Origin of the sequence: Rhodohalobacter sulfatireducens, from assembly GCF_022012475.1 — a bacterium.
Lineage (GTDB): Bacteria > Bacteroidota > Rhodothermia > Balneolales > Balneolaceae > Rhodohalobacter > Rhodohalobacter sulfatireducens.
This window is the reverse complement of record NZ_JAKLWS010000001.1, coordinates 173,015-230,685: the sequence shown is the minus strand read 5'-3', so window position 1 is coordinate 230,685 and position 57,671 is coordinate 173,015. Positions and strand designations below refer to the sequence as shown.

Below are 57,671 nucleotides of genomic sequence, written 5' to 3'. Positions count from 1 at the left end.
CTTCGATCGCCTTCAAAATTTATTGGATCAAAGTGAAGTGATATTTGGTGGAATCAGCAATAAAGAAAATCTTTTTATAGAACCGACAATTATTCAGGCTGATTGGGGTTCGGAAATCATGCAGGATGAAATTTTTGGCCCGTTGATGCCAATATTAACCTACTCTGATCCATCCGAGCTTATTGAAAGGCTCAGAGACAGGCCATCGCCACTGGCGCTTTACCTGTTTACAAAAGATACAGAGTTAGAAGAACGGATTATTGATGAAGTGCCTTTTGGGGGAGGTTGCATTAATGAAACGGTTCAGCATTTAGGGAATCCGAATCTTCCATTTGGCGGAGTTGGGTCAAGCGGAATGGGGTCGTATCACGGTAAATATAGTTTTGATACATTCAGCAGAAATAAATCCATCATGAAAAAGCCATTCTGGCCTGATCCCGATTTTCGGTATCCACCGTATGATGATATGATTGTGTCTTGGTTTAAGAGGATTTTTTCTTGAAAAGGGATTCCCCGCGGGCCCTGCGAACACTGCTGTTAAAATAGAACCGCTGTGGGCGCTGAGGATCGCAGGGGATGGTTAAACATCTTTTTTATGATTCGGAGCATGAAAGTAGTTTGAAGCCATTGTCATCCCCCGAGTTCATTCGCTACCCCGAGGGATGCCTTTGGCAAACGCTCATTTCACTTTCCCCCTTCGAAGGGGGAATTTATTTCAAAACAAATCATATGAAATCAAAAACCTATAAAGCACTTGTCGCGGAAGAGAAAGCTGGAGAGTTTGTTCAGTCAGTCAAAAAGCTGAATACAACAGACCTGCCGGAGAATGATGTGTTGATTCGGGTTCACTATTCTTCCCTCAATTATAAAGATGCGTTATCCGCCACCGGTCACAAAGGAGTTACAAAACACTACCCGTTCACACCGGGAATTGATGCGGCAGGTGTTGTGGAAGAAAGTAAAGATGAGAGGTTTCAAGCCGGGGACAAAGTAATCGTGACCAGTTATGATTTGGGAATGAACACGCCGGGAGGATTTGGACAGTACATATCTGTACCCGGAGACTGGATTGTACCTTTACCGGGTGGATTGACATTGAAAGAGAGCATGATGATCGGAACGTCCGGGTTGACGGCGGGTATCGGTGTTGAGAAGATTTTGGGTCAGCAGGTGAAAAGAAAGAGCGGTAGTGTGCTTGTGACCGGAGCAACCGGAGCTGTGGGGTCATTTGGAGTCGCCCTGTTCTCTCACTTAGGATATGAGGTTACAGCTGCAACCGGCAAAATGGATCAAACAGGTTTATTGAAAGATTTGGGAGCTGCTGAAGTGATTCATCGGGATAATGTGACAAGGATTGAAAACAAACCGATGCTATCCTCGAAGTGGGTGGCTGCGTTGGACACGGTTGGCGGAAAAATGTTGGATGCGGTTTTGAGGCAAACATCTCACAATGGTGTGGTTGCCTGTTGCGGAAATGTATTAGGCCATGAATTACATACAAATATCTACCCGTTTATTTTGAGGGGGGTCAGCCTAATGGGAATTGATTCGGGAATTACCTTGATGAGAGACCGGATTCGCATTTGGAAAAAACTTTCAAAAGATTGGAAGCCCGGTAATCTTGAAAAATTCTGCAGAGAGGAGCCTCTTGAAAACTTACCTGGTGAGATTGGCCGAATTCAGAATGGAGAGCAAGTTGGGAAAGTATTGGTGCATTTATAAGTCTAAACCTGACGGGCTTAACATCCCTCTGTGTTTTTCAAGAACAGTTGAAAACACTTTCTCTCCGTTAGCTGACGGAAGAATAAAAAACCAGGCAAATACGTCAATATTTGCCTGGTCCGGAGTAGAAAAATAGGATGGTTTTTCTACGTGTGAATAAGTTGTTTTTTGTTAGAGAGAGAAACCTGCAAGAATATAAAACTGCTCTGTATCGGGATTAAGAACTACAGCTCCGCTAATCGGCAGAGAAAATGAATCGGTGATCTGTATCTCTTTAGAGGCACCTACTCCAACGTTCACAATCGCAAAATCGCCATCAGTTGAGTGCCAGCCGTCTCCACCCCCAACAAATACGGGGCCGTATCCAAGTTCAAAGTAAGTGTCGCCACCGGCTGAACCTGCGCCTGCTGCTTCATTTAGAATGTAGTTTGCAGAGATTGAGAAATCGCCCGATGAAAAACCTCCGTTGAGTTCAAAGGCGTGACTTTCGCCATCGAAGTAGAGCGAACCGGGATAATAGTAATCCGTAATTCCAAGGCTCAGCCCGAAATCAAAATCGTAAGAAGCGTAGAGGTCCATCTCCTGGAAACCGGGACTTCCGGCGTTTCCGTCAATTCCCTGGGATCCCCATGCGCCTAAAGTAAATCCACCTGCAGTGAAATCTACGTAAGGCTGAACGGAGGGACCGGAATAAGCAACACCACGCCATACATACGTGCTGTAGAAGTCAACGCCGGGTGAAAGTTCCTGGGCTTGAACATTCTTAACGGCAACGGTACTGCCGATAATGACTGTAAGAACTACAGTTAATAAAAGAGATTTTAAAAGTTTCGTTAGTTTCATAGTAAAATATGGTTGAGGGGTTAATTAAGATAAATGATTTAAAAATCTTACTCGGTAAATTAGGTATTGAATAGTCTTAGGAAGTAAGTTAAAGTCCTGTTCTTGCATGAAGAACAGGACTTTAATTCGTTAAAAAACTTGAATTAATATCAGATTGGATTAATCTGCAAAAGCACCCAACTCTGAGGTTTTAACAGGTGAGAAGTCTGGGTAAGCTTGATTCCCATGTTCTGAAATATCAAGACCGTCAGATTCAATCTCCTTGGATACCCGTACGCCAACAGCCGCTTTGATAGCTCCAAAAACAATAAAGGAGAAAACAAATGTGAAGGCAACGATACTCAACGTTCCTAACAATTGAACGCCAAAACTTACATCAGGTGAGAAAATACCTACTGCTACAGTACCCCAGATACCGCAAACACCATGAACGGAGATTGCACCAACAGGGTCGTCGATTCTGAGTTTGTCGAACATAAGGATTGACAATACCACGATGATACCTGCAATGGCACCAATCATCACAGCGTCCATCAGGGAAACTGCATCTGCACCGGCAGTAATACCCACCAAGCCGGCCAGAATTCCGTTAAGGGCCATAGGAGCATCCAGAGATTTCATAACTATTTGTGTAGTTACCATAGAAGCTAATGCACCGGCACAAGCAGCTAAAGCAGTCGTTACAAATACATAGGAAACGGTAGCTGGATCTGCATTCAATACAGAGCCGCCGTTAAATCCAAACCATCCAAGCCAGAGAATAAATACACCCACGGTTGCAAGTGGAATGTTGTGAGCGGGTATACCATGTGTGGTACCGCCTACATACTTACCGGTTCTGGCACCCAAAAGGATTACACAGGCAAGACCGGCTGCACCTCCAACTCCGTGAACGAGGGTAGAACCAGCAAAGTCGTAAAAACCCATAGCGTCTAACCAGCCACCGCCCCATACCCAGCTTCCGGTAACAGGATAGCTGAATGCAAGGAGCAGAACCCCGAAAACCATGAACGAGGACAATTTAATACGCCCCGTAACACAACCGGAAACTATAGTAGCAGCAGTAGCAGCAAACATGGCCTGAAAGATGAAATCAGACCAAATTGTCATATCCATACCATAGGCAGGGGTTAGCATGGCTACCGGATCAGAAGGATCAAAACCGATCCCAAATCCTCCAAAGCCAAAGACCCCGTTAAAGTCCCCCGGATACATAATCTGGAAGCCGACAAAGGCATAGAGTAAAATACCAACAGTAACTATAAAGACATTTTTATAGATAACATTGACTGCATTTTTTGATTGAGTTAAGCCACTTTCAACGGATGCGAATCCCAAGTGCATCATGAGAACCATAAATGCAGCGATCAGAATCCACAGGTTATCAATTGTAAACTTGATAAAGTCTGTGGATGCCTGGAACTCTTCCATTGAGTTGTATTCATTTCCATTCGTTTGAATTACTGTAGTCGTTGCAGCTTCTTCAGTTGTTAAAGCCTCCGTTTCAAAGACATCAAACGCAGATGCGCTCAACAGCAAAACCAGTAATGTTAATATTATTCCATATCGTAGCTTCATTCTAAAATAAAACTTTAATTAAGGTTGATTGAGTTTAAAAAGTTAGAGATAAGCCGTTTAGGCTCGAACTAAATTAATTAGGTTAAATCAATAATCAAATAAATTATTAAGTCATAAAATTAATCATGCATTATTTTTAAAGTTATGCTTGAGTTTTAAATAAAATATATTTATGGAACCGCTTCCGAAGTTAAATTGGCGGTTTGTGGATAAACCCCTAATAAATGGTGGATAAGAGGGCTAAAACATTATTTTTTAATGTTTATTCGGAAATGTGGAGAAGTGGATAAATGCGTTAAAAGGGAAAAATGGATGGAAACTCAAAAACAGTAAAAAGCATCGTCGAAGGGTGGGGATTATTGCCCTAAATTATTAAGTTTTTTTGATCATCTGCCAAAATTATTTTAGTTCATATTGCGAATTCTGTGCGTGGATACCCGCAAACCGTCTGCTTTTTGCTGCTTTAAGCGGCTAACCTGAAGAAAAATCAAACTCAAATATTCATCTTAAAAGGGTGATGATTTTGAGGGGGTATGGTTTTCATACAGAATAAGGTTAACTGAACTAATAGTGATATAGAAAGAAGGTGTAAGTGGAGTTTAAATAATAGGTTTTTAATCAACCGGGCAGGGTATGGAAATAGAGCAGGAACAATAGTATGTTAGTCATCAAACATTTAACAGTGAATGGAGGAGTTGTAATGAGACGATTTTTAGTAGGATGTACAGTAATACTAGTATTAATATGGGTTGATCCGCTTGCTGCCCAAAATGAAATTCCCTCTCCCGAAAAACAGATTGTAGCTGCAGTGAGCCCTGCACCTGCAGAGATGAAGAATGGTGCTACTGTTTTGGGCTATGATCAAAACGGAGATTTGGTAACGTTGAGGGAAGGTACCAATGAATTAATCTGCATTGCAGATGATCCGAATGTAGATCGATTTCACGTAGCCTGTTATTTTAAAGAGATGGAGCCCTTTATGGAAAGGGGACGAGAACTCCGTGCAGAAGGCCTGTCAAGAGAAGAGGTGATGGCAATTCGAAAACAAGAGATAGAATCGGGTGAACTGTCGTGGCCGGATAAACCGATGGCGCTCTATTCACTTTCAGGCTCAGACAGTGGATACGATTATTCAAGAGATCAGCTCAATTCTGCCAGTCCGCTTTATGTAGTATATGTTCCCTATGCTACTGAAGAGAATACCGGAATTGCTACGAAACCTGCAAGCGAGGGAGCTCCCTGGCTGATGAATCCCGGTGAACCATGGGCCCATATTATGATCAGTACCGGGCGAACGTTAGGTGAGGAATCGTCAGATGAATAATTAGATCATCAAATGAACGTTCTATTTTGAAAAGAGCTCATTTAAGTGGTATTTAATGAAGGAAAAGAAACAAAAAGCTACGGAGTCAAAAACACGAAGAGAGTTCATCTCCGATATCTCGAAAGCTTCTGCCGGGGGATTGTTATTGAGTATTCCGTTCAGGCAGGCATCTGCTCAAAACAAAACGTGGACGGTGGGCGAAATCATGGATCGCTTTATTGAGGAGTCCACCGGTGAGCCGTTGACGGAAACTGTGGATACACTGAAGGCCGGGAGCAGAGATATAGAAGTGACGGGCATCATCACAAGCATGTTTGCCACCATTCCGGTTATTGAGTATGCAATCCAGATTGGAGCGAATTTTATCATACCGCACGAGCCCACATTTTACAATCATCTCGACGAAACCGATTGGTTGGAGGATGACTCCACCTATCAGTACAAATCGAATCTGCTTGAGGAGAACGAGATTGCAATCTGGCGAAACCATGATTACATCCACCGCCACAGCCCGGATGGCGTTTACAGTGGCCTGCTCGATAAATTGATGTGGAAACCATATGTAGTGGAGGAATCGAGTCCGCGTATCCTGGAAATCCCGGCACTTTCATTGACTGAATTGATTACGCACGTTAAGGCAAGGCTGGGAATTGATACTGTTAGATACTTCGGGAATAGCAATCATGTTTGCGAGAAAGTACTTCTGCTGCCCGGAGCCATGGGAGGTGAAAATCATATCCGATTGATCAAGGAGAATGATCCGGATGTTGTGCTGATTGGCGAATCAACGGAATGGACAACTCCTGAATATGTCCGTGATAGAACTGCTTCAGGCAAAGAAACTTCACTCATTGTTCTCGGCCACACAGACAGTGAAGATCCCGGTTCAATCTACATGAAAGACTGGCTGCTAAAGAATCTCCCCGGGGTTGATGTGACGCATATAAATTCCGGAAATCCGTACAGATTTGGGTGAGTTAAAATCCTCAAAAATATATTTTTTCACACTATTGACTTAAGACACTAAGCATAGCTACATTACTTCTATCGCTGATTTAACGGCAACTTGCAGAGCGATTCATAAATGCTGCTAAAGCGCCTGTTGTGCTAGTAACCGGACGTACACTGACGCTCACCTTTTATTTCTCCTCCGGTTAAATATTAATTATTCTAATCATGAAATATTTAGCACAATGTTCAAAATAAACTCATTTCCATCACACTTAGGCTTTGGGTGGCTCAAACCTGAAGCAAGAACAGAAACCGATACTGAAATTGCGATAGATTATTTTTTCATAGATAAGGCTGTCCATCGGGTACTATACAAAAAGAAGCATGATAACTGGCTGATTAAAGACGTTTTAGAGCTGCCTGGCCGGTTAAGTGGAGGCAGAACATTGAGGGAAGCTGTGTTTATGCATTTCAAAGTGATGAATTGTTTTAAAGATCCTGTATTTCAGTACGTTTTAACCAAAGTAATCAGACTGGGTAATATCAATTTTGAATATTTAGAATCACGAAATTCTGAAGGCGGAACCATTGGTTTTTATCCAGCAGGCAGAGTTGTTGTTTTTAGGTTACCTGTTTTGAAGGCCTCTACTGAAAAAAGAAAAATTGATTTTCTTACACGGAATACTCAATACAGTAATGATGAAGGCAGGAATGTCCTAAAACTTAATGACCAATATGAGTCCTCAATAATACTGACCAGAAAAAGTGGTGAAAGAGAAGTTTTTCCGGTTTTGATGTTTGAGTACAATATAATCTTAGCTTCCATATACGAAGCAGCCGAGTGGATTTGCAGAAATAATATGATATCTAAAGAAAAACATTTGAGAATGATTATTCAGGATGTAAAAGAGAAAGCAGTGATGAATTTTCGAACATACCAAGGTGGCCCCAAAGATATTTATAGTACTTATTCTATCCTATTTAAAGGTATTTTTGATACCGTAGATGAGTTCTCGGAATTTAATGAGAAAGCAATTTAAATATTTACAATGGACTGAACAGCAGGAAACTGATCAAACCTTAAAAAATTAATTGATGGAATAAAATATGTTAACTAAAATAAAATCACCACGCTTCACATTTCAAATTACCATCGATTCACAAAATATCTTTTTAAGTATGAGCCCGGATAAAAAAAGAATAAGAGCCAATATTACAGGCATCGATCCGGATCAGTTGGAGAAGATTATTGATGCAGTGATAGATGCCGGACCGGAAGCGATGAATATTTTCAAAGAGATGATTGGTAGAAAAATTATGTCGGGAATTTAATCTTGTTAATATAATCGAACCATTACGAGAAAGAAGAAAAGAAAAAAAATTCCAATTCATCCAAACATTTAAAACGTGAAAGTCCTGAAGAATGATTAAAAAGAATAAAGGAGATGAAAGAAGTTGTTTGTGTAAACAAAAAGAGGGGGAAGGAAGAAAAATATTATTATGAGTATACTTTATCATTGAGAGTCTAAAAGCACAAGCACGAAAAATCATAAATTTTTAAAACTAGGAATATGCTTGATCTATCCAATCATCCGCATCGGCGATATAATCCATTAACAGGCGAATGGATCCAGGTTTCACCTCACAGAGCGAAGCGTCCCTGGCAGGGCAAACAGGAAGATACACCGGGGGATGAGAAGCCAAAGTATGATCCTGAGTGCTATCTGTGCCCCGGCAATGATCGGGCGGGCGATGCCAGTAATCCCGAGTACAAAAGTACATTTGTGTTTACGAATGATTTCAGTGCTTTGAAACCGGATACTCCATCCGAAGAGACCAACCAAAAAGATCTGCTCATTGCAAAAGGCGAAAAGGGTATTTGCAGGGTGATCTGTTTTTCACCCCGGCATGATTTCACTCTGCCTGAAATGGAGCTGCCTCAAATCCGTGAAGTTGTGGACCTGTGGACCAGGGAGTATACCGAGCTGGGAAGTCGTCCCTATATAAATTATGTACAGATCTTTGAAAACAAGGGAGAGATTATGGGATGCAGCAATCCGCACCCGCACGGGCAAATATGGGCCCAGGAAACCATTCCCGATGAACCGGCTAAAGAGTTGAAACAGTTCAAAAAATATTATTCAGAACATAGCCGTACGTTACTGAGCGATTATGTTGAATTGGAAATCGAGAAGGAAGTAAGAGTGGTTGCAGAGAATGATGATTTCATTGTCGTTGTTCCTTTTTGGGCATTTTGGCCGTTTGAAACGCTGATGGTTAGCAAGCGGCCGTTTGGTAGGTTCACGGATATGACCGTTGATGAGAAAGACTCACTTGCGGATATGATTCGTCGCATAACCATTAAGTACGATAATATTTTTGAGGTTTCATTTCCCTACTCTGCCGGTTTTCACCCGGCGCCGACTGATGGCGAAGATCACCCGGAGTGGCATTTTCATATGCATTTCTACCCGCCGCTTCTTCGGTCAGCAACAGTTAAAAAATTTAGAGTAGGATATGAAATGCTTGGAAGTCCCCAGCGTGATATTACTCCTGAAGCGAGTGCTCAGATGCTCAAGAAGTTGCCGGAGGTTCGCTTTAAGTAAAAGAGATGAGACTTTTAAAATGAAGCTGTACGATTATAAATGGAAAATCCGCGAAGTCTTCTAAAACTTCGCGGATTATATCCTTAATTAATTGTGCATTAATTTTTCATAGTCTTCGACCGTTCCATTATCAAGGCAGCATTCGATAATTTGTTTGCCGAGATCGTCCAGGTTTGGTGACATGAATTTCTTAAGCATTCTGTGGAAGAATTCAATCAGAATTTCAGCACCTGCGTCATAGCCCTCTTCCTGAACTTCACGCTGTAACTCAACTCTTAACATCCATTCCGGAATTGTTCGGCCTTCGAATGTCATATGCTTCAGGGCATAACCCAGAACGCTGCACCGGGCAGGCATGATCTGTTTATCCGAGAAATTGGCGTTTCCTTTTCTTGCCAAATATTCACGGGTTACCCATTGAGACATAAATCCAACCTTCCAGGCACCAATGGTTTGATTTGGCGTGAGGATATATTGAACTTTAGGTGTATTTTTAATTTGTTCTAAGAGCAGATTTGCCTGCTTAACCTTCTTCCCGGTAGCAAATGGCCAGTAGCTTCCTACACCCTCACTACTGATACCCTGTGTTTGAATAATGCTTGGATTGGCATGACCGCGCGGAGCAACCAGTCGCCATAACCAGGCAAGAGCCGGTGGTAATACATGCATGATACCCACGATACCATAATTAGGCTCTTCCTGCGTACACGGGGGTGTGCGCATACCGATACTTCGAATCTCTACTTGAACCGGTTCTTCAACAATATTTGGGACGATATCCCTGGGCAGGATAACTCTTGGGTTAGGGCAAGGTACACCGGGTTCATCCATTGTATGATCCCATATCATCGCCCTGCCGCCCGGTACAGATTGGATATTCAAAAAAAGCAGTGGTTTTGGCGGTACGGCTGTCATTTTTTCCAGGGAGGGATCCGTTCCATACTCTTTGATATGGTCAACACGAACAAACCATCCCTCTTCAGCATCCTCCAGTCCCAGTTTGCCATCATCACGTTGCAAAGATGGGTGGCAGAGCGCCATGTCATCGGCAACCGGCATCAGGTCGCAGGTTTGCGCGAGGTCCAGATACCTTTTGTCATCTTTATATAAATTGTCTCCCAACAGCAATCGACCATCCGCTAGTCGGTGGGGCTGCTGCAGCATTTCACTTTTTCCACCTCCGCTGGCACCTTCATGCATAAAGGTTACAATGTTGTCGTATGGAGTTTTTACCTGTACAGATGAGCAGTGAGCCGTTACCCAGCCTTCTTCCTCACCCTGGCCGATGAGCATTCCATATACACCTTTCTTAGCGCTTGGTCCCGGATACAGGTTGTAACTGAACATTTCATAGTTATCAGGCTGCCGATTATGTACGACTACCTGTTTTCCGTCGAAATGTGTATGCCTGAATGGCGGTGCAGTATAGATAAAGGCAGTTGGTTCAAAATTTTCATCCAATTCATCGGGATTTACAATACCCTGCAGAAGTGCAAGTCCCAGGCCAAAAAAGCCGGCATTTGCAGGAATTACAGCAACCGCCTTGTATCCCATTCCGGCTTTTCCTGCGTTGAAGTAAAAAAGTCCCAGATCCTGGGTTTTCAGCCAGTCAAAAGTTTCTTTACGAAGTTCTTCAAAATCATAATCAAATCGATCATCAAATTTTGTTTTATCAGTAGGAAAGTCGTCGGCAATCACCATACATTTAGGATCTCTCCGTCTCATATATGCTTCGGTATAATTAGCAGCGATCCCGTTTTTTACCCTGTGAACGATAGCTTCTTTTTTGAATTCACCGTTCGGGAGTTCATAAGTTACTTCCTGTGATAATTCATCTTCACCACCCACAGAAAGATTGACAAGATCTTCAATATTTTTTGCAACCGTTACGCTTGGTGCTTCATTTATTAAATCCAGAAAATCAGCGTGAAGGTCGGAGTTAAGAATAGTCTCTTTTGATAGATTCATAATTTAAAAAAGTTATAACGAGTTATTAGGTTGAATAAATAAGATACGATAGTTCGGTTTATTACTAAAGAAAACAGGCATTTCTTTATAATAACTTAACGATAGCAAAACAGGATTTGAAAGATCATTTAGGATTGATAGGAACATATTAATCGTAAATTTTCGATGAATGCTACAGGGTCAAGTGAACATCAATAGTTTGATTATTTTAAAAAACTGCTAACAATATAGGAGTTTGAACACAAAATGGGCGATGAATAGCAATAAACTGAAGACTACATCAATAAATCAAGATAAATACTATCGAAACAGTACTATTGGTAGATTATTCTAGTAGTATAACTAGGGCCAATTTTGACATAATCATGCCATATTTTATTACATTCAATTGGTAAATCATCGGAAAAATAAATTGTAGTTTATACAGATATATTCAATGGAAACTTTATCAAATCTCATTTACTACCTGAAAGTAAGATACCGTCAGAATATACCAGAGGAATATCTAAGCACTCTGTTTTAGTGTGGCAGTAGAGATAATGGACATTCGTAAAGTTAATTCTGCAATCAAAAAATAATGTAAACCAAAAGAGCCCTTGAAGAATGAATCTTATTGGGATAACTAATTACCCGGAAATGAAACTCGTTCTTTGTCAATTAACAAGCCACTTGCATAAAATCAAGTACGACCATATCACCAAAAATCAAAGAGATGAGCTCTTGAAATGAGTCTATTATTAAATAGCAAGGGCAAAGAGTCTTCACTAGTGCAAGCAGTAAAAGTAGCTAAAGAAATTTTTGTAGTAACTGGTGCTGGAATTTCTCAAGAAAGTGGTGTGCCAACCTTTAGGTCAAAAGGAGGATGGTGGAAGAAATTGAATCCTGAAAAACTGGCTACAGGTAGAGCATTCAAAGATAACCCTGAAAAAGTATGGCAATGGTACGATTACAGACGAAAAATGTTATCTGAGGTAGAACCAAATCAAGCTCATAAAAGTATAGCTCAATGGGAAAAATCAGGTAAAAAAGTGATTATTCTAACTCAGAACGTTGACAATTTACATGAAAGAGCTGGTAGCAATAATGTGTTTCACATCCATGGAAACATTTGGCAATTAAAGTGTTTGGAAAATAATCATGTTTACAGAGATGAAAGACCTCAACTCCCTGAATTGCCTCCCAAATGTAAATATTGTCAATCAATATGCAGACCTAATGTTGTATGGTTTGATGAAGATCTGGAAGAAGAACTGGTTGAACAGATTGAACATTTAGTGGGAAATAGTTTTTTTGATCTGATTCTTTCAATCGGAACAACGTCATATTTCGATTACATAAGAAAATGGACATTAAAAGCAGCAGAAAGTAAAGCAATGCTTATCGAGATAAATCCAGAGCAGACTCTGTTATCGGGTGATGCTGATGAGTGTGTAAGACATCCAGTATCAAAACTATTTGAAAAAGAGAATATTTAAAATGGAAAATTTTTGGCCTAACTCATTATTAGATATAATCTCAATATTTACGGGTTTATTTGTAATAGTTGGCGGCGTAATGGCTTTGGTTAGATATAGAAATGCTGTAAAACTTCAGGGTGCTGATATATTACTTAGGATGGAAGATGAGTTTAGAGAACTATTGCCCATACTGGATGACATTGAGTCGGAATATTCATATAAAGTTAAAGTAAGTCCAGTGTTAACAAAGTTTTTAGAAAATCAGGTTTTAACAAGTGAGGAGCGTGAAATCATAAAGGATATTGATCGATGCTTAAGGTTTTTCTATCTCTGTTCAGTTATGAGCAATGATTTATCTATTGATAATGGTTCTTTGTCAAAAGCTTATTACCATTACATGGACGAACTAGTTTCGAATTCTCATCCCGAGCTTAAAACCTATGTTTACAAGTACTATCCTCGCTTATTTAGTTGGATCAAAAAGCATATAGAAAGTTAAGTCATTGATAATTTTAAATTTACACAATTTTAATGTGTATTTTTATGCGTTTACTTCAAAATTTTCTAATTAAATAATTCCTTTTAACAAAAAACCCCTGTAAGATCATAAATTAATGTAATAACGGAGTTTAGGGATGTATCGAAGAAAGATTTTGATGACTGCCAATCCTCAATAAACTTTTATCGAATTGACTTCAATAAACAATCTTATTCAATTCATCCTGCCGACTTTTCCAGCTTGGCATGTGTTTGGTTAAGATGCCTTTGTATCGGTCGTTGTGGAGGCGTTCTTTCAGGTGCGCGATTTCGTGTAGCACAACATAGTCGAGAAGGGGTTTCGGTTTCTTAGCCAGTTCCAGGTTTAGCCAGATACGTTTTGCATGGATGTTGCATGATCCCCATTTCGTTTTCATCTGTTTCACTCCCCAGTCCTGAACGGTTACACTAAGCTCGTTCTCCCACTTTTCAATGAGCGCCGGTATCTGCTCTTTTAACATTCCCCGGTACCATTCTTTGATGACCTCCTCCCTTTTGGATTTATCACTTCCGGGACGCACATACAGATCCAGGTATTTCTTATTACGAATCTTCACTTTTGGCGGAGCCTCTTCCTCAATGATATTCAACAAATACCGCTGACCCTGAACCCAGTGACTTTCTCCCTGGATATATTCCCGATCCGGTACCCGTACCTGGGCATTCATTTTCCGGATATGCTTTTTAATCCATCCGAGTTTGGAGATCACGAAGAGCCGAAGGGATTCGGTTTTCATAGATCGCGGAGAGGAGAGACGAACTCTGCCCGATGGCGGATAGACAGCCAAATGGATATTCTTAATATCCTTTTTTATGACATCGACATTGATGTCGGATACCTGTATTTGAAACTTCTCAGTACTCATTTTGATTCTTTAAAACTTCCATGACTAAACTAAGATTCACATCCTCAGGTAATTTATTTTTAATGGCATTTGCCACTTGTCGTTGTTTAATTTTGTTTTCTCTCCATCCGTCTTTGGCCGTGTACTTCACCGTATTATCAATGGTTAATGCAAGATCTTCGTCATAGTTTAGGTTATCATAAAGAGCTTTCTGGACACTTTACACTGAATAAAAGTGCTTGGTCTTCTCTTCTTGCTATCTGAAAATCGACCTCAAGTCTTCTTCCTTTATTCAGATAGAGGTGTCCCTTACCCGATAGAATCGTCGATAACTCCCCGTAGTTTTCGAAATGTTCCATAGCCATATTATCATGTCAGATTAGTAGTAATTAGTCGTTAATATAAAATAATCCTTAAACCTGATATCCAGCTGATGCTCTTTGTTCAATCTCTGTCTTCTAATATCGTACCCAAATGCAAACTATGATCTGGTTTGATAGTCAGACATATTCATGAAAGTTAACATGAATCATAATTCCTGATGACATTGAGAAGCGTACTAATTTGGCAACCACGTATTATTTACCCACAATGGAATAGACGCAAAAGTTAACGTCTCTATTGATGAATAGTCGAGGCATCAAACTGGATAAGTGAGATGCCTTGTTTTTCTTGTGCCTCAGTGCTAAACTCTTTTCCATGAACCGAAAACAATTCTTACGAACATCAGGGACGTTACTGGCAGGTAGCACTTTACTACCACTGGCAGGTTGTGGTTCTTCTCCTTCCGATCCTAAGCCTAAACCTCCTGGGAACAATTATGTGAATGGAGCCGTTGCTTTAGCTAACGTCGACGATAATGGAGAAGTTTTCAAGGTTTCTGGTACTGTGACGTTTCCAAATGGTACAACATTACCTGTCGCTGATGGCTTGGCGCAGTTTGGTACTCAACAACAGATTTCTCCCGGTCGATACCGTGTACAAGTATTGCCTGCACAAGAAGGTGACTTTCCTTCGCATTCTGATTACATCACTGTTCGTGAAGACCATGCTTCTATTTTCGAGATGGTTCCTAAAAAGATCGGATCGTATTCGTACAATGATTTTCTTGATACCTTCGGCTACGGTTATGATGAAAATCGTCACACTCGTCGTTGGGCTGATAATTCGGTCATTATTTCGTATCACTACGATGAAAGTCATGTTTTGGAGGATATCGAGGCAGCAGTAGGAACGTTCTATCGTTCCAATGATCCAACGAAGGTTGCTTCTCCATATTTTATTCAGAACAGTATTGCTGCGTTACAGGAAGTTGTGCAGATGATTCCTGATTCAGCTAATATCCAGATAAATTCATTTATTGAGAGTGAGGGAGAGATTGAGTTTCCTCGTGGCTATGATTACTCTGAAGAGGGTGTGATTTTTACGCAGGCAGTCCGGATGCTCAGTATTTGTTAACTCAAAGATATAATATTGATGGTCCTCGTGTATTTATGTCGACGCTAAGACAGCGTACAGGTTTTTCGGATTCTCAGGAATTTGATGCTCCTGCAGCGACACGTAGTGATGTGCTAGAGAATATGGGTATTCATACCACTGGTCACGGGGATGATGTCGCGCATTACTCGATCGATGGTTTCTGGACTCCTGATGTTCCTCATCTGTTAAATGCTGTTTATTCGTTCAAGCCAGGTACAGGTCGAAGAAAACTTTCTAGTCCCCTTCCTGGTCCGAATGGTTCGTTCTTGAATACTATTGATCACTACGTTCCCGATTAGGTGGGTTGATTTTCTTCAGATGAACCATTTCAGAAATCAGGTTTCTGTATTGATACTAATCGTGGGTCTCCACCTTGCCTTTTTCGGTTTGTCGGACTAAACTCTTTACATGAATCGTTGGCTAACTCTACTCATCATCATACTCCTGTTTGCAGGGTGTTCCACCTCCTCGGACTCCGAGCCGGAGGAAATCCCGAATATCAGTGTGAACGCTAACCTGCCGGACTCTATGATTAAGGATGATCTGGAAAGTATTTATGTCAGCTTTGCCCATCCGGACGGATTAAGCGGTGAGGTCGCCTTCGATGTGAACGTAGAGAATCAATTTACCAAACAATTGAGTGGAGAGACGCTCTGGGATACGACCTTTACTCCACAGCTGCTCGGCAATGCCTCTGATCTGGATGCCACCAGTTCGGCCGTGCTGACCTATGATGTGCAATCGAACTCGGAGGTACCGAAGACCGTCAGTGGATCACGACCATTGCAACTGATTGAATCACCGTACTTTGAGGGACCACTAAGTGTATCCAACGTTGTGACGGGTGAAGCGGTCGATGGTCACATGACAATTCAAGAGGGTCCGATTACTCTTGATATTACCAACGGACAGGCACAGATCCCCCGGGAGTTGGATCTTCTTAAGGATGAATTTGATGATGGAATTGAAGCTGTCTTTGAAGCAGATGGTTATGTAACACACAGGGAGCCATTGCAACGAGCTGGCAGTGATCTGCAATCTATACAGCTGATTCCACGTAAAGGAGATGGGTTTGACTTCGATCTGTTCCTGACGTTCCTGCGAGAGGATGAAAACGGAAATAAGATCATTCATCAGTTTCAGAAAGAAGAAGTGCTGGAAACTCACATTCTTGATCAGGGTGTTTATCGCAGACCTGGGCAGTTTGAGTTTAGCAATACTACAGATCCTAACTTAGTTCCATCCGATGAATTCGTTGCTCACTCGGTCGATTTAATGGAGTACTTGACCCCTCTGTTGAAAGATGTTGCAGGAATTGATGTAGTTACGTATGTCCAAAGCCAAGATGAAAAAACAACGAGCGAGTTTGTCCGTAATGGATTTACGATCGGTAGCTGGGAAGATGCTCCGTATGATATAACTCAAGGCAGTGCTGCAGATGATGGGCGGATAGTGTTCTCTTATATGATGCAGCAAGTATTTGATGGATCAGGTGCCCGTGTTCCTGATTATTACAGAGGAGTCTGTTTCGACACCATGCAAAGTTTCATCTTCAGTCCTGAGAACCCTCGGGCGATGTGTGGTGAAAATGATGTTACTGCTCTGGCAACACCTGTCCTTACCGTTAATTACACCTTCGGTCCTTTGGATGGATTATATCAGAATCTTGATCTGACTGGAAAGGATGGTCAGTCGATTACCGAAGTGTGGTATGTTCACACAGAGAATGAATAAGTGAACGTCGCTTGCCGAGGGCGGGTTGATGGGTGGATAGATGAATTGCAGTTGCCAAGTTTATTGATGCAGTGCAAGTGATTCTACTGTAACCGGGCTGTAACTGAACACATTCAAAAAATATTTTCACCGAAATTAAAAAACCCCTGGAAGATCATAAATCAATGTCTCACAGGGGTTTAAGTATGTGTGGGACCGGGCGGAATCGAACCGCCGACACACGGATTTTCAGTCCGTTGCTCTACCGACTGAGCTACAGTCCCTCACAGAAGCATCAAATATAAGGGCTTTAAAAACCGAACACAATATCTGATTGGGGATTGTTCGTGGTTAGTAGTTAGTTGTCCGTTGGTTTTAGATGAATGACACAAACAACTAACCACGGACAACTGCCAACGTACTAATCTCCAATATGAATATCCTTCAACCTCATCTGGATGGTTCGGCGGCCGTTCCACCGATTCTCCTCTAAAACATAGGCGATGTCAATCTTATCTTGGTCGCAATTTCGCAATTTGGGTTCAAATGCATGCATGTTGAAACCAATACAATCAAAAACTGCGGAGTCTCCCTGACGTACTTTCATTTTTAAATGACCATTTCCAACGATGGTTGGTACACCTTCAATGCAAACATCTTTACTTACAAAAATGGGTCGCATATTCCCGGGCCCAAAGGGTTCAAACTGTGTGAGCAGTTTCCAGAATTTCATATTTACTTTTTTAAGATCCAGGTCGCAGGCGATCTCAAGCTCTGGGGTAAAATCTTTATCAGAAAGATTTGTTCCTGCAATTCGATTCATGCGACGCCTGAACTCCTCCAGGTTCTCCACCTCCATCGTCAGCCCGGCGGCAAATTCATGCCCGCCAAACTGTTCTAACAGATCCTCGCACTCTTTCAGCGCATCATAAATATTAAACCCTTTAATAGACCGTGCCGAACCTTTGATTTTGCCTTCAACCGTACTGAGCATGATTGCGGGCCGATAATGGGCATCTACAAGACGCGAGGCCACAATACCAATCACACCAAGATGCCATTCATCTTTATGTAACACCATGGCGGATAGATTTTCGAGATTGAACTTGTTTTCGAGCATCTCCATCGCCTGGTCCATCGTTTTGGAGTCGGTATCTTTTCGGGTATTATTTATCGACTCTAACTGGCCGGCAAATCTCCGGGCAGAGATTTCATCTTCAGCAATCATCAGTTCTACGGCTGTAGTAGCGTCGCCCATTCTTCCAGCAGCGTTTATCCGAGGTCCAATTGAAAAAACAATACTTGAAGTGGATACTGAGCCGGCGGGTATTTTAATCCTGTCGAGCAGCGCTTTGATACCGATCCGTGGTTGCGTGTTGATGAGTTTGAGTCCCTTTCTCATCAATATCCTGTTTTCGTCGATGATAGGAACTATATCTGATGCGATTGAGATCGCGACAAGGTCCAGGAATTTATTCGGCAGCTTTTTGGGTAAACCCAGTTTTTCTACGGTTCCCTGAACCAGTTTATATCCTACTCCCGCACCGGAAAGTCCATCAAATGGGTAGTTGCAGTCTAATCGTTTGGGATCCAGTACGGCAACGGCATCGGGCAGTTCATCTCCTACGGTGTGATGATCGCAGATGATGAGATCGATCCCTTTTTCGCGTGCATATTTAGCTTCTTCGATTGCTGTAATACCGCAATCGACCGATACAATCAAATCGGCATTTTTTTCGAGAGAAAAACGAATACCATCCGGATTGATCCCATATCCCTCTTTAAAACGGTGGGGAATATAATAGTACACGTCCAACCCAAAACTTTTTAGAAATGTGTACAGGAGGCTAACAGCAGTAGTGCCGTCAACATCATAATCCCCATAAATTACAACGGTTTCATGGTTACGGATCGCTTTTGACAGGCGGCATGCTCCGGCCTCCATATCTTTCATTAAAAACGGATCGTGCAGCTTTACATTTTCAGGCCTGAAAAACAATTTGGCTTTTTCGAACGTGTCGATTCCCCGAATGCTCAATAAATGGGCAATTTCCGGTGGAATGTTCAATTCGTCTTGAATATCGCTGACAGACTCCCCCCCTTGGGGTTCGGAATAGACCCATCGGTAAGACATGATTATGTTCCTGTTTTATTATCATTTAATAGGTATGAGAGCATCACCCCAACCATACCAAAGCATTTTACCCGCATAGCGTAGTATTGCAGGTACTGTACTATCAATCTCTTCTTTTATACAAATAGCATTATAAATAAGAGAAAGACAAATTGTAACCGGTTATTTTTCGATGAAAGGCTTAGGTTCGGATCTTTTCTGCACTTAACTTTTTTATGCTATTTTTAAATTCTCAATTATTCAAACTTGGCAGCTATTTGAAAAAGGTATCCTGGCCTGTAATTGTACATAAGACTTAATATTATATATCAATCAAACGTCTATATAAAATCAGTTTGAAAGTACTAGAACACCGAAAACATATTCTCGTTACGGGGACTCACCGTTCCGGTACTACACTGGTTGGGCAGACTCTCTCACAGGCAGACAACGTGGAACTTGTGTATGAACCGTTTAACCTTGATACCACCCGCTACAATTTCGAGTATAAATTCAATCATTGGTTTGAACATGTTCCAACATCACGCAAATTAACTGAGATACAAAATGAGTTCGACCGATATATTCCAAACTCGGCATTCCAGTATCCTGCAAAAATTTGCCGGGAGAGCGGATATAGTTTAAAAACGCCCCTCATCTACCTCAAATATTTGCTTTTGAGCGAAGACCGGCCACGTTATTTATTGAAAGATCCTATTGCACTTCTTTCGGCGGGATGGCTATATGAGCGGTACGATTTAAAAGTGATCTGCATGATTCGAAACCCCCTTGCATTCGCGGGGAGCTTAAAAAAACAGGGCTGGGATTTTGATTTCAAAAATTTCCTGGATCAGAAAGAGTTGATGAACACGTGGTTGAAACCGTTTAAAGAGGACATGGAGAGAACGGATCGAGGTAGTGATTTTATAGACAGAATTAGCCTGTTGTGGAATGTGCTAAACTATGTGATTCTGGAATACCGTGAAAAATACCCGGAGTGGCTGTTCATGAAGCATGAGGAGCTGGCGCGAAATCCCACTGAAAATTTTCGGCTGATGTTTAACTATTTGGAATTGGAATTCAACAGGGAAATTGAACAGTACATTATAGATTTTACATCAAAGAAAAATCCGGCAGAAGCTAAATCGAATGACTTACAACCCAGGGATTCCCGAAAAACAATTGATACATGGAAAGACCGGCTCACGGATGAGGAGATTAAGCGAGTGAGAGAGGCGACTTCTGAGATTTACGAGAAATTATATCCTGAAAATGATTCTTAACCCTGATTATTTACAACTTAGAATCATAAATATACCCATTCGTGAATAATCCGGGTTAATTTGCTGTATCATACGGTATCAATTCAGAGGTCATTGCGAGGGAATTTGTGACCGAGGAAGCCTCAAAATGACGTTAACTTAGAAATACCCAAAATGATACGACAGGTTATCCCGGGTTGGTTCCCAGCCGATGGAAATTCCAATATCGAAGCTCAGGTTGCTCAACCGAAATCGAGATCGAATACCGGCGCCGTAAAGTGTCCGGGTGTTCGATGTGCGAATAGTATAATCTAAATTCGTAGCTGTTTGAGAAAATAGTACCAGGTAAATGTTGGACAGGTAGAGCGGCAGGAGCAGTCCACCCTCATCAGGATATACAAGGGGTATGGTATAGCGGGTATTCAAGAACCCGATATTGTTGGCACCTGGAAATGGAAACTCAGAGAAATGGTCTGCAAAATCCGATGAAATGCCGAATACGGGTACTTCAGTTTGGGAATACACCTCCGCGGAAATTCGCAGTGATTGATTCCAACGTTTCAAGGGCGAGAGGAATGTAATCACTCCGGCGTTCACTCCATATCTTCTGGAAAGCGTTCCATCCACAGAAAGCTGATCCGTTTCAATCATAATTTCGTCTTTATTCAGGGCTTGCCGCCACTCGGCAAAGAAAGCCCACCCGGCATTGGGTTGCACATCTCGTATAAATTGACGGATGTTCCAGTTGAAAATGGTTTGAAGGCCAATCGTATGCCGTGTTGCAAATTCAGAAACAGGGCGCGAAGACCGGTCAGGATCCAGAAAACGAACCTGTGATACGGAATAACTCGGCTCAAAATAGAGGGATGTAAAGCGCGTATTCGATTCAATCGTTAATGGAATGGGAACGCTAAATGAAGCTCCACGAGAATCCTGCAATAATTCCTGGGTTGAATCATCATCTTCATTATCTGTCTTAAATGAGGCGATAAAGGGCTCATTGAAAAGGCTGACTTCAAATCCGGGATAAAATCCTTTATAGATGTAGGATGCATCGTACCAAAGTCGTTCTGCCATGTAACTCGCATCCAGGGAATAAGCTTGTGAGCTCATGACATCCCCGCTTTCAAAGGTCAGCCCCGGTCGATGATATCCATCTTGATCTTCGTAGGTCGGGAGCCAGAGCCTGGGTTTGAGCCATCCCCAACCTGTAGAATATCTTTCAGCCTTCCAGGAAGACCTGTCCGGGTTTTCCTCACGATTCATTAATGGACGAGAAAAACTTTCTGTGATCTCTTTATCCATTTTCCACAGATCCGCAGGAACTTGCTGCCAAACAGCATCAGAAAGATTGAGAAGTTGCAGGGTTTGTTCATGTTCATCCTGCATGATATAGGCAACTTGCTCACCACCGGGAGAGTAGGAAGCTTCAAATGCATTGAATTGGCTGTCGGTAATCTGATTCACGATCTCTCCTGGAACGTCATATTCATAAAGGTTCATGGTTCCGGTGTGATCACTCACAAACAGCAGTTTCTCCTCTTTTGGATGCCATGCGAGGTCAAAAATAGAGCCGTTTTCAAAGACAATTTCGGGGTCGGAATCGAGGATAGATACCAGATCAAGATCTTCAAACCAAATAGCCTGGGTGCTGTTTATTCGACCGATAATTGCCGCAGTTCCCGGTTGATACGGATTGGGAGCTGCCTGAACAACAGTGGAGTGCTCCGGTTTGGAATATTCCTGTAAAATCTCTCCATCATTTGGATTGATTCGTACAAGGTTCATTTCGTTAGCTGATGTTTGAACAGCAAGAATGTCATCATCAAATAATGCGGGAGAAAAGAGACGCGCGCTTCTTGTGATCCGCACTGAGCGACCAGTATTAAAATCAAGCTGATGAAGATCTCCCTGGAAGAGATTATCGTAGAGAAGATGGCTGTGATAGCGAGAATAGATCAAACTGCTTTTATCTTCTGAAAGGGAATAGAAAAAATCATCGGTAATGGATACCTCCTTCAACAGGTCCAAAGAATTGCCGATCAAATCATAGGTATAAAAGCCGGTGGTTCGGTTGCATCCACGCCCGAAAAAAATGAGCGTATCCTCATCCAGCCATTTCGGACGCTGAAGTCGCTTACATGTCGCTGAAAATGGAATCTCTTTTGAAAGTGAATCTGTACCGTTGCCGATCTCTTTGAGGCGGTCGGTTTCGTTCTGTTTTTTCTCTTTGCTGAATTGATCATAAAGCTCACCGGGCCAAGAATCTGTTTCATGTTTAAGAGCCATTCCAAACCCCAAAAACGGATATTTGTAGTGATACTCTATCGCATTCTTCATTGAATCTTCTCCGTAGGAATCCAGCAGCCAGTTTACAAATTCGTAGCCGCCGATGTAGTGACGGTCAAATGGCGGCGTATAGGTGGTACTGTGAATCAACTGCCCCATCGACCACTCATCGTCGGTATTTAATACAGATCTGAATTTATTGCGAAAATAGGGATAGTTACCGCGACCGGACTGTGGAATTTGGTTGTGACTTTCATACTCTACGGCTATGCCCTCCAGGAATCCATTGGGGGCTGCAGTGTGAGTGCCCCGCCTGATGTCTGGTGAGAAAACAGAGAGTACACGTGTGAAAGATTCAGGATTATAGTTGAAATGCATGGCGTGAACCAGTTCATGAGGAAGCACAATTTCAAGCCAGTCGCCCGATTTTGGGTTCATCGATTTACTGATGATAGGCGATAATTCAACTTCAGACCGAAAATTTATTGGAGATACAAAGCCGTTAGAATTGTCATTTTCCGGGTTGAGGATAAACGGGAACCGATCCATCTCGCCGCCGACCAGATCCTTTATATCAGCATATTCACTCTCTAAAATGGCGAGCGAACGGTAGGCTTCTTGCTCATATTGTTGGGGATAGATCAGTCTGAAATGATCGGTATTGAGTTCCATCCACTCTTGCCCGGGAACCCGGTATTGAGTGTTATAGATTTGAGCATGTGCCGGCAGAGCAAATAGAATACTGATCGCACAAAAAAAGAGATACCTGATCATTGAGTGTATGTTAATGTCAGTTCGACATACGAATCTTGAATAGTACGTTCCCCTCCTTCAAAAGAAGGGGACTTTTTAAACGCTTTTATATTAATTTTATATCGTATCTACAATAGATTAATAAAAAAGCATCCAATACAGGTAAATTAAGGCAAAAAGTGTAAGAAAAATAATACCGCTAACACTCAGCCAGTACAGCCAGGATTTTGGACGATACTGCTCATCTACTTCAGGCTGGTGGATGAGCTTGTGGTTCATAAATGCCAGGACGGGTGCTGTTAGAAAAGACATCGTTGTTGCGAGATCAATCAAAAAACGAAAACGGTCGCCCAGAAGAATCAACAAAAGAAGTGAGCCGGCGCTGACTCCAACAAGAAGATAAGCATATCGTTTTTCTTCAACATTCTCATCATCACTCTTCAGTATCGAAACAAATTCATTCACCACGCGAGGGTAGGTGTCTGTAACCGTAAGAGTTGTGCTGAACATCGTGATAAATGCACAGGCGGCAATCAGGATAAATGCCCAATCGCCCATGGCCGCGGTATAGAGTTCAATCAGCTGTTTGGAGAAACCGGCGGCACTGGCTGCGTATTCCTGGCCCGATCCGTACATCACCATTGCACCGAGTGTTAAAAAACAGAGTGCTATGATGGACGTGCCGATGTAGCCAAGGTTAAAATCAAACTGAACTTCGCCCAGTTGCGGTTTGTATTGTGTTTCATTCATCCTCTCTATAGTCCATATCGATTGCCATGCCGCCGCATCTATGGGAATTGGCATCCAGCCCATCAGGGCAATCAAAAAAGCTACTCCGGAAACGGTCCATATCTCAGGCGCAATCGCTTCAGGTTGAGGTGTAAACCCGATATTTGTGAAAGCCAGGAACATCGCCACAATAGTTGATATTGCGAGTATGACCATCAGAACTTTAATCGCTTTGTCCAGGAGTGTATACGTATTACGGACCAGGTAGAGTACACAGAGAACCAAGATCAGGCCGCACCAGGTGGTTACGGAGAGTTCAATTCCGGTGAGGCTGGTTGCCAAACTGGCTGTTACGATCGTTACAGCAGCATGAACGGCAAACATCGTTGAGATCGTAAAAATGATGAAAATCCAGAGTGCAACCGGACTCATTTTAGCATATCCACGAATCATATTTTTACCGGTGGCCAGTGCATACCGCGGACCAAATTCCAGAAATGGATATTTAAAAATATTGGCCAATATTACGGCCCAAACCAACGCAAAACCATACTCGGCGCCGGCTCTTGTAGATTGTACAAGGTGTGAAACTCCAATGGCGGCGGCGGCCATAATCAGGCCCGGGCCCAGGCTGTTTTTAATTCCCTGTAGGGTAGACTTGCTCATCTTCTGATTAATTATGCTTGTTTGTTATGGCACCTTTAGGGTAAGAAAATTTTATCAGACTCAGTAAATATGAAAGAGACTTTTATGATGCTGAAAAAGTTTAAGATATCTGATTTTATTTGGAACATTAAGAGTTAGAAATTTTTTATTTTGATGTATACACACTGAAATATTAAGAAAGTGGTAGCAAGGATGGTAAGTGAAAAAACAATACACGAGCTGATCGACAAAGAAGCTAAACATTACGTAACAATTACTCTTCCAACTCACGAAAAAGGGGAGGAATCAAAACAGGACCCAATTCGATTTAAAAATCTGCTATCTGAAGCCGAAAATTCTTTGAAAAAACGCAATTCAAATGGAGTCAATATTGAGGAGATACTGAAACCGGCCAAAGAGCTTTTAGACAAGCCGATGTTTTGGTCTCACCTGAAAAAAGGACTTGCCGTTTATATGACTGAGGATTCATTTGATTTCTATCATCTGCCGTATGAAGTAAACGAGCAGGTATTTGTAAATGATCATTTTATGATTACTCCACTTCTGCCGATGACCAGTATGGACGGCACGTTTACCATATTGGCAGCCAGCCGAAAGAATTTGCGATTACTGCGCTGTACTCGAAATACTGTTCATGATATTACACCGCCTGATACTGTAACTTCCGTAAATGATTACCTTGAAGTTGACCCTCAAAAACAGCTGCAATTTCATACCGGTGCTAAAGGTCAGTCTGCTGTTTATCATGGACACAATGCCAGCGAGGAAGATAAAATGGTGGTTGTTGAGGCCTTCTATCGAGAGATTGAAAAAGAGATTACCAACGTGATGAATGAGTTGGAAGATCCGCTGATATTGACCGGTTTGACGGAAAATATTGGCCTTTATCAAAAAGTAAATCACTACAATCGCTTGGTTGAAGATACAGTCTCCCACAATCCGGATGAACTTTCTGATAAAGAACTGCGAGACAAAGGCTGGAATGTTGTGAAATCGCACTTTTTATCTGAGATGTACAGATCTCTCGAAAAATTCTCTGAGTATGGAGACGATCGTGTGTCCAACAACCTGGGTGAAATCATTGAATCTACGGTGATGGGGAAATCTCAAACCATATTTATATCTCAGGGTGAAACGAAGTGGGGCAAATACGACAAAGAGAACCACACTGTTCATTACAGCAACCAGCCCAATGGCGAAGATGTTGAGCTTCTGAACTGGCTTTCCATTACCGGTTACAAAACGGGCAGTAAAGTGTACGTTCTTCCAAAAGAGGAGATGCCGATTCACTCAACTGTAGCAGCTGAATTTAGATTCTAATTGCGATTGTTGACCCAAAAAAGGCGCACTTCTTCTTGTTAGGAGTGTGCCTTATTTTTTGTTGCAGAAAACAGTTCGATTAAGATCGGCACTTTCAGTAGTTTTAAAAGAGTTTTCCTCCCGCTCAAAAAGAGATTTTTATGAGAGGCATACCTCAAAATTATTATTAATAACGAATAATCATCAAACACTTTAAAAATATTCATGCTTGTATTAGTCATTAATTGCGGGAGTTCATCCGTTAAATACGATTTAATTGAAGTTGAAGGCAGAAGAGAGCGATGCAGCGGTATCATTGAGCGAATCGGGGCGGTTACGTCTATTGTTAAACATCATCCGGAGAATGGAAAACAGATTAAAGACACGAAAGTGATCTCCAATCACGGTGAGGCATTGAAAGAGATTATGGACTACCTGTTGAGCCCGGATGCCAACATTATATCCTCGCCTTCCGACATTAAAGCCGTTGGGCATCGCGTGGTCCACGGTGGTGAGATGTTCAAGGATTCTGTATTAATTGACAGCGAAGTGAAAGATGCGATAAGGCAGGCGTATGATCTTGCACCTCTTCACAATCCGGCAAATTTAAAAGGCATTCAGGCTGCTGAAGAAAAGTTACCCGATATTCCACACGTAGCCGTTTTTGATACGGCCTTTCACCAGTCGATCCCGCCGAAAGCTTACATGTACGGAATTCCAAACCGGTTATACCGCCGCCATAAAATTCGGCGCTATGGTTTTCACGGAACCTCCCATTACTATGTGAGCCGGCAGTACTACAAACTGATTGATAAGCCAAAAGAAAAGACGAAAGTAATTACCTGTCACCTGGGGAACGGGGCGTCTATCGCAGCAATTGAAGGCGGCCAATCCAAGGATACCTCGATGGGTTTTACGCCATTGTCGGGCTTGGTGATGGGAACCCGAAGCGGTGATCTCGACCCCTCTATCCTGTTTTATATTGTAGAGAAAGAGGAGTTGCCCCTGAATAGTTTACATGCAATGCTGAATCGCCACAGTGGTTTGTTGGGGTTGAGTGGGTATGCCAGTGATATGCGGGACCTGATATCTGAAGCGGAGCATGGAGACAGGCGCTGTCAACAGGCGATTGATGTGTTTTGCTATAATATTAAAAAATATATCGGCACCTATTTAGCAACTCTGAATGGTTGCGATGCAATTATTTTTACAGCCGGTATCGGGGAAAACTCCTCATTGATCAGGGAGAAGTCACTCGAAAATCTCGGCTCACTTGGAATTGAAGTCGACCCGAAACGAAATAGTGCCGTTAAACCGGGAGAGATCGAGAAAATAAGCTCGGATTCTTCAAAAACAGATGTATACGTAATTCCCACAAATGAGGAACTTGTAATAGCTATTGATGCTGCCAAAATTGCCACGGCAAGCAACCAGAGTCCGTGGGTATAGCCAATAAAAAACCCCGAATTGATGATATCAATCCGGGGTTAAATATTCATTTGTGTATCAGATTAATTACTTCCGCCGTCAGTTGAGCCCTGATCGCCGGTATCAAAGTCTTCTTGCTGTTGTGGTACGGCTGATTCTGTCTCGGAAGGAACCGTAAAGTCCTGTTGTTCAACCGGCTCTCCAAAATTCGATTGCTGTTGAATTGTACTTTGATTGGTTTCTTCATTGTCGATAGCAAAATTCGCAAGCACACTTAAACCGAGAAAAAGTCCGGCAAGAACAGCGGTTGTTTTAGACAGGAGATCGGCCGTTCGGCGTGCTCCCATTGAAGAACCACCGGCCATTCCGGCAGCCAATCCACCCGACAATCCCTCTTTTTGGCCGGGTTGTAATAAGATTACTACAATCAGTAAAATACAGATTAGAGTAATCAGCGATATAATAATTCCGTAAAGCATAAAATAAAGTTTTCAGTTTGTTGCAAAGAGTGTAAAAATATCACTATTTATACTTTTAACAAAGTGGTAAAGGTATAACATATTGCAACTCTTTTAATTGTTCTAAACCGCTCAAAATATAAGAAATAAGATGAACGAGGAAGCAAGCCAATCTATAAAAGAAGTTTTGTCGAATATCTACCTGGATTATGGCAACTTAATTGAGTCTGTAATTATAGTCCTGGTTCTGATTGCAATCCGGTTTATTGTGATTCGAATTGTGCGCCGCCAGACAGAGGATGATTCAGTCAGATACAAGTGGCGTAAAAATTTAACCTACTTTTTAAGCTTTCTTGGGTTTTTGTTGATTGGGCGGATTTGGTTTCAGGGAATGGCCTCCGTAGCTACCTTTTTAGGCCTTTTATCAGCAGGTTTGGCAATTGCCCTCCGCGATCCGGTAACAGATATGGCGGGTTGGCTCTTTCTCATTTGGCGTAAACCTTTTGTGGTGGGAGACCGCATTGAAATTGGCGACCGAAAAGGAGATGTGATTGATATTCGGTTTTTCAAATTTACAATCCTCGAAATTGGTAACTGGACTAAATCTGATCAAAGCACGGGTCGTGTGATACATATTCCTAACCACCATGTACTGCAAAACTCCATCGCCAACTACACGAGTGATTTTAATTTTATATGGAATGAGATTGAGATTGTGGTGACATTCGAGAGTAATTGGAGAAAAGCCAAAGAATTACTCACCGATATTGTCAACAGTCATTCTGAGGATTACGTGGCCGATGCTGAGCAGCAGATACGCAGGGCAAAAAAATCGTATCTCATTCAATACAAAAACCTGACCCCGATTGTTTATACTGAAGTTGTAGAAGTAGGTGTGAAGCTAACGATTCGTCATCTTTCTCATGCTCGCAGGCGCCGCGGGCTCAACCAACTGATCTGGGAAGATATATTAGATAAACTTCTGGCTGAGCCGGATATAGATTTTGCCTACAATACGCTTCGAATCTACCAAAACCAGATTGAAGGAAAACCCGATCTACAGCCCAAACCTCCTTCTACTTCGGAATCGGCTGGATAATTTCCGGGCTGTTATTCGTGGGATCATTCACTTTCTTACTCACGCGCAATACGGAAAGGTCTGTAAGCATAAACAGGTTGCCGGCTTCTTTAAGCAGGTCTTCGAGATCAATCCCGGGATCGAGCCATTGTAATGCTGTCGGGCGATCTAACATCATCGGCATGGTTGCAGACATCGGCTCAACAAGTGTGTTGGCTTCAGTAGTTATAATGCTTACGAAGGATTCATCTCCCTCGTAATAAAGTCCTGCTACCGACATTACTGCATTATTTAAAAGACGTATGAAGAAGGGATGATTTTTCTCCTCGTCATCTTTCCATACGAAGAAGCCACTGAGTGAAAGGATGCATCGTTTCACATGATTTTTCTTGAGTTCGTCAAGAACCTTCTCTTTCTCTGTTGTCGTTTGCTCAGCTCTGTTCGCTCCCATCTGTCCCCACCGTACACGAGTAATTTCCGGCTCACCATTATTAAGTATAATAACAGGCAATTGATGCCCGGGTGAAAGGTTATAGTGTGGCTCAAACAATGCCTGCTTATTTGTTTGAATGTTATAGTACTCCTCAACCTCTTCTTTGGATGCAAAAAAAGCGACTCTTTTAGCCATTTTATCTAAGGTTTTCTGAATGGTTTGTTTTGTAATAAAGTACATAAAATAAAACGCTTAATGAATGCAACACATTCGGATACCTAAGCTTTTTTATTATAAAGATAGATATAAAAATTACATTTGTATATACAAATAAAGGTTAATAATCACTCCCTGCACCATGTAGATTAGTCAGTAACGTGATTGGCGGTATAAATTTATGAAAGGAGTATTCCTCTATCAGCTGATGGATAGATATGGCGAATGATTGGAGTATGAAATTGAACTTATCAAATTATTCGACCGGAAAAATCCTCTCAAAGCCACTTCCCTTGATTTAAAGCGGGATTTTAGACTCATCAAGCGACTTGATAAACAGTGATCCATATTCAATCAAAAAATCAGTTGGAATGCATTCATCTGAGATTTATTTTCAAAGAACCAAAGTCATCGCAAAAAAAGTGGTGACCAACTGAGTTTACATAGCAATTTGAAGGGTGACAGCTAGTTTGTTTTATCGCAGAGCTAACCCGTGTATGTGTAAACTGGATTGAAAGTTACTGCGTAAGCAATTATAAGAAGAGAATGCTGTGTGCGTTAATAGATAGATACATTGCTTAATTGAGGCAGTTATTTTTGAAGGCTGATAGAAGAGTATTTTTTTTACAAATTTGGCGAGAAAGATCACTGGATTACTTGATGTGATCTGATATGAATTTTGTCTGACATTGTACGTTTTGGGCATTTACTTAAACCTGAGTTTCTCGTAAGGAATATTCTTTTTTGATCATCGGCCATAAGGCAGGTTGCTGCCATTTGTTAATTGAAATGTTGATCAAAATTGAAGAGGTACCACATTGTCGTTTAATCAATTTCGACTGAGTTCTGATATTTTGAAGGGGTTGAATGATGTTAAACTTGAAAGCCCCTCACCGTTACAAAAGAAAATTTTTAAGGCTGTACAAGAGAAGAAAGATCTTGTCATAAATACAACCATCGAAGAAGACCCTGAGGTAGGTTACCTGATTTCGATGTTGAATGAAATTTCGAAATCGGATCGCCGCCAGGGAACTCGAGCTGTCATTGTAACGGCCGATAAAGAGCGTGCCAAGGTTCTGGATGAATGGATATGGGCCATCGGCTATCATGCATCCATCGAGAGTGCCTGTATAACCGAGGATGGTGATCCCAAGGAACAGCTCAATGCTTTAACCAAAGGGCCGGTTGTAATCGTTGCTACACCCAAGCGTTTCTCTGAAGTTCTTGAGGAGGGCAGGATTATTTTCCGTGAGGTTCAGCAATTAATTGTAGACCAGGCTGAACTTGTGGAGGACTGGTCGGCAATTGAGGCGATTTCGAACCGGGTGATCGGAAATTGCCAGCGAATATTTACGGCCGCTAAAGACAGTAAAGAACTGCGTGAGGCGGAGGATCAGATGCTTAAAGACCCGGAACTGGTTACGTTAAAAAAGAAGAGTGATTCGAAGAGTTCAGAGAAGCAGAAGCCTGCTTCCAAGGAGCAAGAAAAGCCAAAAATTACCAAGGACTTAACACAGTATTATATTAACGTACCGCCCAGATCTAAGATCTCTACGTTAATGGCTCACATTGAAAATCATAAGCCGGATTCTGCATCCGCTGTCATATTTACTGCATCAAGGAAAACAGCGGACCGTTTGTATAAAATTTTTCGGAAAAGTAACAAGCGGGCCGTTAGTATTCATGATAAGACAGACAAGGGTACATTTGATGAACGGTTCGGACGTTTTAAATCCGGAAATGTTCAACACCTGATTGTTGGACAGATGTCTGCTGCAGACATTCCAATTGAGCATACCGATCACGTAATTAACTATGATGTTCCGGAAGATGTTAATGAGTATAAATTAAGGGCCGAATTGGTGGGTGATGGAAAAGCCACAAGAATTATCAGCCTTGTATCCAAACAGGACCGAAGTGATATCAATGCCATTTGCAAATCACTGGGGTACGCACCGGAAGAAGTACCGCTGCCTAAGAGTGTGAAAGACAAGCTTTCCACTCGCGGGAAAAAATCTAAATCGAAAAATAAGCGAGGCGGACGCGGAAAGAGCCGCGGAAGATCCAACAAGAAGAAAAAACGCTCTGCACATAAACTACACGAATTGCCGAGACCTACATTCGATCAGCTTGAAGGCGGAAGATCCGGCAAGAAGAAAAAGAAAAAAGAGAAGAAGGGAATCATCGGGTTCATCAAAAACCTGTTTGATTAATGTAAATAAATGTGACCTAAGCGCGACAAAAGATCCCCCTCCTTTTCCAAGGAGGGGATTTAGGGGTGCCTTTGAAGGGGGAAGTGAGCGGAGCGAACAGGGGGATGTACACCCCTCCCGCCTAAAGGCGTCCCGACGGTTCGGGACCCTCAAGGGGACACAAACCTCCCTAGCCCCGCCTTACACCCCGTCGTATCGAGGGTATGCATGAGGGGAGCGACATATTCACGATTCTTATGTAGAATTCACGCTATTTAATCAATTAGGAGTCCCTCATATCCTCAAATGCCTGTTCAACCTGAGGAGCCGGTTCGGTATACAGGCTTACGATCCAGGTAGCGAGAAGTGCGGCAAGAAATCCCGGAATCAATTCGTATAAAGAATCTTTCAAGACCGGGATATAATACCATGCGATCGTTACGAGTGTTCCGGTAATCAAGCCGGCATAAACTCCGGCACGGGTGGTACCTTTCCAGTAAAGGGCAAGAATGGAAGTTGGCCCAATGGATGCTCCCAATCCGGCCCAGGCGAAGAGCACAAGCCAAAAAACCAGATCCTCAGCGAGAAACCCAAAGAGAAGAGAAAGCACGACCAAAAGAAACACAACAGACCGGCTGTAAAGAACAAGACGTTTTTGTGGAATGATTTCGTTCTTCTTGATGATTTTATCATACACATCACGAACAACACTTGAGGCTGCAACAAGTAATTGGGAATCAGCGGTAGACATAATGGCTGCAAAAATTGAAGCCAGAACAATACCAAAAAGTATGGGATGGAGATGTTGCTGAGCTAAAAATGGAAACAGATTCTCGGTGTCGCTTGCTGGGAGCATATCTACTTCGGGGAAAAATGCACGGCCGGCAAGTCCAATGAAAACCGCACCCCATGCCATTAATACATTCCAAATGGTACCAATAACAGCAGCAATTCGAAGCTGCTTGGAATCATCGATGGACATATACCTGGCAAGGATATGAGGATTGCCGGGTGAACCCAGTCCAATTCCTAAAAACCCAATGGCTGCACCTACAGAGATTGCAAAGGGATCGACATAAGCAATATCCATCTCTGATAGTTGTATAAGCAATTGTGAGAGGCCCCCTGCATCGTAAATTGCAATTATCGGGAGGGCAACCAAAGCGAAGATCATCAGTATTGCCTGGAACATATCGGTGAGGCTTACGGCAAGAAAACCTCCAACAATTGTATATGCAAGTACAATAATTGCTGTAACCAGAATTCCCAAATCCTGATTCATTCCGAACCCGGAAGCAAAAGCCTTACCACCTGCTACGAACTGTGCTGAAACGTAGCCAATCATAAATATGAGAAAGATCACAACAATCATAAGGCGCAGATATCCATTTTGATCATTGAACCGATCAGCAAAAAAATCGGGAACAGTAATACAATTTCTTTTTTCTGTAAAGTTTCGAAGTCTGCGAGCGTAGTAAAGAAACAGGAATAACTCAACGATGATGTAACCAGCTACCGCCCAAATTGCCGAGGGGCCCTGGGCATATGCCATCCCGGTCACCCCAAGTAACAGCCAGGCACTTCGTCCCGATACAACGGCAGAAAGTGCCACCACAAAACGATTCATCTTTCGTCCGCCGATGAAATATTCGCTGATTCCTTTTGAGGAGAATCTCGAGGAATAGATTCCAATCCCAATCAAAAAAAGAAGATACCCTGCAAATGCGGAAATAGCGTAAGGATCGAGGGCAATAGAAAGAGACTGTGTTTCATCCATTGCGCTGTGATTTTTTATTCGCAAGGATAACCGCAGTGACAATAATCAAAACAGGCAAAACAAACATTACCAGGTAGAATGAAATCATAAATCAGTCTGCTGTTTAGATGAATTTCGAAACTAATCTAACGAAAGACAATTGATATAAAAAGAGATGGTGAAAGCTTGCCCGAATATCGCAAAATCAGTTGTTTGACGGTTGCAGGAAGAGACAGGATTTGTTAGTATAGGCTGAATAGAAATGGTTCCTGAAACATGTATGAATAATTGAGAATCGGAACTAAAAAGTGATATTTTCCATACCTGACATTTAATAACTGACCAGACAATTGTATGAAATTTAATGTATCAAGTAACGATCTGAACCAGGGACTCTCAGCCGTGATTGGAGCTGTACCCACGAAAGCCACTCTGCCTATTCTTGAAACCATTTTGTTTGAAAGTGAAGATGGCCGATTGAAGCTAACGGCCACGGATCTTGAGATCTCAATAATTGAGTACATTGATGCCGATATCGAAGAGGAGGGGTCTGTAGCGATCCCGGCCAAACGCCTGCAAGAAACACTGCGTCAACTTCCCAATATACCGGTCTTCTTTGAGGTGGATGAGGATCAAAACGTGGAATTTAAAACCGATAAAGGAAAATATAAGCTGGTTGGCGAAGAAGCAGATGAATTTCCTGAAATTCCAAATATGGATGGCGGTACAAATCTTTCAACAGATACCAAGCTTCTTCAAAATGCAATTGGAAAGACGATGTTTGCCGTCTCAACCGATGACCTTCGCCCTGCGATGATGGGGGTCTATTTTGATATCGGGGAAAACGAGACAAAATTTGTAGCAACGGATGGTCACCGGTTGGTGAAATATGTGAATCAAAATTTCACTTCAGAGACACCACTTTCGTTTATTGTACCGGATAAAGCACTTAGCCTCATCTCGAAAGCACTGGATGACGATTCTACAGATCTTATTGTTTCCGATGATCACGCTCAATTCAAGAGCGGCAGTACTATTGTCATCACAAGATTAATCAATGAACAGTATCCTAATTACGAATCAGTAATCCCGAGAGATAACGACAAGAACTTGCTAATCGACAAAAACCAGATGTTGGCTACAGTTCGTCGTGTATCTGTTTTTTCCAGCAGTACAACACGCCAGATTCGCCTGCAGCTTAAAAATGATAAAATAACAATCCGAGCCGAAGACCTGGATATGAGCAGCGAGGCGAAAGAAACAATTTCCTGTGAATACAGTTTTGATGAGATGGAAATTGGATTTAACGCAAAATACCTGGGTGACGTGCTGAGTAATGTTGACGGCGATGAAGCCAAATTTGAATTCTCTACTCCAAACCGCGCAGGAATTGTAAAACCGGCCGAAGAAGAAGAGGGCGAACAGATGCTGATGCTCGTTATGCCGGTGATGCTTAACAGCTATGCATAAAATTCGCGATGTCTCGCATAATTACACTTACAACCGACTTTGGAACCCAGGATCATTACGTAAGTGTGATGAAAGCGGTGATGCTGGATATTATTCCGGACGTCCGCTTCATTGACATTTCTCATGAGATTCCTCCGCAGGATGTAATGGCGGGCGCATGGGTGGTTCGCAACTCTGCTCCCTATTTCCCTCCCGGAACTGTTCACTTGGTTGTAGTTGACCCGGGTGTTGGTACCGATAGAACACCCGTAGCCATTAAAATTAAAGATCAGCTTTTTGTCGGGCCTGATAATGGGATCTTTTCATTGATTGGCGAAGAGTTTGGCTACGAGGCCGTAAAGCTCGAGAATGAAAAATTCTGGCGCGAAGATCGATCAACGACCTTTCACGGACGCGATATTTTTGCCCCGGTGGCAGCACATCTTGCCAATGGAGTTTCAATTGATGAACTTGGTGATCCACTCGAAAAGTTGGTCACATACAGATGGGCAATTCCCATTTCCGATAAAGATGGTATCCAGGGTTGGATTGTACACATCGATCGATTTGGAAACCTGGTTTCTAATATCCCCTCCTCTTTGATAAAAGAAACTATTGGAGATGCACGACTCAAAATTTATGTCGGAAATACCATTTTGGATGAAATTGTTCCCACCTTCGGTGCCGTTCCGGATGGCGAACCGGCAGCATATATCGGCAGTTCAGGTAAACTGGAAATTGCTATCAATAAGGGAAATGCAAAACAGATGTTAAGTGTTGAGAAGGGAGCGCAGATTTCGATTGTCGTTCAGAAGTAATGCAAATAGACATTGTATTTTTCTTACCACTGAAAAATTCAGTAACTGGACAGAATATTTTGTGAGTTAAAAATTGTGAGTCAGCAAGAAAAAATACAATGTTTCATAGTGACCACTTCGTAACTCTGAAAAGTTGTTTGCGTATTAAATAGGGTGTTCAACAAATCTGATTAATTCATGAAATTTGAAGTACGTTCTCCGCTTTACGACCAGGAATCTATCCTTATTCCATCCGAAGTAGAAAACCTTTCAAAACCGTTTAACGGCACGGTTTGCTCAAGAAAGGGGGATGAATATAAAATCAAGAATAATATCGTAGATCTGCTGCCGAAAGAGCAGGAATACACGTTGGCCCAGAGTACCAATCAATGGAGTATAACGGCATCAGTGTATGAAGACTTGTGGAGAGTTCGGTCGTTGTCATTATTAACGGGTGAGCAATTTCCGATCGAAAAAGAGAAGGAGTTGTTAAATCAGTGGGTGAACCCTCAGCCCGGCAAGGCCTATCTTGATGTTGGCTGTTCCACCGCAATGTATGCCCGGGCTCTGAAAAAAGCAGAACCCGAGAGTCGTCTTGTAGCAATCGATTTTGCGGAGGCGATGCTTGAAGAAGCCCGATTAAAAGCAGAAGCCAATCAAACAGATATTCTGCTACTCCGGGCCGACGCAAGAGAGATGCCTTTTTTTGCCAGAACTTTCGACGGGATTGCAATGGGAGGAACGCTGAACGAACTGGGAGATGAATTAAAGGTTTTATTTGAATGCAAAAGAGTTCTGAAAGACGACGGAGTGATGTTCATGATGCATCTCATCAAATCGGAAACGTGGTACGGATGGTTGTTTCAAAACTCTGCCGAGTGGAGCGGCCTCAAATTCTGGACGGTTGAAGAGAGTAATGAACTCTTTGAGCGATCAGGTTTTAAAGTGGAAGATCAGTTTACAAAAGGAATTGTTTGTTTTACAAAACTGAAGCCGGTGTAAAATCCCCCTTCGAAGTGGGAATGATTAGCCGAAGGCTGATCAAGGGAGATGACTTCTTGTTCCTGCTTACACCCCAGTGAGATTCTCCACAACTGGTACAAGTATGCAACTTGTATCAAGTGGAATAATTTCACAACTGGTGCAAGTTTGCAACTTGTACCGGGTAAAATTTTTTCGCACAAGTTACAAACTTGCGCGAGTGTTGAGACGCTGACAGGTTTTAACTACATTCGGTCGGGAGCTTCGATTCCTAAAATGCCAAGCCCGTTCGCCAGTACAGTTGCACTGGCTTTTGCCAATCCTGTTCGGGCCTGCATAATCTCCTCCACTTCTCCGATGATCCTGCAATCGTGGTAGAACGATGTAAATGATGAAGCCAATTCATTCAAGTAGGTTATCAACCGGTGGGGTTCACGATGCTGTGCAGCGAGTGAAATCGCTTCAGGAAACGCAATTAATTTTTTGATGAGCGTGATTTCTGATTCATGGGTGAGAACGGAAAGATCGATATCATCGATGAATTCGGCAATCTCATCGATCTTTCGAAGGATCGATTGAATACGTGCATGAGCATACTGCAAATAAAATACGGGATTCTTTTCTCCAGTTTCTTTGGCTGTGGTGATGTCAAACTCAAGGTGGGTGTTTGGAGATCTCATCAAAAAGAAGAATCGTGTGACATCTTCGCCGACCTCATCCATCAATTCATCTAAAGTGACAAAATTTGCTTTTCGCGTACTCATCTTAAAAGGCTTTCCATCTTTCACAAGCGTGACAAACTGGTACACGAGTACTTCAACCTTCTCTTTGTCATATCCCAAGACATCAATTCCACTGAGTACATCCGGGTAGGTATCGATATGATCAGCACCAAAAACATCAATACAGAGGTCAAATCCACGGTCGAGCTTGTTTGCGTGGTAGGCGATATCAGGCAGGCGGTAGGTCGGCTCACCGCTGCTTTTGATCAGAACCGTATCCTGGTCTTTTCCAAATTCCGTGGTTTTAAACCAAACAGCACCGTCTTTATCATAGGCCAGTTCCTTCTCCCTAAATGTTTGCACAACCTGGTCAATCGAGCCATCTTCATAAAGGGTATGTTCGTTGAAAAAGGAATCCATCTCGATATTCATTCGCCCGAGAGTATTTTGAATCTCCTCGAATATGACGGTTTCCGCTTTTTCTTTAAACAAAGTTACATCCTCTTTATCAGCCAACTTATCGCCATGTTCCTCTAAAAGTTGTTTGGCAATATCTTTGATATAGCCACCTTCATAACCACCCTCCGGAAATTCAGAATCCAGTTTAAGTTCTTCGAGGTACCGGGCCTGAACGCTAAGTCCCAACATCCGCATTTGCCGCCCGGCATTGTTGAAATAGTATTCTCTTTGAACATCCGCACCCGTCCATTCTAAAAGGCGAGACACCGTATCTCCCAAAACAGCATTTCGTCCGTGTCCTACTGTCAACGGTCCGGTTGGATTTGCACTCACAAACTCAACGAGGCATTTGATTCCTTGATTGTCGGTCGTTTTTCCAAATTCTGTACCGGAATTCAGAATTTCAGCCAGTTCGTCGTACAGGTAATCTTCAGCAAACCGAAAGTTGATAAAACCCGGGCCTGCAATTTCAATCGCCTTAATCTTCTTTGGGTCTGACTCGAGATGAGAAATCAACTCTTCGGCAATAGCCCGCGGATTCTTTTTCAGAATTTTAGGTAAAACCATGGCTACGTTTGTCGCCGCATCTCCGTGGGTGGGATCTTTTGGCGTCTCAATCTTGATGTCAGGCAGTTGCTCTTCAGACAAACCAAGTTTTAAAAGTGCTTGACTGATTATTTTCTGTAAATAGGTTTCCATGAATGGAAAAAGTGATTATTTGTGAATTAGATTCTTGGTTAAACAGGAAGGTAAATATACAGGTTTCAAAGAGTCATTTCTTAGTGATTCTTTTCGCTATTGAGACATGGTATTTTTCGAGTCAAAACAGAGTTTAATTAGGGCAAGAAGGTTTAAAAAGTCTCATAATTTATTGCAATCAAGAAAAAATACCATGTCTTTTATATTGGGAGGGATTTAGGGTGGGTCTCAAAAAAGAGTAGGCTGATCATCACCCGAGGCGGTTTTTCGGGCAAAGGAGGGGTCGGTATGAAAAAGTTCAAGCATCTCGGGAGTAAATCGGCGTCCGTAGATTCTTCGGCAGACACCCTGTAAGGCTTTCTCACCGTTAGATGTGATGGTCAGATACCCGTGTTCATCTTCATAGATAAACCCGAATTGGCGGATGTCGTTGACAATCAGGTAGGCGAGTTTTGCATTGACCCCGATGTTCTTCTCCACGAATTCGCGGTGAGGGGGCTCATCTTCAGATGCAACAAGAATTCCAAGAAGGTTGAGTTCGGCCTCTGTAAGCGGATAACCTTCTGAGTGTTTGGTGAGAAGGCTGTCCCATGCAGCCTGGCTGTAATAGAGTCCAAACCACCATTTTGCATTTTTCAGGAGCTTATGCGTGACTGCACAGGCAAGGTATTTTCCCGGTGCGGCATGTCGCGGTTCACCGCGGTCGCGGTACATGCTGACCATCGTAGCAAGATCCAGTTCTTGTAAGTTTGGCGGGTATTTGAATACGAAATCGGACTTTTTCTGCATGTTGCACTCCTAAACCTTCTCTCAAGTTTACAAAAAAATCGCGGGGTTTGTTCAATCAAATGTATGAAGAGAAAGTTTTATGCCCGCTTTTGTCAGGTTTGACTCGTCTATAAAACCAAAAAACTACTCTTGAAGATATTCTTCTCGGCTCAAAAGTACACCCTGGTCCCAGGTCCGTTTTGGAAGTGTAAAAGTATAGGGATACCCGCTGGCGGTAACCAGGTAAAATGGGGCTGGTTCAGCTTCAATAAATCGATAGAATTTCAGTGTTTTGGACTCTCCATTGTCTGCCAGGAACTCAACAGAGTACATGGGATTGGAGGTTGTGGAAGAGTCAATTCCATCGGGTGGATAACCCGCTGCGTTTAAACGCCCAAGCATGCTCACAAGAGTAGAGGCCTTTTGTTGATCCAAAGAATCGGTTCCGGCCATCCAGGTTCCGTTTGTGTTCTGAATCGTAAATGAACTGTCTGCCGGGTAAGTAAATCGAATTTCAGTAATTGATTCTAATGGGACATTCCAGACGGTCAAATCCCGCCAGTTATTAAAATTGGATTGAATGGATGAGCGATTCAATCCACTGACAGAAAACACCTGGTTTTCGCCGGGAATACGAACGTAGATGTCTCCTGCACTTCCGGGAAACTGTGATGAACTTGCGATAACCTGATCCAGCTCCTGGTCTCCGTTATAAAGTGTAATAGCGGTACCTGTACTGTCCACCCGGTAGCGTGTGTGCTTTTGGGGATCACGGGTTACCAGTGCCTCAATCTCCATATTTTGAAGCTCCCGTAAAGCCATTTTAATTTTTTGCGAATCGGCAGCAAAGGTTTCGTTTTCAGCATGAACCTGCCATATGCCGTCATTTTTCAGAAGTTCAACAAAAGAAGTATCGGCGGGGTTATTCAATGTAACTCTATTAACCTGGGAGGGATCCGTACTCACAAGATCACCGCGGAGAATATCACTCTCACCGGTACCACCCAGTAATAGTTGAAGCAGGAGTAATACAATTGAGATGGCAAATATCACAGATAATGTCTTTGTAGCATTTGTCATGATTAAATTCCCTCCTCAATCCATTTTTGCCTTCTCGATTGAGCTGTTCGGTATCGGTAGAAACCATAACCAATTACGAGAAAAATAGGGAGCAGTACATTTAAGTATTTCAAACCGGTTTTGGTTTGATCACTGACCTGTGTAAGCGGGCGGCTGGTAACGCCCTTTGTTCTCAACTCCATCAAACCGGATGCATCCACCAACCAATCCACGGAATTCACAAAGATATTGATATTATCTTCCGGCATATTTTGTTGCTGCTGACCGGTACCATTGATCACAAAATCACCATCTCCAAAAACTACCAGGGAGGTTGGATTGCTTGAAGTGAGTTCGGCTTGAATGGAATCATCCTCAGCAAAAGCAGACCTGAAATTTCCCTCAATCAATGCGGCAACAGGCAGGTATGAAGCCTGAAAATCCCGGGCTGTGAATTGCTGTTGCGGGCTCAGGGCAAAAAATTGACGGGTGGTGTCGGCACGTTCCGAACTTCGAGCGAGGACAGATAAGGTTTGATTTGATTCGGCTCTTGTAACATCAATTGTTGAGACAAATGGAAAGATAACAGATTCAATTCCCCGGCTGATCGGATGATCTCCAAAATTTGGAATCATAGGGATATAAGGATAGCGAACCGAATTGAGTACGTTAAATCCGCCCTGCTGGGTTTGAACCTGTATTTGAGTGCTGCTAACATCTCTCAGGAGATTTGTCTTTACCGGAATATTGTAGGACTCAAGAAGGCGATCAATATTCGAACGGATCGGCTGCCCTATACCACCTGCCTGAAGATTTGCATTCACTTTGTTGATCGCAAAAACGACTTTACCGCCGCTCATAATGTATTGGTCAATGGCCAGCAGTTCAGAATCGGATAACGGTTCTTCCGGGCCAACCACCATAAGAACTTCAATATCTGGCGGTACACCGTTTGACCCTACGTTACGCAAATCCACAACCTGGTAGAGTTGTTGCAACTGGTTCATAGCTTGTGGCATTGCCGCTTGAGTGGGTTCACCGTGACCCTGTAGAAAACCGACTTTTGGTTTACGTTCGATCGTCAGTTTTTGAATGATCAGTGCAATTTCGTACTCCAGAGATGTGCCGGGTTGGATGGCCGGCAAAATTTCCTGCTGATTTTCATATTGAAAAACAGCCCCGAGGTATGCTCTTCTTTGTGAAACCTGGTCGCGTTCACGAACATTTACCAACAGTGGTTGAATGCCTGCCTGTTGAGCTTCTGCCTCTGCCCGATCATTTTCGTTTGGATTGATAAATCGATATTCAAGATTCCCTCCCGAGTATGCTCGAAATTCATCCAAAAAATTGCGGAATTCATCTTTCAGAAGATCCAGGTTTGGAGGCAGGTCTTCAGAAAAATATGCAGTTACTGTAATGGGATCATCAATCTGATCAGCGATCTGTTCACTTGCTCCCGACAATGTATAGCGATTGTCTTCTGTGAGATCGGCCCGCCAGATCAAGTGGTTCGCAAAAATACTGAGGACAACGGCAATGCCTAAAACTAGTCCAATTTGAATGAGCCCTTCATTTTTCGTTTTTAGAAATCCATCAAATGCCTTCATGTCCACATCCTCCGCCTTAGTGATGCTGTTGACAAAACAAAGCCGATGAGAATCAAAGAGATCATGTATACTACAGATTCAAGTGTAATAACTCCGCGGGTGAGGGTTGAATAATGGAACTGCAAATCGAGGAATTCAGCAATACCTGAGAGCCAGTCAGGCAATACAGATGCAGATATTCCAAATAATAGATGGAAAAAGACCCCGATAAAAAGACTCAGTATCAGAGCTACAATCTGGTTTTGAGTAAGGCTTGATGCAAAAATTCCCACACTGGTGTACACACCGCTAATAAGAATCAGCGCCACGTAACCGGCAATTGTTGCCCCGTGATCGATGTTTCCAAGGTTGGCAACGGTGATATAATAAGGCAGAGTGAAAAGCAATGAGATGATCACCAATAACCAAGATGCCAGCCACTTACCGATCACTATTTGAAAATCGGTCACAGGTTTTGTGGCGAGTAGTTCCAGGGTGCCGGATCGACGTTCCTCTGCGAGCATCCGCATGGTGATGGCCGGGATGAAAAAGAAGAGCGTCCAGAACGCAATTCCGAAAAATGTATTGAGAGATGCCTGTCCTACAAAAAACAGGTCGCCTGAACCACCAAGCCATGTAAAAAATCCACTGACTGCCAGGAATACGATAAGAATAATGTATGCAGTTAGAGAACTGAAAAATGCATTCACCTCGCGTTTGCAAATAGTCCAGATATGCTTCATAAGTCCTCCGATTGAATGGTGAGTTTTCGGAACACATCCTCGAGGCTTGATTGCATGGGAGTAAGTTGCAGTAAAACCCAATCTCTATCTACGCAGAGCCTAAAAATTTCTTTTCGTGAATCCCGGCCGGTTTTTATATCCACGAACCAACTGCCTTTTCCATGCTCGTCTGCCGGTGTGACTTGAGCCACAGAATCTAAAGCCAACAGCCCCTCTTTCACACCTTCGCCCTCTATTTGAAGAAGCAGCCGGTTCGTTCCGGAAGATCGTGCTTTCAATTCCTCTGTCGATCCGTCTGCAACCAACTTTCCTTTGCTGATGATGAGTATGCGATCGCAGGTTGCCTCTACCTCTTTGAGGATATGCGAGCTGAGCATCACCGTTTTCTCTTTACCGATCTCTTTGATCAGTGATCGGATCTCCACGATTTGATTGGGGTCGAGGCCGGTTGTCGGTTCATCCAAAATCAATACATCCGGGTCGTGAATAAGTGCCTGTGCCAATCCTACCCGCTGCCGAAAACCCTTCGACAGTTCGTTGATATTTTTATGGCATTCCGGTCCAAGCCCGCAAACATCAACCATCTGTTTAATGCGGTCGGGAATCTCTTTTTCGGATACATTTTGAAGGGCTGCCGACATATGCAGGTAATCAAAAATGCTCATATCGGTGTACAAAGGATTGTTTTCCGGCAAATACCCGATACGTCTTCGCACCTCTTCAGAATGCTTGTTAATATCAAAACCGTCAAGCTGTACGGATCCCTTGGTAGGGCTGATAAAACAGGATATAATTTTCATCGTGGTGCTTTTACCGGCACCATTTGGTCCAAGAAAACCAAGGATTTCTCCGGTTTTAACCTGGAAAGAGATGTCATCAACTGCTTTTTGAGAACCGTAAATCTTGGTGAGATTCTCAACGGTTATACTCATGTTACAATCTGTTTAGAAATTTTATGAATATGACCCATTAACAAACGCGAAAAATCTAATAAGTATTATTTTTCAAATCAACTGTTAAAGAGCCTATTCTTATCAAGACCTCAACGGGTAGATGATAACGATTCTAAGGGGATAAACAGAACAGAAAAAGTGAGTCTGCTCAATCCGAATAAACACCTTATCAATGCTTCCTTTGTGATTTATCGTTTCTTACATCTTTGGCAAGATGTTACAGTTCAGCTTATCTGGTGGGTCTGAGGATCTGTCTTGGAAAATCGAATACACAGTAGGCTTTTCAAAACTGAACTTGGGAATTAAAAATAAAATGGAACAATGCTTAAATATTTAGACTTGTATAGATTGTAAACCCTTTGGAATAAATTACTTACACATTTTATGGAACCTGGTTTGGATATGAATGAAGCTTACCAGATTGTAGCGGGTAAGCTTGAGACATGGTTGAGTGCAACCATCGAGATGCTTCCCAATTTAGCATTGGCTCTGCTGGTACTGGTTGTTTTTTATGTAATCGGAAAGATGCTGCGGAAGTTTGTACGCACTCTCCTCGAAAAAGCCACTACCAATAAGACTGTTATTGATCTGGCTGAGACCGTCATGTCGGTTCTGATTATTGGCATTGGGGTCTTTTTTGCGTTGAGCATTCTAAATCTTGATGGAACCGTTACAAGCCTGCTGGCCGGTGCCGGTATTATCGGTTTGGCCTTAGGTTTTGCATTTCAGGATATTGCCGCCAATTTCATTTCAGGTTTGCTTCTATCCATTCGCCATCCCTTTGGAATCGGGGACATCATAAAGAGCAATGATTACTTTGGTACGGTTCAGAAGCTGAACCTGCGTAACACAATTATAAAAACGCCGCAGGGTCAAATTGTCTATATCCCGAATAAAGTGGTTTATGAAAATCCATTTACCAACTACACGAAAAATAAAGAGCGGCGAATTGACCTGGAATGTGGAATCTCCTATGGGGATGATCTTGAGAAAGTAAAAAAAGTGGCTACAGAGGCGATTGAATCCATCGAGAAAAGAAATCAAAATCGAAAGGTTGAGTTTTTCTTCAAAGAATTTGGCGGGAGTTCCATCAATTTTGTGGTTCGTTTTTGGGTGGATTTCAGAAGCAACCCGGATTTTTGGGAGCCACAAAGTGATGCGATTATAGCCCTGAAGAAAGCCTTTGATGAGAACGACATAATGATTCCATTTCCAATCAGAACGCTCGATTTTGGAATTCGCGGCGGTGAAAAGCTGAATACCATGTGGGATAGCCAAAAGAAAGTCACTAATCCCTCAAATAGTGAGTAGTTTAGTCTTGTTCGCCTGTTACAAAAGAAGGTTCAGAATTCTACTGCTTCGAGGTACGCAGTTCTGAGGCCCAATCTGTAAGAGCGTCCCGCTGTTGGTCTGTCAACCGGGCTTCCGAGTGTGTCCAGGTGTAAGACGGCAATGGCATCTCTTCCTCATCAACCACCTCTATCATCTCTTCGAGGTAATGGTCTGCATCTTCGGCGGTATAATTTTGCCATGTCGAAAGATTCATCTCCTCCCTGCCTTCATCAATGTGGTCCTGCAGCCACCATGCTACCGGCTGTATATTCGAGTACCAGGGATAAGTGGTTTCATAGGAATGGCAATCGTAACAGGCTGATCTGAAAATAGATTCAACATTCTCTGGTGGTTGATGAATATTCAAAAAATCGGCAGAAGGCTCAGTTTCAGGGACGGTTTTATCAACCCCAAAAAATTGAAGAACAATAAATACGGCTAGAACAACCATTAAAATTTTAAAAAGAATTGATTTCATCTCTCCCTCCATTTTGTGTTCAATGAATATGAACTGATATCAGATAGTAATTTAAAGTCTTGAGGATTTTTTCCATAATAAAATTTCAATCAGGTTGGTTGCCTGGCAATAAGTGAATTAACTTTCTCAGAGATCAGATTTTCGCAGGTACTCATATCCAGCTTTCCCCAATTCTTCCAGTCAAAATTGGCATAATTATTTTCTAATTGACCCAAGTCCAAATCCTCCCAATCCTCAATGAGTACTACTGGAAAGTCTTTGGCAAAATGCTCAACCAGGATATTTCTTTTACAGATGGGAATAACTTTTAGATAAAGACATTCCCAAAACCGATAGGTATCTATACCGTTTCCCTCCGGGCAGATTGCGAATTTGTGAGTTTGCAATGTCTCCCAGTGGGGAAGAACTCCTCTCCATGGTAAAAATTCAATTCCCTTCTTTTTAATTTTTTGATAACAATCTTCCCTTGCTTCCCGGTTAGTATTAATACTAAAGTTGAAAAAAACGAGATCTGTTTTAGGCGGATCGCGCTTTATCATGTTGTTTAATAGCCATAAGTTGCCATGACGCCACATCCTGTTGGCAATTCCAATTGGAATGGGTGTTACACGTTCATCCGAGACCTTCATGTTTTGAGTAAATATGTGCCGCAAATTTGGAAGATGATCGAATAATGCAAGGTGCTTCACTTCAAAATTATAATCTGAGTTGTGAAGAACAAGTACAAAGGGGTTCTCCAGGAGCGATAACTTTTTAACAAGGTAGGTTTGATTGTCCAACAGGTGTGTATAACAAAAGATGCGAGGTTTGTTATGAATCGAAGAGTTTATTGATTCAATTGGAAGCCACCTGTTTTTTCTTCTTTTGATCCTTGGGTTTCCATGAAAATCATCAATCGTCCCCAGAAAATGGTCGCATAATAATTGAATTCTCTCACCGGTAATAATTTTTAAAACCGGTGAGAACCCTTCACCGAAAAAAGATTGAGATTTTCGGAACAGAGAATAGAGCTTTTTCTTGATCTTGATGATGTTTCCGTGATTTACCTTCATTTCTCACTACATATATGTTATAAATTTATAACCTATTAAGTACCATAGAGTTGGAATAATCTATATTTCATTTTAAAAATTGCAGTGTGTAATTCGGCGAAATTTTCCCCATGAGCTGCATTTGCCCAGGGCATGCCTTTGGCAGAAGTTCAAATAGCTTGATTAACGTACAGCATGTACGCCTCACTGCGCTATTTGAACTTCGTCTTGCTCACAAGAAAATTTCTTGGTGAGAAATGCAGGTTTAGCTCAGCTTTAGTTTCACTTTCCTTTGATCTGCCTGATTTAAAAGTGTCCCCGCTCATTCGTTTATGATTCTGAATCCAAAAAAAGTAACTTACAAACTTTTAGAATTCCTTGTATCCGATTTGAAAGTTTTATGGTGTACGATACAGTTTTATGCGCTCATGCAGATGATTCAGTAATTGCTCCTCTGGCAATTCATTCGATTGATCATTTTCTTCAGAGCCGAAAAATATTCCTGATCACAAAATCAGATGTTTTCAAAGCGATAAGAAAGAGAACGCACTCAAAGATAAACCTACATTTTCTGGATGAAGATGAATTGGTGGAAGGATTAAGCCTGAATCGTATTGAAGCTATTCTCAATGATAGGATGGAAGGAAATGTTAAAGGTAACTGGTACTATCAGCAGTTTTTAAAAATGGCCGTATCGCAACTACCGGGGATTGCCGATCATTATTTGATTTGGGACAGTGATACCATTCTAATGAGGCCAATCACCTTTTTTGACGAGGATAAACATATTTTTTTCAATCCAAAAACGGAACATCATCAACCCTATTTTCAGTTTCTGCAAGATCTGTTTGGACTTGAAAAGCAAGTGAATCACTCCTTTATCGATCAGCATTTGATGATAAAAAAAGAGTACATGCAGGAGCTGATTCAAAAAATCCGGGAAATAACACCCGGCAAAAATCCCTGGTATTGGATGATTTTACAATCCATTGCAGATGAAAATCTTAGAAATCATGGGTTCAGTGAATTCGAAACCTATGGAAATTTTGTTGTGAATCAGCATCCGGGTGTTTATAAACCACGCGTCATCAAAACAGGTCGCGGCGGTACAAGTACATTCGGTTTACACCCAAGCAGATTCGATTTTTTCCGGCTTATTAAGATTGGATTTACAGCCGTAACATTTGAGTGTAGACAGGAGCGGTCTGCTATCCGTATTCTTTTGCAAAAGCTTAAATCCCAAATCTTTTATTTGAGATATTTATGGCGATCAAATGATTCAGGGATCAGGCAGGATGCTAAGAAAATTGTTGGTGGATAAAGATTGAAGTAGTAAAGTAGTCGATTGAGAATTTGTAAAAGATTTTCCCTTCTGACCTGGGCATCATTGGGGGGATGGTCCATCAAGCTCAGAGTAAGAATTTAGGTTTATCACCGGTGAGGAAGGCTGCCCAAGCGCTTCACAATAAAACCTTTTCTCCAGATTCTTCAAGGCCGAAGGCAATTTTCATAAAAGTAAAGGTATACTGGCCGTGAATATGGAATAGGAGATTGCGGGAATAGCGGGAAGGATAATCTGGGGGCACGGAAGAACTGAAATATCGTAATCCTATTGAAACCACAGAGAGTGGCTATCTCTATTCCCGATGCGTTTTTCGTCACTTTTTTCGCACAAAAAAAGTGACTATCCTTTAACGGGTTGAGATTTAGGTGAACTTTGACGATTACCGCTGTCATTTAAAGAAAGTAACATTGTTGCATTCTGGTACTTTTATGCCGTCAAAAGCACCCAAAACCCCGGCTGTGAAGAATATTCGGTGGCTGATGGTTCAGTGCGGCACCCTTTGAGGTGTGCCATCACCACTCCGGCCTCGAAAGAATTGGCGGATTGAGGGAGCCTGAAGATCTGTGGGGACCTTTTATCATATCGCTTCGCATTCAAAAAATGAGCGGCTCTTAACTGAGTTAACAAGCTATGAACGCAATGGACCATTAATAAAAGGTAGAGATTCAGTAACAGCCACCAATTGTTTCACCGCCTAGAATTTACGGTTCGTCCCGAAGAGTAGGGATGAATAAGATGACGTTAAGGTTTGATAGCTTATCATTTTGAATGATCCTCAACCTTTCCAATAAACCTAGATAAAGATATCATCTAAAAATTTGTGATTTTATGAGTAATGTCAGGGCCAGTGGTGGTTCAGTAAGAGGCAGCCAGCCACCTAAACCGGCGCCTATGGATCTTGAAGAACTTCGCAGGCGATCAAGGATTGGATTGCCCGGCGTATTCGGGGTTTGGAAGAGGTAGCTTTTTACACCGTATTTCCCGAAACCCCTCGCTACGGAATGTTGACCATCCGCAAGCCAGCGCCTCGGGGAGGCTTATTATGCTTTTTTATCCCCGGGCGTCGTTCGTTAGCTCACTCTGCCCGAGGCTATGTTCTTGCGCTCTTTCAGAGCTATTCATTATGCTGCAAATCTACAGTCACCTTTTTCGTGAAAAATTCTGGTTAAATTCTTTTCTCGATTGCTGATATATGTGGATTCTTGGTTTATAATTGAACAATCAAAGCGTCAAAAGTTCATCATAGTAACCCATATCCAACTTTTCTTGATTATTCCAACTGAATGATTGATATGCATTCTCCAATTTTTCTACGTCTAAATCCGCCCAGTCGTCCAGCAAAAGCACCGGAAAATCCCGGGAAAAATACTCTGCCACCGTATTCCTTTTACAAATAGGTACCACCCTTAAATACAAAGATTCCCAAAACCTGTAGGTGTCTAAGCCACTGCCTGCAGGGCAAATTGCAAATTTGTATGTACTGAGGGACTGAATGTAATCTTCAAAATTTTTACCGGGTTGAAATTCAATTCCTTTCCGCGAAATTTTTTGATAGCACTCCTCTCGCTTTTCATTATTTGTTTGAATACTGAAATTGAAGTAGACCAAATTGTCTTTTTTAAACTTCCGTTCTCTTACGTGGTTTATGACAGACAATTGACCATGAGCAAATGGGGTATTTGCAATGCCAAGAGGGAGAGGAGTTACCCTGTTATCCCGAACAGTGGCATTTTTTGAAAAAATTTTCTTAAGATTCGGCAGGGCTTCAAACAGCTTCAAGTGTTCTTTTTCAAAAGAGACATCCGAGTTGTGAAAAACAAGCAAAAATGGATTTTTCAACCACTTTAGCTTTTCGATTAACAGGTCCATATCCCATATAACTTCGGTATAACAGAAAACGCGGCTTCGGTTACTAAAGGGGGAATTAAGGTGCTCAAATTTCTTCCACTTATACTTTTTTCTCCATAGCAGCGGGTTCTTTGATAATTGCTTTTCGTTGCCGATAAAATGATCACATAAGAGTTGAATTTTTTCACCCGTGATGACGCCGTTGGCAGGGTCCGGCATTGGTTTAAACAGGTATTTAATTTTTCTCTTCAATGAGCTCATAAATCCGGCAAAAGTTCATGCTTGAGGGTGAATACCGATAAATGTATTTAAAAAATCAATGTATAATGATAAACTTTTCAGAATGTTGCGAAAAGAACCATCTTGAGTTGCATCCAAGTACTAAATCGATTTATTTGAAAGTATAAATACTTCAACATTTAAAAGGGTTTTAAAGAGATGAAAAAGGCAGAATCGTTGGAAAAATCGAATCAAGAAACGGGGAAAGAAAATGATAATTGGAATAATGAGGGGTGGTCAAGACGCGACTTTTTAAAAGGAAGTTTGGGATCTGCGGGCGTGCTGGCACTGTCCGGTTCGGGGCTATTCCAGGTCCTGCAGGGCTGCACCTCGCAAAGCAGCAATACGGCGTTTGCGGAACGGGCTGCTGATCTGATCAACCAGATGACGGTTGAGGAAAAAATATCTCAGCTTCGGTATGACGCACCCGCTATCGACCGTCTCAATATTCCGCAATACAACTGGTGGAACGAATGCCTCCACGGAGTAGGGCGGGCCGGAATTGCAACCGTTTTTCCACAGGCGATCGGGATGGCCGCAACCTGGAATAGGCCCCTTTTTAATGAAGTGGCGAATGTAATTTCTGATGAAGCCCGGGCCAAGCATCATACGTTTGCGAATGCAGGACGACGAGATATTTATATGGGACTTACATTTTGGACGCCAAACATCAACATCGTTCGTGACCCGCGTTGGGGACGTGGGCAGGAAACATATGGTGAAGATCCATTCCTAACAGGCACACTGGCAAACTCATTTATTCGCGGGCTGCAGGGAGACGATCCCAATTATTACAAAGTGATAGCCACATCCAAACACTTTGCTGTTCATAACGGCCCGGAACCACTACGCCACTCGTTTGACGTGGATGTAAGTGATCGTGATCTCCACGAAACCTACTTACCGATGTTTAAAACAACAGTAGAGAATGCCAAGGTGGCGTCCGTTATGTGTGCCTATAACCGGTTTCGCGGAATTCCGTGCTGCGGCAGTGATCCTCTTCTACAATCCATTTTGCGTGATGACTGGGGATTCGACGGTTACGTAGTTTCCGACTGCTGGGCGATCGCTGATTTTTATGAAGAGGGGCGGCACGACTATTCCGATACGGCGGCGGAGGCAGCAGCCGTTTCGTTAAAAGCGGGCACGGACCTGAATTGCGGGAGCTCATTCCCCTACCTGCAAGATGCGTTTGATCAAGGTTTGATCACCGAAGAGGACCTGGATGTAGCCCTGCAGCGATTGTTTGAAGCTCGGTTTAAGCTGGGAATGTTTGATGATCCATCTGAAGTTCCGTTCTCAAATGTTCCATATTCCGTTGTAGCAAGTGATGAACACAACGAAGTTGCACTGCAGATGTCGAGAGAATCGATTGTGCTGTTGAAAAATGAACCTACGGGCCAGGATGTAGAACCGCTGCTTCCGCTCTCGAAAGATCTGAACTCAATTGCAGTGATTGGCCCCAATGCCGATAACTACTGGAGCATGCTGGGCAACTATCACGGTACACCGGCAGAGGCGATTACTCCGCTGAAAGGTATTGAACAGAAATTGGGTGACCAGGTTGAGGTGAACTACGCACTGGGATCTCATTTTGCCGAAGGGATTCCAAACCTGAGTGTAGTGGACAGTGAGTATTTGACGCCATCCCGGGGAGAGGGAAATGGGTTGTATGGTGAATATTTTGAGAATACTGAGTTTGATGGTGAACCGGCAATCAGCCGTGTGGATTCGCAAGTCGATTTTATCTGGAAGGATGATACACCCATCAACGGAGAAATTGCCGACCCATTTTCAGCTCGTTGGACGGGTCAGTTAAGGGCGCCGGTTACCGGCACCTATGCGATCGGGTTGAATGGAATGAACTACTTCAAACTTTATTTTGAAGGCGAGGAGCAGTTCGATCGCCAGATGACTCACTCACCGTGGTATAGGTATTTCGAAGTGGACCTGGAAGCCGGTGAGACGTATGATATTACCGTTGAGTTTTACAGTTACGGACCCGATCCGCAGATTCAGCTTACCTGGGAAGTTCCCGGAACGGACTTGTTGGCTGAAGCAACAGAAGTAGCTTCAAATTCCGATGTCGTGGTTCTGTGCATGGGTTTAAATGCCCGCATGGAAGGAGAGGAGATGGATCTTGAGGTTGAAGGTTTTGAAGGTGGTGATAAGACAAACCTGGAATTGCCTGCTCCCCAGGAACGCCTGATGCAAGAGATTCAAGCTTTGGGTAAACCTGTTATTCTGGTATTGATGAGCGGGAGTGCAATAGCCATCAAGTGGGCAGATGAAAACATCCCGTCTATTTTACAGGCGTGGTATGGCGGTCAGGCCGGGGGAACCGCCATAGCAGACGTGCTTTTTGGGGATTACAATCCCGCAGGACGACTGCCGGTTACATTCTACAGGTCCATTGATGATCTGCCCGAGTTTACAGATTACGATATGGAAGGTCACACCTACAAGTATTTCAGGGGTGATGTACTCTATCCGTTTGGGTACGGACTGTCGTACACAAACTTTGAGTATTCCAATATACAGCTTGAAAGCTCAGAGTATTCTGCTGAAAATGGAGGGGAGTTAACAGTCCGGGCCGATGTTTCAAATTCGGGTGAATTGGATGGCGATGAAGTTGTTCAACTTTATCTGCACTATCCCGGGGGAAGTGACCCACGACTCGTGAAAGAATTAAAAGGGTATAATCGAGTTCATATTTCAGCCGGAGAAACAGAAACGGTTGAATTTATACTCCATGAAGATTCGTTTGCTCATTGGAGTGATCAAGAGCAATCGTTAACGGTTCAGCCCGGAGAGGTAGAAGTAATGGTTGGGTGTTCTTCCGAGGATATTCTGTTGACAGAAACTCTGCAAATTATTGCATGACGGGTATCATAAATACCAAATGACATCTGATTACCATCTGTACCCACGGCGGAAAGGTCTACCATCGCGAAGGTTTCGATCACCGGCCCAAAAGGGTCGTAAATTTTCATCACGAAGTTGCAGTGTACGACTATCGGTGGTGACCTCTTTAGCAATGAACTCAAGCGGTTTCATCCCGTCCGTTTGGAATGCTTGAATTTCCACTTTCTGCCCGATTTCAAGATTGGCGACAAATGACTCAAGCGCATATGCTGCACCTAAATGCACATTGAAGAGTTCATCACTTTCTTCCGTATCGATAAACAAATGCGTACCGATTACTGCACGTCCGGTGGTATGCTCACATGGCCCTGTTTTTATGTGATCCAGTGTTCCGTCCAACATGACAATAGTTGGCAGTTCTCCTGATCTTGCTATTCCGTTGGAGTCTCCCAACCCCTTTTGTGCAAATACTGATATGTTTAGTGTAAACACGACACATATCAGAACTCCGATTACTTTGAAATAGATATTCATTGTTCCTCCCTTTTTAAACATTCTCTCTGTCTGTTCTACAACGTTTCAACAGGAAATTTAGCTTCTCTAATGCTGAAATATTTTCACCTAAATTAGTAACTTAGTTATTGAAGATTTATCAAAAAAAGAATGAATCAGAGAGAAGAGGGTATGCATAATTTTTTAGCTATTTATGCCATAAAGGAGGGTTATTTATTGGGTAGGTGGCAGGTCAAAATTCAGGTTTTTTGCTTTGCCTTAGGCATATTATTCATCTCATCCTGTACAATTTCAGATGAAGAGAATCAGGTAACAGATATACCTAATTTTGCTTTAGAGACCCAGGCTGAAGACCTGAATAATGTTTTGCCGCAGCGTCTTGACCTGAATACTTCTTTTGACAGTGTGGGATTTGGTGCGAATCAGCTACAATATTACTATTCAATTTCTAATCTCACGAACAAGGATTTTGAGGAAAGAAAATTGTACGATTCTCTTTACAGTGAAGCTGTGAACCGAATTCCATGTACACTCTGGCGGCCCGTACACATGCAGGGTGTGGAGGTTTCATTTACATACTTTTCAAACAGTGGCGAAAAACTTCTGCATTTTACAAGACAGCAGCAAGTGTGTCAATAAGATCCCTCAGGATTTTGTAAGGTTACCTGAGACGTCACTATTGATGATCATATTTGCAGTTTCAGATGATATGATCTAAAGTGCAATGCCTTAAGAGAATTGATTACTGGATAATCGCCGAGTATAAATTTGATCGATTATACCGTGAGGGCATCTCGCCTATCTTTTCAATGGATGTAAAGCCCGCTTTTTTGAATGTTTTTACCAGGCGCTTAAAAGAAATTGGGAAAGGCACCCATGGATTGAAAATGTTCGTATCGTATTCAACAATTATTAGAACTCCATTCGGTTTCAGGGCTTCTTTCAATTTGGTGATGAAGGCTTCTTTCTTTCGGACATAGTGAAGTGAATTGGCCAAAAGGATACCATCCATATTTTTAAACTGGAAACTGTTGTTTTTGAAATTGGTAACCTTCCTCTCAATTTGAACGTGCTTGAATTTGGCGGGGATCTCCTTGAGCACTTTCTTTTTTTTATCTACAGCAACAATTTTGCTTCCGGGTGATAGATGGTGAGCTAATGCGAGAGTAAATGTGCCGGTTCCGCAGCCGAGATCTATCCAAACCTGTTTATTGTTTGAAAATTGCCGGGGTGCAGTTAACATATTTATTGCCTCACTATGTTGCATCGTTCATGTAGTATTTTCGATGATCCCGTTCAGTTATAAAAATTATCGGTTGTAGAATGTCTCAGTATAAGTAGATCTTTCATAGAACGTACCCGGTAGAAATGGTAGTTTGGTGGGTTTACAGGTGATTTCGGCAACTTTTTCGAAATTGTTCCTGTTCAAAAAATCACTCATCTCATTCGAAGACACAATCAGATCGGCATCTTTGACGAGCACTTTTCTATCGATTTTTGCACGATTAAAAGTCACAACTTCTCGATTCTCATTCTCCGCAAAAAAGTAGTATTTAAATGGGGCTATTATTTTTTGGTTTGAGGGCTCGTTGATTAGCTCCGGAATGTTTGTGCTGTCCCGGCAATCCGAGTTGGCGAGTAGGTCTGCCCCTCGCAAGAAAATAAGAAATAAGCCCGGTACAATGATCAACGCACTCAATGAATACTGGATGAACCTTCTGCTCACACTTTCGGAAAGGATATAAAAGATGCCTGCAATTAAAATGGGTGTAATCATAGCCGCATAGGGTCCATGTTCTTCAACAAAAAAGGAAAAAGAGAGATAAGTAAGAACTGCGCCAATCAATAATGGTTTTTTTATAACGGTTTGGATGTAAATCAGAACCATCACTATAAAAATGCCTATCGTAACATTGTCGTAGAAAGAGCGAAAAAACGAGACGCCAATATGAGAACTTACACTCTCCCGGGCCCGAAAGAAGCTTGCATACTCTTCAAAACCGCCGGCATATTGGATCCACAAAAATATGGGCACAATAAATACCAATGAAGCCCCGGTTGCTGCAATCCATTGATAGGCTGAAATCTTACTTTTGGGTTCAACAAATAGTTTATAAAAAGCCATCACGAACACTATTGGAAGTAGAAACAAAGCGCGGGGAGTTGTGAGATATGCGGCTGTGGAGAGCAACCCAACAAGAAGCCATTGTACCAAATAGCCCGATTTTTTTTGGAACTCAATTCTGTGAGTTAGAAACAGCGCCAATATTACAAAAAGGAGAGCTGCTAAATCCATCCGTCCGTAAACCAGGTTCCTGTTGAATGAAACATCAACGATGGCGGCTGCCAGGAAGAGAAGAGAAAAGGTTTGGTTACATCCCCGATCGCGCAAAATTTTATACAGCAAGAAAACGGAGAGATAACCGGCAACCAGGTTAGGCAATCTGAAAACAAACTGATCTAAGCCAAAAAGATGAATTAGCTGCGATTGCAGAAAGAAATAGACAGGTCCGTAAATCAACACCTGGCCGTTATTATAGCCCGGGATAAGGTCTTGCAGGAATCCTTTTCCATTGGCAAGATTAAATGAAATATTGGCAAAGTATGCTTCATCAAACCAGGAAGGAAACGTGTAGATCGTAAAAAGGTTCACAATTAAACCCAAAATTAGAATCAGAACTACACTAATTTTTATCGCTTCTTTTTTTCGATTCATTCAACAAATATTTCATTTCGAAAGCTCTGGTAACCAGAGGGTAAGAACCCCAGCGGAAAGAATAGGGGTATTTCTGTTAACATTAAAACAAAAGCAACCAGATTTGTGCAGCAGCCGGTTTTTTAAATCTTTTATAAAATGATTTTTTAGAAAAGATAGACAACATGGAATGGTAAAAATTCTTATTGTATTTTTTATTGTAGATCCTGCCGTCAATAATAAAAACTACGATAGGGTGAGAATGATTGGAATATTCAAATCAAGAGGATGAACGAGGTATGTTATCAAATAAGATTATCATAAACTTTTGCCCTACGGGCATGGTGCCGACAAAAAATATGACCCCCCATGTTCCTGTTCAGCCAGAAGAAATCATTGAACAGACGCATGAGGCGTATGAATTAGGCATCACAATTGTACACCTGCACGCAAGGGATGAAAATGGGATGCCCACCTGGAAAGCATCTATTTACAGGGATATTTTTGAAGGAATTCGTAAATACTGTCCTGATTTGGTGATTTGTGCCAGCACCTCGGGAAGAGTGAATTCTGAGTTTGAAAAGAGAGCCGAAGTAATAGAATTACAGCCTGATATGTGTTCGCTAACGTTGTCTTCACTTAACTTTCCCAAGCAAGCGTCGATCAATTCTCCTGATATGATCCAAAAACTCGCACAGAAAATGAGTCAATTTGGCGTGCATCCGGAACTAGAGTGTTTTGATTTGGGAATGATAAATTATGGCCAATACCTGATAAGAAAAGGCGCAATCGAAGGGCCTTACTACTGGAATTTGCTATTTGGAAATATTGCCGGCTTCCAGGCGAACTTCCATCAGATGGGTACGGCCATCCAATCGATTCCTGAGAATCATTTTATTTCACTGGCCGGTATAGGGTTGGCTCAGCTTCCCGTTACTGCTTCAGCAATTGCAATGGGGTATGGTGCTAGAATTGGCCTTGAAGATAATATTTGGTTTGATTCAGAAAAAAGGCAGTTAGCATCCAATACCGATCTTTTGAAACGAACTCATAAGCTTCTTAAGGTTCATGAAAAAGAGGTGATGTCAGCTAAAGAATTTGGGAATCATGGATTTTATAATGAAAATAATTAGAAGCCATCGTTTAGAGTAAAAAACTGTTGAATCAAAAAGCATGGAAGATCGGGAAAATGATTTATTGTTAGATGATGATATCTGCCTGTTTGGATTTAGCGGCAGTTATTTGTCACTTGTATTTAACTCATTGAGGGATTGCGGGTACAAAAAGTCAATCAAAATCATAAAAAATATTGAGGTTACCGATAATGTGCCCTTTAACTGTGGATTTGATTATGAGATTTATAAGTCAGGAGAG

Annotated in this window: 48 protein-coding genes and 1 tRNA gene (2 of these 49 running past the window's edge); 26 read left to right on the top strand and 23 right to left on the bottom strand. The window is 42.2% G+C overall.

All coding sequences use genetic code 11. The features are described from left to right. Together L6773_RS00970 and L6773_RS00965 are read left to right on the top strand one after the other, a co-directional pair. A protein-coding gene (locus tag L6773_RS00970) for an aldehyde dehydrogenase family protein (RefSeq protein ID WP_237851965.1) crosses the window boundary here: on the top strand, window positions 1-502 show its 3' portion. It extends 866 nt beyond the left edge of the window; the window shows 502 of its 1,368 coding nt (coding positions 867-1,368); the start codon falls outside the window, past its left edge; its stop codon occupies window positions 500-502. 227 nt (window positions 503-729) lie between these two features. Continuing rightward, window positions 730-1,722: a YhdH/YhfP family quinone oxidoreductase gene (locus tag L6773_RS00965; protein WP_237851964.1), complete on the top strand. Its 993-nt coding sequence runs from the start codon at window positions 730-732 to the stop codon at window positions 1,720-1,722. Between the two features lie 171 nt (window positions 1,723-1,893). Here the strand turns inward: L6773_RS00965 and L6773_RS00960 are convergent, their stop codons facing one another. Together L6773_RS00960 and L6773_RS00955 are read right to left on the bottom strand one after the other, a co-directional pair. Beyond that, complete coding sequence (locus L6773_RS00960; protein WP_237851963.1) at window positions 1,894-2,565, bottom strand: TorF family putative porin; 672 nt, start codon at window positions 2,563-2,565, stop codon at window positions 1,894-1,896. Window positions 2,566-2,724: 159 nt separating this feature from the next. Continuing rightward, a complete protein-coding gene (locus tag L6773_RS00955) occupies window positions 2,725-4,143 on the bottom strand; it encodes an ammonium transporter (protein ID WP_237851962.1) in 1,419 nt (472 codons plus the stop codon). 700 nt (window positions 4,144-4,843) lie between these two features. On the opposite strand from L6773_RS00955, the gene L6773_RS00950 reads away from it, so the two are divergent. The 5 genes from L6773_RS00950 to L6773_RS00930 all read left to right on the top strand — a co-directional run bounded on the left by L6773_RS00950 (window position 4,844) and on the right by L6773_RS00930 (window position 9,024). Next, complete coding sequence (locus L6773_RS00950) at window positions 4,844-5,467, top strand: hypothetical protein (protein WP_237851961.1); 624 nt, start codon at window positions 4,844-4,846, stop codon at window positions 5,465-5,467. A 55-nt stretch (window positions 5,468-5,522) separates the two neighbouring features. Continuing rightward, window positions 5,523-6,443, top strand: coding sequence for a Nif3-like dinuclear metal center hexameric protein (locus L6773_RS00945; protein WP_237851960.1), 921 nt, complete (start codon window positions 5,523-5,525; stop codon window positions 6,441-6,443). Between the two features lie 217 nt (window positions 6,444-6,660). After that, window positions 6,661-7,458 (top strand): hypothetical protein, encoded by a 798-nt coding sequence (locus tag L6773_RS00940; RefSeq protein ID WP_237851959.1) that lies wholly within the window; start codon window positions 6,661-6,663, stop codon window positions 7,456-7,458. A 67-nt stretch (window positions 7,459-7,525) separates the two neighbouring features. Then, on the top strand, window positions 7,526-7,750 hold the full coding sequence (locus L6773_RS00935) for a hypothetical protein (RefSeq protein ID WP_237851958.1): 225 nt from the start codon (window positions 7,526-7,528) through the stop codon (window positions 7,748-7,750). 239 nt (window positions 7,751-7,989) lie between these two features. Then, window positions 7,990-9,024 carry a UDP-glucose--hexose-1-phosphate uridylyltransferase gene (locus L6773_RS00930; protein ID WP_237851957.1) on the top strand — a complete coding sequence of 345 codons (1,035 nt, stop codon included), beginning with the start codon at window positions 7,990-7,992 and terminating at the stop codon, window positions 9,022-9,024. 87 nt (window positions 9,025-9,111) lie between these two features. On the opposite strand, the gene L6773_RS00925 is transcribed toward L6773_RS00930, so the two are convergent. Beyond that, window positions 9,112-10,992 (bottom strand): DUF4914 family protein, encoded by a 1,881-nt coding sequence (locus tag L6773_RS00925; protein ID WP_237851956.1) that lies wholly within the window; start codon window positions 10,990-10,992, stop codon window positions 9,112-9,114. 725 nt (window positions 10,993-11,717) lie between these two features. On the opposite strand from L6773_RS00925, the gene L6773_RS00920 reads away from it, so the two are divergent. Both L6773_RS00920 and L6773_RS00915 read left to right on the top strand, forming a co-directional pair. Then, window positions 11,718-12,467, top strand: coding sequence for an SIR2 family NAD-dependent protein deacylase (locus L6773_RS00920; RefSeq protein ID WP_237851955.1), 750 nt, complete (start codon window positions 11,718-11,720; stop codon window positions 12,465-12,467). Window position 12,468: 1 nt separating this feature from the next. Then, the gene (locus L6773_RS00915; RefSeq protein ID WP_237851954.1) at window positions 12,469-12,948 is read left to right on the top strand and encodes a hypothetical protein; all 480 of its coding nucleotides are present in this window, start codon (window positions 12,469-12,471) and stop codon (window positions 12,946-12,948) included. 196 nt (window positions 12,949-13,144) lie between these two features. Here L6773_RS00915 and L6773_RS00910 read toward each other — a convergent pair whose 3' ends face one another. Next, window positions 13,145-13,852 (bottom strand): M48 family metallopeptidase, encoded by a 708-nt coding sequence (locus tag L6773_RS00910; protein WP_237851953.1) that lies wholly within the window; start codon window positions 13,850-13,852, stop codon window positions 13,145-13,147. Window positions 13,853-14,530: 678 nt separating this feature from the next. On the opposite strand from L6773_RS00910, the gene L6773_RS00905 reads away from it, so the two are divergent. Next, window positions 14,531-15,289: a hypothetical protein gene (locus L6773_RS00905; protein ID WP_237851952.1), complete on the top strand. Its 759-nt coding sequence runs from the start codon at window positions 14,531-14,533 to the stop codon at window positions 15,287-15,289. Window positions 15,290-15,718: 429 nt separating this feature from the next. Further along, complete coding sequence (locus tag L6773_RS00900) at window positions 15,719-17,044, top strand: hypothetical protein (protein ID WP_237851951.1); 1,326 nt, start codon at window positions 15,719-15,721, stop codon at window positions 17,042-17,044. Between the two features lie 190 nt (window positions 17,045-17,234). Here the strand turns inward: L6773_RS00900 and L6773_RS00895 are convergent. After that, window positions 17,235-17,307: transfer RNA gene (locus tag L6773_RS00895), tRNA-Phe, on the bottom strand. A gap of 137 nt (window positions 17,308-17,444) precedes the next feature. Next, the gene (gene recJ, locus L6773_RS00890; RefSeq protein WP_237851950.1) at window positions 17,445-19,157 is read right to left on the bottom strand and encodes a single-stranded-DNA-specific exonuclease RecJ; all 1,713 of its coding nucleotides are present in this window, start codon (window positions 19,155-19,157) and stop codon (window positions 17,445-17,447) included. 335 nt (window positions 19,158-19,492) lie between these two features. Here recJ and L6773_RS00885 point away from each other — a divergent pair, with 335 nt between their 5' ends. Continuing rightward, window positions 19,493-20,419 carry a sulfotransferase domain-containing protein gene (locus tag L6773_RS00885; RefSeq protein WP_237851949.1) on the top strand — a complete coding sequence of 309 codons (927 nt, stop codon included), beginning with the start codon at window positions 19,493-19,495 and terminating at the stop codon, window positions 20,417-20,419. 138 nt (window positions 20,420-20,557) lie between these two features. On the opposite strand, the gene L6773_RS00880 is transcribed toward L6773_RS00885, so the two are convergent. Continuing rightward, window positions 20,558-23,461, bottom strand: coding sequence for a TolB-like translocation protein (locus L6773_RS00880; protein WP_237851948.1), 2,904 nt, complete (start codon window positions 23,459-23,461; stop codon window positions 20,558-20,560). A 117-nt stretch (window positions 23,462-23,578) separates the two neighbouring features. Beyond that, window positions 23,579-24,835 (bottom strand): Nramp family divalent metal transporter, encoded by a 1,257-nt coding sequence (locus L6773_RS00875; protein ID WP_237851947.1) that lies wholly within the window; start codon window positions 24,833-24,835, stop codon window positions 23,579-23,581. Between the two features lie 192 nt (window positions 24,836-25,027). On the opposite strand from L6773_RS00875, the gene L6773_RS00870 reads away from it, so the two are divergent. Both L6773_RS00870 and L6773_RS00865 read left to right on the top strand, forming a co-directional pair. Beyond that, a complete protein-coding gene (locus L6773_RS00870) occupies window positions 25,028-26,155 on the top strand; it encodes a baeRF7 domain-containing protein (RefSeq protein ID WP_237851946.1) in 1,128 nt (375 codons plus the stop codon). Window positions 26,156-26,359: 204 nt separating this feature from the next. Continuing rightward, complete coding sequence (locus L6773_RS00865) at window positions 26,360-27,583, top strand: acetate/propionate family kinase (protein ID WP_237851945.1); 1,224 nt, start codon at window positions 26,360-26,362, stop codon at window positions 27,581-27,583. 62 nt (window positions 27,584-27,645) lie between these two features. On the opposite strand, the gene secG is transcribed toward L6773_RS00865, so the two are convergent. Then, the gene (gene secG, locus L6773_RS00860) at window positions 27,646-28,041 is read right to left on the bottom strand and encodes a preprotein translocase subunit SecG (RefSeq protein ID WP_237851944.1); all 396 of its coding nucleotides are present in this window, start codon (window positions 28,039-28,041) and stop codon (window positions 27,646-27,648) included. Window positions 28,042-28,171: 130 nt separating this feature from the next. Between secG and L6773_RS00855 the strand changes: the two genes are divergently transcribed. Then, the gene (locus L6773_RS00855; RefSeq protein WP_237851943.1) at window positions 28,172-29,119 is read left to right on the top strand and encodes a mechanosensitive ion channel family protein; all 948 of its coding nucleotides are present in this window, start codon (window positions 28,172-28,174) and stop codon (window positions 29,117-29,119) included. Here L6773_RS00855 and L6773_RS00850 read toward each other — a convergent pair. After that, entirely contained in the window at window positions 29,097-29,726 is a 630-nt protein-coding gene (locus tag L6773_RS00850; RefSeq protein ID WP_237851942.1) for an SOS response-associated peptidase, read from the bottom strand. The genes L6773_RS00855 and L6773_RS00850 overlap by 23 nt on opposite strands. Before the next feature lie 839 nt (window positions 29,727-30,565). Here L6773_RS00850 and L6773_RS00845 point away from each other — a divergent pair. Continuing rightward, the gene (locus L6773_RS00845) at window positions 30,566-31,960 is read left to right on the top strand and encodes a DEAD/DEAH box helicase (RefSeq protein ID WP_237851941.1); all 1,395 of its coding nucleotides are present in this window, start codon (window positions 30,566-30,568) and stop codon (window positions 31,958-31,960) included. 262 nt (window positions 31,961-32,222) lie between these two features. On the opposite strand, the gene L6773_RS00840 is transcribed toward L6773_RS00845, so the two are convergent. After that, window positions 32,223-33,716, bottom strand: a complete 1,494-nt coding sequence (locus tag L6773_RS00840) for a sodium/proline symporter (protein WP_237851940.1) — start codon at window positions 33,714-33,716, stop codon at window positions 32,223-32,225. A 333-nt stretch (window positions 33,717-34,049) separates the two neighbouring features. Here L6773_RS00840 and dnaN point away from each other — a divergent pair, with 333 nt between their 5' ends. The 3 genes from dnaN (at window position 34,050) to L6773_RS00825 (ending at window position 36,943) form a co-directional block, all read left to right on the top strand. Beyond that, entirely contained in the window at window positions 34,050-35,165 is a 1,116-nt protein-coding gene (gene dnaN, locus L6773_RS00835; RefSeq protein WP_237851939.1) for a DNA polymerase III subunit beta, read from the top strand. An 8-nt stretch (window positions 35,166-35,173) separates the two neighbouring features. Further along, window positions 35,174-35,962, top strand: coding sequence for an SAM hydrolase/SAM-dependent halogenase family protein (locus tag L6773_RS00830; RefSeq protein WP_237851938.1), 789 nt, complete (start codon window positions 35,174-35,176; stop codon window positions 35,960-35,962). A gap of 177 nt (window positions 35,963-36,139) precedes the next feature. Continuing rightward, a complete protein-coding gene (locus tag L6773_RS00825; RefSeq protein WP_237851937.1) occupies window positions 36,140-36,943 on the top strand; it encodes a class I SAM-dependent methyltransferase in 804 nt (267 codons plus the stop codon). A 224-nt stretch (window positions 36,944-37,167) separates the two neighbouring features. Here the strand turns inward: L6773_RS00825 and argS are convergent, their stop codons facing one another. The 6 genes from argS to L6773_RS00795 all read right to left on the bottom strand — a co-directional run bounded on the left by argS (window position 37,168) and on the right by L6773_RS00795 (window position 43,890). Further along, window positions 37,168-38,802 carry an arginine--tRNA ligase gene (gene argS / locus L6773_RS00820; RefSeq protein WP_237851936.1) on the bottom strand — a complete coding sequence of 545 codons (1,635 nt, stop codon included), beginning with the start codon at window positions 38,800-38,802 and terminating at the stop codon, window positions 37,168-37,170. Window positions 38,803-39,030: 228 nt separating this feature from the next. Continuing rightward, window positions 39,031-39,591 (bottom strand): hypothetical protein, encoded by a 561-nt coding sequence (locus tag L6773_RS00815; protein WP_237851935.1) that lies wholly within the window; start codon window positions 39,589-39,591, stop codon window positions 39,031-39,033. A 123-nt stretch (window positions 39,592-39,714) separates the two neighbouring features. Next, window positions 39,715-40,650 (bottom strand): DUF4340 domain-containing protein, encoded by a 936-nt coding sequence (locus tag L6773_RS00810; RefSeq protein ID WP_237851934.1) that lies wholly within the window; start codon window positions 40,648-40,650, stop codon window positions 39,715-39,717. 2 nt (window positions 40,651-40,652) lie between these two features. Then, the gene (locus tag L6773_RS00805) at window positions 40,653-42,236 is read right to left on the bottom strand and encodes a GldG family protein (RefSeq protein ID WP_237851933.1); all 1,584 of its coding nucleotides are present in this window, start codon (window positions 42,234-42,236) and stop codon (window positions 40,653-40,655) included. After that, window positions 42,233-42,958: an ABC transporter permease subunit gene (locus tag L6773_RS00800; protein WP_237851932.1), complete on the bottom strand. Its 726-nt coding sequence runs from the start codon at window positions 42,956-42,958 to the stop codon at window positions 42,233-42,235. The genes L6773_RS00805 and L6773_RS00800 overlap by 4 nt, the downstream gene beginning before the upstream one ends. Continuing rightward, window positions 42,955-43,890: an ATP-binding cassette domain-containing protein gene (locus tag L6773_RS00795; protein ID WP_237851931.1), complete on the bottom strand. Its 936-nt coding sequence runs from the start codon at window positions 43,888-43,890 to the stop codon at window positions 42,955-42,957. The genes L6773_RS00800 and L6773_RS00795 overlap by 4 nt, the downstream gene beginning before the upstream one ends. 423 nt (window positions 43,891-44,313) lie before the next feature. Here L6773_RS00795 and L6773_RS00790 point away from each other — a divergent pair, with 423 nt between their 5' ends. Then, complete coding sequence (locus tag L6773_RS00790) at window positions 44,314-45,222, top strand: mechanosensitive ion channel family protein (RefSeq protein ID WP_237851930.1); 909 nt, start codon at window positions 44,314-44,316, stop codon at window positions 45,220-45,222. 40 nt (window positions 45,223-45,262) lie between these two features. Here L6773_RS00790 and L6773_RS00785 read toward each other — a convergent pair whose 3' ends face one another. Both L6773_RS00785 and L6773_RS00780 read right to left on the bottom strand, forming a co-directional pair. Then, on the bottom strand, window positions 45,263-45,721 hold the full coding sequence (locus tag L6773_RS00785) for a heme-binding domain-containing protein (RefSeq protein WP_237851929.1): 459 nt from the start codon (window positions 45,719-45,721) through the stop codon (window positions 45,263-45,265). Window positions 45,722-45,810: 89 nt separating this feature from the next. Continuing rightward, complete coding sequence (locus L6773_RS00780; protein ID WP_237851928.1) at window positions 45,811-46,773, bottom strand: hypothetical protein; 963 nt, start codon at window positions 46,771-46,773, stop codon at window positions 45,811-45,813. Between the two features lie 379 nt (window positions 46,774-47,152). Between L6773_RS00780 and L6773_RS00775 the strand changes: the two genes are divergently transcribed. Next, entirely contained in the window at window positions 47,153-48,073 is a 921-nt protein-coding gene (locus L6773_RS00775) for a DUF6492 family protein (protein WP_237851927.1), read from the top strand. A gap of 852 nt (window positions 48,074-48,925) precedes the next feature. Further along, entirely contained in the window at window positions 48,926-49,060 is a 135-nt protein-coding gene (locus tag L6773_RS21395; protein ID WP_255727669.1) for a hypothetical protein, read from the top strand. Between the two features lie 258 nt (window positions 49,061-49,318). On the opposite strand, the gene L6773_RS00770 is transcribed toward L6773_RS21395, so the two are convergent. After that, window positions 49,319-50,206: a hypothetical protein gene (locus L6773_RS00770; RefSeq protein ID WP_237851926.1), complete on the bottom strand. Its 888-nt coding sequence runs from the start codon at window positions 50,204-50,206 to the stop codon at window positions 49,319-49,321. A 177-nt stretch (window positions 50,207-50,383) separates the two neighbouring features. Between L6773_RS00770 and L6773_RS00765 the strand changes: the two genes are divergently transcribed. Continuing rightward, a complete protein-coding gene (locus L6773_RS00765; RefSeq protein WP_237851925.1) occupies window positions 50,384-53,107 on the top strand; it encodes a glycoside hydrolase family 3 C-terminal domain-containing protein in 2,724 nt (907 codons plus the stop codon). Window positions 53,108-53,137: 30 nt separating this feature from the next. Here L6773_RS00765 and L6773_RS00760 read toward each other — a convergent pair whose 3' ends face one another. Then, the gene (locus L6773_RS00760) at window positions 53,138-53,644 is read right to left on the bottom strand and encodes a hypothetical protein (RefSeq protein WP_237851924.1); all 507 of its coding nucleotides are present in this window, start codon (window positions 53,642-53,644) and stop codon (window positions 53,138-53,140) included. 108 nt (window positions 53,645-53,752) lie between these two features. Here L6773_RS00760 and L6773_RS00755 point away from each other — a divergent pair, with 108 nt between their 5' ends. After that, window positions 53,753-54,241, top strand: coding sequence for a hypothetical protein (locus tag L6773_RS00755; RefSeq protein ID WP_237851923.1), 489 nt, complete (start codon window positions 53,753-53,755; stop codon window positions 54,239-54,241). A gap of 103 nt (window positions 54,242-54,344) precedes the next feature. Here L6773_RS00755 and L6773_RS00750 read toward each other — a convergent pair whose 3' ends face one another. After that, entirely contained in the window at window positions 54,345-54,869 is a 525-nt protein-coding gene (locus tag L6773_RS00750; RefSeq protein WP_237851922.1) for a class I SAM-dependent methyltransferase, read from the bottom strand. A gap of 42 nt (window positions 54,870-54,911) precedes the next feature. Next, entirely contained in the window at window positions 54,912-56,318 is a 1,407-nt protein-coding gene (locus tag L6773_RS00745; RefSeq protein WP_237851921.1) for an ArnT family glycosyltransferase, read from the bottom strand. A gap of 278 nt (window positions 56,319-56,596) precedes the next feature. Between L6773_RS00745 and L6773_RS00740 the strand changes: the two genes are divergently transcribed. Then, a complete protein-coding gene (locus L6773_RS00740; protein ID WP_255727668.1) occupies window positions 56,597-57,430 on the top strand; it encodes a beta-keto acid cleavage family enzyme in 834 nt (277 codons plus the stop codon). Between the two features lie 40 nt (window positions 57,431-57,470). Next, a protein-coding gene (locus tag L6773_RS00735; RefSeq protein ID WP_237851919.1) for an LbetaH domain-containing protein crosses the window boundary here: on the top strand, window positions 57,471-57,671 show its 5' end (the start). 477 nt of this gene lie beyond the right edge of the window; 201 of the gene's 678 nt are visible here — the first part of the coding sequence; it begins with the start codon at window positions 57,471-57,473; its stop codon lies off the right edge, out of view.

Bases quoted from the DNA above. Each gene is read 5' to 3' on its own strand.
- L6773_RS00965 (WP_237851964.1), top strand. From the start codon at position 730: ATGAAATCAAAAACCTATAAAGCACTTGTCGCGGAAGAGAAAGCTGGA.
- L6773_RS00960 (WP_237851963.1), bottom strand. From the start codon at position 2,565: ATGAAACTAACGAAACTTTTAAAATCTCTTTTATTAACTGTAGTTCTT.
- L6773_RS00955 (WP_237851962.1), bottom strand. From the start codon at position 4,143: ATGAAGCTACGATATGGAATAATATTAACATTACTGGTTTTGCTGTTG.
- L6773_RS00950 (WP_237851961.1), top strand. From the start codon at position 4,844: ATGAGACGATTTTTAGTAGGATGTACAGTAATACTAGTATTAATATGG.
- L6773_RS00945 (WP_237851960.1), top strand. From the start codon at position 5,523: ATGAAGGAAAAGAAACAAAAAGCTACGGAGTCAAAAACACGAAGAGAG.
- L6773_RS00940 (WP_237851959.1), top strand. From the start codon at position 6,661: ATGTTCAAAATAAACTCATTTCCATCACACTTAGGCTTTGGGTGGCTC.
- L6773_RS00935 (WP_237851958.1), top strand. From the start codon at position 7,526: ATGTTAACTAAAATAAAATCACCACGCTTCACATTTCAAATTACCATC.
- L6773_RS00930 (WP_237851957.1), top strand. From the start codon at position 7,990: ATGCTTGATCTATCCAATCATCCGCATCGGCGATATAATCCATTAACA.
- L6773_RS00925 (WP_237851956.1), bottom strand. From the start codon at position 10,992: ATGAATCTATCAAAAGAGACTATTCTTAACTCCGACCTTCACGCTGAT.
- L6773_RS00920 (WP_237851955.1), top strand. From the start codon at position 11,718: ATGAGTCTATTATTAAATAGCAAGGGCAAAGAGTCTTCACTAGTGCAA.
- L6773_RS00915 (WP_237851954.1), top strand. From the start codon at position 12,469: ATGGAAAATTTTTGGCCTAACTCATTATTAGATATAATCTCAATATTT.
- L6773_RS00910 (WP_237851953.1), bottom strand. From the start codon at position 13,852: ATGAGTACTGAGAAGTTTCAAATACAGGTATCCGACATCAATGTCGAT.
- L6773_RS00905 (WP_237851952.1), top strand. From the start codon at position 14,531: ATGAACCGAAAACAATTCTTACGAACATCAGGGACGTTACTGGCAGGT.
- L6773_RS00900 (WP_237851951.1), top strand. From the start codon at position 15,719: ATGAATCGTTGGCTAACTCTACTCATCATCATACTCCTGTTTGCAGGG.
- recJ (WP_237851950.1), bottom strand. From the start codon at position 19,157: ATGTCTTACCGATGGGTCTATTCCGAACCCCAAGGGGGGGAGTCTGTC.
- L6773_RS00880 (WP_237851948.1), bottom strand. From the start codon at position 23,461: ATGATCAGGTATCTCTTTTTTTGTGCGATCAGTATTCTATTTGCTCTG.
- L6773_RS00875 (WP_237851947.1), bottom strand. From the start codon at position 24,835: ATGAGCAAGTCTACCCTACAGGGAATTAAAAACAGCCTGGGCCCGGGC.
- L6773_RS00870 (WP_237851946.1), top strand. From the start codon at position 25,028: ATGGTAAGTGAAAAAACAATACACGAGCTGATCGACAAAGAAGCTAAA.
- L6773_RS00865 (WP_237851945.1), top strand. From the start codon at position 26,360: ATGCTTGTATTAGTCATTAATTGCGGGAGTTCATCCGTTAAATACGAT.
- secG (WP_237851944.1), bottom strand. From the start codon at position 28,041: ATGCTTTACGGAATTATTATATCGCTGATTACTCTAATCTGTATTTTA.
- L6773_RS00855 (WP_237851943.1), top strand. From the start codon at position 28,172: ATGAACGAGGAAGCAAGCCAATCTATAAAAGAAGTTTTGTCGAATATC.
- L6773_RS00850 (WP_237851942.1), bottom strand. From the start codon at position 29,726: ATGGCTAAAAGAGTCGCTTTTTTTGCATCCAAAGAAGAGGTTGAGGAG.
- L6773_RS00840 (WP_237851940.1), bottom strand. From the start codon at position 33,716: ATGGATGAAACACAGTCTCTTTCTATTGCCCTCGATCCTTACGCTATT.
- dnaN (WP_237851939.1), top strand. From the start codon at position 34,050: ATGAAATTTAATGTATCAAGTAACGATCTGAACCAGGGACTCTCAGCC.
- L6773_RS00830 (WP_237851938.1), top strand. From the start codon at position 35,174: ATGTCTCGCATAATTACACTTACAACCGACTTTGGAACCCAGGATCAT.
- L6773_RS00825 (WP_237851937.1), top strand. From the start codon at position 36,140: ATGAAATTTGAAGTACGTTCTCCGCTTTACGACCAGGAATCTATCCTT.
- argS (WP_237851936.1), bottom strand. From the start codon at position 38,802: ATGGAAACCTATTTACAGAAAATAATCAGTCAAGCACTTTTAAAACTT.
- L6773_RS00815 (WP_237851935.1), bottom strand. From the start codon at position 39,591: ATGCAGAAAAAGTCCGATTTCGTATTCAAATACCCGCCAAACTTACAA.
- L6773_RS00810 (WP_237851934.1), bottom strand. From the start codon at position 40,650: ATGACAAATGCTACAAAGACATTATCTGTGATATTTGCCATCTCAATT.
- L6773_RS00805 (WP_237851933.1), bottom strand. From the start codon at position 42,236: ATGAAGGCATTTGATGGATTTCTAAAAACGAAAAATGAAGGGCTCATT.
- L6773_RS00800 (WP_237851932.1), bottom strand. From the start codon at position 42,958: ATGAAGCATATCTGGACTATTTGCAAACGCGAGGTGAATGCATTTTTC.
- L6773_RS00795 (WP_237851931.1), bottom strand. From the start codon at position 43,890: ATGAGTATAACCGTTGAGAATCTCACCAAGATTTACGGTTCTCAAAAA.
- L6773_RS00790 (WP_237851930.1), top strand. From the start codon at position 44,314: ATGAATGAAGCTTACCAGATTGTAGCGGGTAAGCTTGAGACATGGTTG.
- L6773_RS00785 (WP_237851929.1), bottom strand. From the start codon at position 45,721: ATGAAATCAATTCTTTTTAAAATTTTAATGGTTGTTCTAGCCGTATTT.
- L6773_RS00780 (WP_237851928.1), bottom strand. From the start codon at position 46,773: ATGAAGGTAAATCACGGAAACATCATCAAGATCAAGAAAAAGCTCTAT.
- L6773_RS00775 (WP_237851927.1), top strand. From the start codon at position 47,153: ATGGTGTACGATACAGTTTTATGCGCTCATGCAGATGATTCAGTAATT.
- L6773_RS21395 (WP_255727669.1), top strand. From the start codon at position 48,926: ATGAGTAATGTCAGGGCCAGTGGTGGTTCAGTAAGAGGCAGCCAGCCA.
- L6773_RS00770 (WP_237851926.1), bottom strand. From the start codon at position 50,206: ATGAGCTCATTGAAGAGAAAAATTAAATACCTGTTTAAACCAATGCCG.
- L6773_RS00765 (WP_237851925.1), top strand. From the start codon at position 50,384: ATGAAAAAGGCAGAATCGTTGGAAAAATCGAATCAAGAAACGGGGAAA.
- L6773_RS00760 (WP_237851924.1), bottom strand. From the start codon at position 53,644: ATGTTTAAAAAGGGAGGAACAATGAATATCTATTTCAAAGTAATCGGA.
- L6773_RS00755 (WP_237851923.1), top strand. From the start codon at position 53,753: ATGAATCAGAGAGAAGAGGGTATGCATAATTTTTTAGCTATTTATGCC.
- L6773_RS00750 (WP_237851922.1), bottom strand. From the start codon at position 54,869: ATGCAACATAGTGAGGCAATAAATATGTTAACTGCACCCCGGCAATTT.
- L6773_RS00745 (WP_237851921.1), bottom strand. From the start codon at position 56,318: ATGAATCGAAAAAAAGAAGCGATAAAAATTAGTGTAGTTCTGATTCTA.
- L6773_RS00740 (WP_255727668.1), top strand. From the start codon at position 56,597: ATGTTATCAAATAAGATTATCATAAACTTTTGCCCTACGGGCATGGTG.